Raw genomic sequence first — 57671 nt, forward strand, 5'->3', positions numbered from 1 at the left:
TGAGAGGCAATACGAGCAAATACCCGTATTGCCAAAATTCAACATTTATTTAACTTCTTCTATTGTATATCAACACAATCGAATTGTACACCTACCACATAGCCATTGGTAAACATAAAGTATAGATATAAATAGAAGCCGTTTTCCGAAACCGTCATGGCTACATCTCCTGTACCATTTCCATTGACTACTCCTCCGCTCGCACTTCGTCCATATTTGCCTTTTTCAGCAGACCAGATCAATCCCGGAGTCGTACCAGCTGAAGGATCGCCAGAGAAGCCGCCCTCAGTATCGATCAAGAACACTTGATCAGCAGATCCCCAGGAGAAACTATTTACATGATTGTACGCAACAAACTTCGCATTGTTAAATTCGATGTAGTCCACCGTATTAGCGATAAAATTACTTCCTAATTTTTCCAACTCACTCATTATCGTATTCGTCGATCCATTCACTTTGACAAGTCGATTGTCCGAATACCCTATTGCAAAGTAATCGCTGGTAACATCCGTTGGCGAAGTATAAATCATGTCTGCATTATTATTGCTCCATGAATACCCTGAAATAGTCACCATTTCAGGCGTCTGGGATACCAAACTTCCGTTCACTATCTGCCAACGAGCAAAGCTACTTGAAGCTGCATTTATCACAGGAACGGTAATGATTGCATTCGTATTCACATTACCTATTACGGAAAACTTACGACCATACGCCCCTGTAGTGGTCCAAGAAATAAATGATTGCGGAGTACCCGTCACAGACGATATTTTCCAGATGTTAAACACGTTACCATCGTTTTGTGTCAAATTACATACAAAAATGTTTCCAGCGTCATCCGCCGTGGTATAAAAATTTTTGAGGTTACCTTTAACCGCTCCAAGTTCAATTTCTCCTACCTTTGTTCCCGTGAAGGCATCGATATACACACTATTTTGAGCTCGGGTATTCAGTACAACATAATCACCAGTTGCTGCAATACCGCCGGTAACATCGTCTGTCATGATACCTAAATCATCCTTCAGTTTCTTGGCAAACATCACCTTCGCACTACCTGGGCGAATACCCTTAGCTAATTTAACCGCTTCGATCACCTGAAGGGTATATGCTCGGCTAGCATCCCCTACCGATGAGACAACAAAAGGTTGTGCTGTTGACAAGTCAACACTTCCTTCATTCGGTATAGAACCTGTGGAATGTCTGTTGATGACGTAGGAAAGCTTTGCATTATTCATGACCGTCCCCGGCACTAACGAAAAGTTAATTTTATCATCAATGATAATAGCAGTTACTTCTTGAGGACTACCGCCTTCATCATCATAAGTCAGTGTTGCACTGGTGACATCGGTATTACCCTGTTTATTAGCAATTACTGTATATTTTCGAACTTCTCCCGTACCAGCTGTAACAGTCAATTCCTTAGGGGTGGTTAAATCCCATAGCTCGCTCAGCGATGGAGAAACCGTTGCGTCAGAAGGAACAGTAGCTCGTAAATACAGTTTGGATATATCCACTTCGTTATCCGAATCGATAGGATAATAATAATCAACGTCGATATAAATTTTATCGTCAACTATCCGCGCTTCAAACAGGCGCTCTCTTCCTTTACCGTCGTAAGTCGCATAAATGTCACTTATTTCATTCTTTTCATATCGGTCTCTGTATTCTACTTTCTGACATGAGACAGCAAATAATATCCCAAACATACATAAGAATGTCAGGGGGCTTCTATATAATCTTTTCATATCTATTCATTTTAGGTATTACCATCCCTTGATTTGATCCAATGCATCATTCCGTTGATCTTCAGCCTCTGGAATAGGCAAATAATACAATGCTCCTGTGAAACCACGGTCCACATTATCTACGGAGACAACTTCATACTCTGTTCCATTATATTTATGCCCTGTGAAGCGAACATCATTCAACACGATATGAGCTTTACGCCATCTTCGAAGGTCCCAGAACCGATGTCCTTCAAAAGCCAATTCTACCTTACGTTCGTGTTCGACTAATGCCATGACGTCTTGCTTCGTATTTGCATACACATCAGGCAGCCCCCGTTCACCACGCAACTGATTGATGGTCCCGACCGCATCATCCAATTGATTAGTTCCAGCTTGCGCTTCCGCTAATATCAACAATACTTCAGCGTATCGCAGTTCAATCCAGCTTTGCGTACTTTTGTTGACTACAAAATTTGTATTTTGCGGATCCAACATCTTCTTTGCGTAATAACCCGAGACTGTACGCTTCGGATCACCCATAGATCCGTACTGAATAAACCCTTCAGAGCTTGATTCCATAAGATTTAACGTACGTCCTTTCCATTCCGCACCATGATACAATACTGTCGCATAAAACCTAGGTTCTCTATCCGCATAAGGATTCGCGCTATGTGCTGGATTGGACCAAGAGAACTGCGTTCCATCAGCCATTTCAAATTCGTCAACCAACTCGGCAGTTGGAACGCCATAGACTAAAGCATTCCCAGGCGCATCTCCTGGAGGAGCAAAACCCAAATCATATTGATGCGTAATTTGTGGAGCCGAGAAGTCCACTCTAAAAATAGCCTCTTTAGTATTCTTATTGGTAAAAATAGAAGCAAAGTTAGGATCTAACGCATAAAGTCCTTCATTCGCCAGCGCGACAACTTCATTCGCTGCATTCATTGCATTCGTATAATAAGCTAGTGCTTTCTCCTGTGGAATACCAGTCAGGGGATCGGAATTGAATTGCTTACGATCGTTTTCAGCTATTGACGCCGCATAGATCCACGCACGAGCCAACATCCCATATGCAGCCCCCTTGGTGGCCCGTCCTGGTAAATTGGTCTTATCCAAATGTTCAGCGGCAAACGCAAAGTCGGCCGCGATAAAATTCCAGCAATCGTCCTCACTTGAACGGGGGTTGTCTTTGCTCTCATACTGCTCGATATTATCGAAGAGGATCACACTCCCGTGTATACGAACCAACCAAAAATAAGCATACCCCCTTACAAAACGCGCTTCTGCTTCATATTTCAACTTTTGCTCATCACTCAATACGGACTTATTTTTTACTCCGTACAAAAACTCGTTGACCCGGCGAATACGTTCATATCCAGAATCCCAATAATTAAGTCCTACACTTCCTGCACTAAATTGATTGGCACCAGACACAAGAATATTGACCGTTCCATTGCCAGCCGTTGTTGAAGTATACTTCATGATATCCGATAAAGCATCGGTAGCATTGTCATACCCTAAATTCGGAAATAAGCCAAATTGAAATTTTTTAAATTCTGCATACAAGCCATTTACATACAGCTCTGCCGTAGTAGGATCACTCCATATCGCTTCTTCAGTATATCGATCTTGCAAAGGTATGTCGATTTCGCAGGATTGAAAGAAAGTAACACTAGTCATGGCTATTGCCCCTATTAGCAAGCCTTTTATTTGTTTTATTTTTTTCATCGTTTCAAGCTTTTTAGAATGTAACATTAACACCAAACGCATAAATCCGTTGCTGTGGATAGAAACCGTTATTTACATTCGGCATCTCGGGATCTAAGTACTTCAAATAATCCAATGTGAATAAATTTGACCCTGTAGCGTATAATCTAACCTGTTGCAACTTCGCTCCGCTTGTCCATTTTTTTGGCAAAGTATAACCTATTTGTACTGCTTTCAATCGCAAATAATCACCTTTACGTTCCCAACCGGAATTCTTATGTGCATTGTGCGGCGACAACCCAGCTTTATATGATGTCAAACGAGGGAATTCCGCATCCGGGTTATCTGGCCTCCAGGCATTCTCTACTAAGAAATAGGGTGAATTGCCATAACCATAAAACGTCCGTGTAAATGGTGTGTTATCATCTACCCCCTCGGTGTTGCTAGATCCCTCATATGTACCGGCTAAATTCACACTGGACAAACCTGCACCTTGTAATAAAGCGGAGAAGTCAAACCCCTTATATCCTAAATCAATATTCAATCCATACATCAGTTCTGGGAAATTCGGACGTCCAATATAAGTCATATCGTCGCTTCGTGTAATCTTTCCATCGCCATTCAAATCACGATATTTGAAAAAACCCGGAGCCACAATACCTGCCGAAGGAGACGGTGTATTCCTTGCTTCTTCCCAGCTTTGTACCATACCATCGACAACGAAACCGGTTTTTGTACCTATAGGTTGACCGATCAGGCTTTGCCACGACGGAATATTATCTCCCTCATTCAGTTTTAAATAACGGTTTTTCGCCCAGTTAATATTTCCTGTTAGTCGCATTTGGAAGTCACCAAAATTCTGGTTATAGCGTAGTTGCGCATCAAAACCTCTGTTATCTGCTTCCCCAATATTCACTCGGGCCGGGTAGTATCCACCGATTGATCCGGGATACAGTTGACCAACGTCCCCTAAGATATCTTTTGTATGCTTATAATACCACTCAAAATCAAATCCAATCTTTCCGTCCAAGAAAGTAGATTCAAAACCTATACTTTGAGTCAATGTGGTTTCCCATTTCAAATCTGGATTGGGGAATTTAGATGTGTAAATAGCCTTGACAGGAGCTCCATCTATAACAACAACAGGATCATCATTCTGCTCGAACGTAGAGAGGTAAGAAAAAGCTGGTACACTTCTATCATTCCCTGTCTTTCCATACGACCCCTTCACTTTAAAAAAATCTACAAAAGAGAACCGTTCTTGAAAGAATTCCTCATCACTCACAATCCATCCCAAGCCTACACTAGGAAACATTTTCCAACGATTTTCAGGAGCAAACCATACGGATGCATCCCAACGGGATGCGACCTCTAACAAATACCGGTCTTTATATCCATAGGTACCCCGAAATACATAGCCTGCTTTTGATTCAGGGGTATCAGTACTTCCCGTCGGAGCAATAAAATCGTCTTTTTCAGAGCTCCCATAATCAATGTCTTGAATCAGTGTTATCGGGAAGTTACTAGCGCCCGTAGAGAAAATATTTCCTTCTGATCTCGAATAATCGTATACCGCTAATAAGCCAACCGTGTGGGCTTCTGCAAATGTTCTGTTATAGGAAATGGCAGGTTGGAAAGTTTTACGCTGTTTACTGGAGTAACTCTGTCTAAGCGTATTTTTGGTAATTCCTGGAGCGGTATAAAGATGAACAAAATCTCCCGATATTTGTTCACGTGCTCTACCCATTGTTTCATAAGGTGTCAACCACCCCTTAGTAGACCTTCCTGCCCAATCGAATGAGGTTATTACTCTTGCCTCCAAACCTGGGACACCGGGAACTCTAACGTTGATATTCGCCGTCCCTTCCAGTACATTCCTAATGGTCTTTTGGTATCCTGAATTCTGAACGGAAGCAATTGGATTAACAAAGCCCGCATTTGAATTATAGCTCACTGGTAGTCCATTCTCCGCATACATTGGCATATTAGGCAACATACGAACAGCTTGATAGAAAGGATTCATATAAGCTGTATTATCTGGAGATATACCGGGCGTATTGGTTAGCTCTTGACGTAAACCGATATTGATTCCGGCCGTGATATATTCATTGATCTTTGCTTCTACATTGGAGCGTATATTATACCGTTTAAAATTTGTGTTCTCCACAACACCGTCTTGATTCATATGAGAAATAGAGCTGAAATAATTCAAGTGTTCTGTACCACCGTTTACCGTCAAGCTGTGGTTTTGGGACTTACTATTTCTTCCTGCTAACAGACCCACCCAATCCGTATCTCCAAATAGAGGATTTGTATTGGTTCCGTTGCGCACAGCTTCGATTAATGCCGGATCATATAAAATTGGAAAGGCACTCGCTCCGTTATTGGTCAGATAATCGTTGTCGACCTCTACACCTTTGTTATACCATTCCATGTAGTCCGGACCATTCAAAAACTCTGGAAAACGTGTGTTTTGCCCAATACTTAAGGCACCGTTGTATGAAAATCTTGGTGTCCCTCGTTTCCCTTTCTTAGTTGTAATCATAATAATACCGTTGGATCCTCGCACACCATATGGCGCAGTAGATATTGCATCTTTCAACACTGTGATGGATTCAAATTCAGATGGATCCAAATAACTAAACGATGAGCGCTCTACCCCATCAACAATAATGAGTGGAGCACTGTTGCCATATGTTGAAATACCTCGGATTCTCAGTGTAGCGTCATCAGCTCCCGGACGACCGGATTGTTGCAATGCTGTCAAACCGGGGATACGGCCAGCTAACGCATTGGTAATATTCATAGCAGGTGCCTTACTAAGCTCTTCACCACCTATCTGCGCAACTGAACCGACGACATTTCTTCTCTTTTGTGTACCATATGCTACCACAACAACTTCATCGATCTCCGACATTTCACTCATCATTTGAATAGTGACTGGAGTAGCATCGGTAACTGTTACAGACTTTGGTTGGTAACCGATATATGTTACCTCAATCTGCACGGGATACTTTTCTACTTCCAGTCTAAAAGTTCCGTTTGCATCGGTTAATACTGCTTTTGTCGTCTCGTTATGCTTGATAGTCGCTCCAGAAATAGGAACACTTTCTTGACCCAAAACGATACCGCTCACTTGAACTTGAGCATCGGTCTTGAAAGCCTGCATAAGCATGAGAAACAAACAACCTGTCTTAAAAAGATAAGACCACTTAAAGTTTAAGTTTATCATAATTAGGGGTTTAAAAATTAACATTTATCATTTTATAATATTTCCATTAAAATCTATATGCCTTTCAAACAAGCCGAGATGAGCATCCAATAAGACCGAAGTCCATCGACGGTTCAACTTAGTATGAACATCTATCGGCAAGCTACATCCTCGTTGAAACAATATCTCCTTCACTGCGGCAATGGATATTTCTTTATCGATAGCTTTCACAATATCTTGATAGCTCTTCACAGTCAACGGCTCACCTGAAGCCGTCCAATTATCTTTTAAACTAGGGAAATAATTTCTAAGCCCATCTAACAACTCGTATTCACTGATTTCGTATTCCGGGTAAAACCAGGTTTGGTTTGCCCATTTGTAAGGAATACCTACACCTTTTAATATGCCCGTCGCTCCGATTTTTTGCAAGATTTTGAAATGTGGATCCGTAGGAGCAACATCAATGTATGGCATGATATAAGCCTTTTGATCCAATAAGGTAGATTGTACATCGCGAATAGAAACCCTTGACGGCTCTACATCTTGCTTGACAGCCAATGCAGCAATAACACCTGCTGCTTGGCCGATTCCCAATACCACAGGTTGTAGACGGGTAGCTCCGTTGACAATATTCGTTACGCCGATACTTTTTTCAGCGACAATTAACCCCTCGTAATCTTTAGGTATCAGTGAACCCATCGGGACATTATAAGAAGGTACACGGATTTTGACAAAATCAATCTCTGGCGCATTACCGTATTTATAGTGATGATGATCTATGGTATAATCTCCGACCACTACTCCCGTCCGATAGTAAGCTTCAGGCGTATCAAAAGGCGTCATGATATGTTGTAACGCAAACAATGATTTGGCCTTTAAACGACGCGATTCACGATGATAAGGTATCATGGGGAAACCATCCTTGGTCGGATATTCGTTATAATCTATGCCCAGATTTTTAAACCCGAGCTCGGACTGAATGTAATAGACAAAACGTAATGTCATCTGCTTCGCCTCTTCCAATAGCTTCGCTCGCTCAGCTGGAGTATTTTCAATAACATTGAGATAAATATCATTGCCTTTTTTTGGCCAGTTAATCATGAACTTATTGTTCGGCAACCTACCATAGGTCAACATTTTGAAACAGTCATTGTTATCCTTGTTGAATGTCGCTGGATCAGATACATCGCAACAGCCTGCAAACTCTTCTTTGACGTAGTTTTTCGGTTTCTTTATTGTTTTATCAGCTCCTTTGCCAAAATCCTTAAGCGTGACAACATAGGTTAGGTCCTGCACAATGTCATTCGCTTCCTCTAAAGCAAAAGATTCTTTAGTCAAAGATCTACTGTCCATGCCCAAATAGTAAGGCACATGCAAAGAAGCCATGACATCACCCAATTCCGTCGCATCAATCAATACTTTTCCTTGGATGGTCAATTTCCCTTTTGATTTGGATTGCACATCAATCAACCATCCTCCATCTGCCCTTCTTATATTTTTCCATGATGCTTCGAACAATACCTGGACGTTGTTCTCGTCTTTGACCATTTTTTGGAGAATGTTATTACCTACCGAAGGTTCGAACAAGGTGTTACTTACCCAACCTGTTTCCACAGCCGTCGGGCCTCCATAATAACTATATAGATGTTGACGGAACTCACCCCATAAGCCAGAAGGCAACCTATGGTTACCATCGATAGCCGAAACTCCCGCAGAGGTTAACATACCTCCTAACCAGGGAGTTTCTTCAATGACAACAGCCTCTATACCTAAACGTGCAGCTTGAATAGCCGCCATTGTCCCGCTGGCCCCTCCCCCAACAATAATAATATCTGTCTTGATCTGAGCAGATAATGGCACCCACACAAAAAAGAAAACTATTATATAAAAATTTCGCATTATTCTATTTCTTTTTAATAACCAGTGCACTAATTACAGCCCGCTCTCCCACTACATCTGAAGGTTTTATGGTATGATTATTTTTAACAACCATAGCCGACGAACCACCACCGTCCAGATTAATTACACTAACGCATCCCATATCTTTCATTTGCACAGCCACATCTTGTAAGGTAAGACCAGGGATGCTTTCAGATGTATTTCCCCCTTCAGCAACTAACAGCACAACTAAATCATTTTCCAAATAACCAATAGCTGTTCTTGCTCGGGAAGACGTATTGTCGACTGAAATCAACTCTTCTGCATCTGTTATTTTAACTAAGCCGTTTTTTACTAATACAGGAGATCCTCCTATAGCACTTTTTACTTCCCAAACTGATCCTCCGGATGGAAAAGAAGAAGAAGGAATAGGCTGGGGCTCACTTCCTTCCACGTTTGGACTGGGTTGCGGATAACTATACAGCGGACCTCCGGCTTGATTTACCGTATACACCCATTCGACACTTGGTTTATTCTGTATATCTAAACCAAAAGCTGCCCGAGTTGGATAATATGTTGTCGGCACTCCTTGGTAGTTTCTATTTAAAGCACGAATATTATCGGCCGATGTTTCTCCGTTCCACCTTACCAAACTATAAGAAACCCCGACACCGAAGTACCCTCCGTTTGTAACCGCATAGACATCTCCACTCTCATCATTAAAAAATTGTGATACTTTTTTTGCTGTTGAGGAGATTACAGGTTTAAACTCGACATTAACAGGATCAAACACTAAAGCGTACATGTTTGTCTTTTTTGTACCGATCAAAGTATTACTTCTATACAGCGTTAACCCTTTACTCCCGTCGAATGTAGATTGTTTAATCCAATGCTGAGGAAATGTTATTTCCTTTCTCTCTTCTGAATTAAGAGGAGGTACTTCCTTGGTAACGTCAGATTTGCATCCTGACAGAAAAAGTATAAATAAAAATATTATTTGATATTTTATCATAACGAGATTAAATGGTGTTTTCAAACACTAAATAAGAAATAATATTCCAAACAAACAAGTTATTTTTAAAATAAATTAAAAATACAATTGCAGTTTTATTATTTATTAATAAACAAAGGGTAAAGCTATCCTTTAATCTACCGCAGAATCCCCTTCAACTTCCTCAGATTTTCTTAGCGGAACCAACCATGTGACCACAAACGCTGGGATAGTAGCAATTAATACCCAGATAAAGAATTCCTTGTAACCTAAATAATCGCTCAATAATCCGCTAATCATTGATGGAATCATAAAACCCAGATTCATCAAACCACTGCCAAACGCATAATGCGCCATTTTATAAGGGCCTGGTGCAATATTTTGCATCATAAACAAAATAAGTCCGACGAAGCCAAACCCATATCCAAAATATTCTGTCACTATAGCCGCCCCAATAGTATAGAGGTCCATAGGCATCGCTATTGCCAAAAATGCATAAGCGGCAAAAGGGAGATTGAAGATGGCACAAAGGATAAGGAGGGTCCTTCGGGTAAGACCCCTATTAGATACATAATATCCAGCCAAGATAGAACCTAAAACAAAGGCTATCGATCCAAACACACCATATAACAACCCAATCTCCGAAGTGCTCAATCCCAAACCTCCCTCGGCTCTTGATGCTTTAAAAAACAAGGGTATAATCTTGATGGCCTGGCCTTCCGCAAAACGGTAAAGCACGATGAAACACAGACTGTACCATATATTTTTCTTCTGAAAAAAAGTGACAATTACATCTTTCAAGGTATCAAACCCTTCTTTCAACGTGTTCGCTTTTGCCTCATCTTGCGTGGAGGGCAAAGCGCGCATATTGTAAAGACCCAATACGAGCATGATGAACCCATAAACAAACATAACAACCATCCAGGCATTCCGTATTCCTATTTCTTCCTCCAACTGTCCGGCCAAATAAACCAACGCACCCCCTGAAAACACCTTCGCGATATTGTAAAAAGCCCCTTGCCAACCTACATATTTCGCTTGTAGCTTTGCATTTAACTCATTAAGATACACACCATCTGCGGCTGTATCGTGAGTAGCCCCACTAATGGCAATAATGGTCAGTACCGCTATAGAAAAACTGAAGAAATAATCCAACTGTAATGTCAGACCAACTAATCCGAACAATAACCCTGTAAATATTTGTGTAATAAATACGAAAAATTTCTTGGTTTTGTACATTTCCAAAAAAGGTCCCCAAAGAGGCTTTAATGTCCATGGGAGCATTATCAGTGATGTCCAGAAGGCAATTTGTGTATCCGATACACCTAAGTTTTTGTACATAATTGAACTCGCCCCAGACAAGGCCACAAAAGGCAAGCCCATGGCAAACCAAGTCGTCGGAATCCAATAAATAGGATGAATAGTTTTTACGTTATTTTGTTTCACGGATATGTGCTAAAGATTTGCCGTTTATAAAAATCATTCAATTTTATTAAAAAAAATCAACAACACCAACTTATTATTAAAAATATTTAATAATTATCTTTCTTAAAAACACATAAATGCGTTAAAACAGCATTAATAACTTTTTTATTATATTTACCCGCTTTATTAAATAAAGTTTTTAAACAAAATGAGTTCAAACTTCCTTACCGATTTGCACAACGCTAACATCAGTGGTGTCGCGTTTAAAAATATCAAGCTAAAAAAACAGATATTGGCTTATTTTGCCGCTCATGAATTGGGCACCATTGCTGAATTAAGCAAGGCATTTAATGTCAGCATCCCTAAGATCAACGAATCGATCAACGAATTGATTGAAGAGAAGCTGGTTAAGGACTATGGGAAGCAGACGTCGAGCGTGGGAAGGAAGCCGAACAACTATGGCTTGGAAGCCAACTCTGCTTTTTTCATCGGCGTACAAGTGAGTCATGACTATATTTCCATAGCGATGATCAACATGAAAAAAGAGCTCGTCGCCAGTAAGGATGAAATTCCTTTTCAACTGGAAAACAGTGAACAGTCCCTACATGACATCTGCAAGGAAATAACAGACTTCATTTCGAAACTGCATATTAAAAAAGAAAAGATTTTAGGCGTCGGCATCAATTTATCCGGCCGGATAAACTACCGAACGGGATATTCGTATAGTTATTTTAACTTTTACGAAGATCCGCTATCCAATTTCTTCGAACAGGAGCTGGGTATCCATACCTTTCTCGAAAATGACACCAAAGCGCTTTCCTATGGCGAATTTTCAAGCGGGATCGTGACAAATGAAAGGGATGCGTTATTTATTAACGTCGACAACGGTATCGGCTTGGGAATAATGGTCAACGGACAACTTTACTATGGAAAGTCAGGGTTCTCAGGGGAGTTCGGTCACATTCCGATCTTTGACAACGATATTATCTGCAAATGCGGTAAAAAAGGTTGTCTGGAAACAGAGGCTTCAGGCCATGCGTTGCGCAAAAGAATAATAGAAGAGATCCAAAATGGGGCGACAAGTATTCTGACAAAAAAATTCAGCAACATCGAAGATATCCGTCTAAATGACATTATCCATGCAGCGAAGAAAGATGACACCTTGTCCATCGAGGCCATCAACGAAATAGGGGAAAAATTAGGCCGAGGTCTGGCAGCACTGATCAATATTTTCAACCCGGAACTTATTATTATCGGGGGCGTACTGGCCAAATCGGAGGAATACTTAAGTTTACCGCTCAAAAATGCCATCAATAAATATTCGTTATCTATCGTCAATAAAGACACTAAAATCGTTGTCTCTACACATGGTGAAAAGTTCTCGCCGATAGGTGCCTGCCTATTATTACGGGACAGATTGCTGGCGATAACGGAATGAACAACCGTCCTCCACTATTGATTATCGTATAATATCACCCCCTACCGTGACCGCTTTCGCACAAGGATTAGCATATTTATCGACAAGCACCAGAAATTCATAACGGGTGACAGTGCGCGCTAAGTCATACTCCCCCTCGAACTTCAGTCTTTTTTCCCAATCCTTCTGCACCTGCTCATCAACTTCGTTCCCTCGAAAGGACACGAACTTAACAAACGATAACAGATCCTTCAGGGTAAAGTAGTCGGCCGTGTTGTCGAGGAACCACAACTGGCTCCGGGAATACAACTGATTGAAGATAGATTTAACACTATCCACTGCAACACTGTCCTTTCTATCGAATAGTTGGTTACCTTCCTTTCCTTCCAAAATAGTAGCCAGATAGCCATTTTGGATCACTGCATAGTTTGGATCTTTTACCGAGACGTCTTTCCAAGGCAATAATCGCGCACCAAAACCCATTAATTCCGTCTGCAATTTACGCACATCGACCTTATCGGCTGTCGTCTTAAAAAACGCGCAGTACGCTACCAAGGCACCTACGGCCTGTCCGATATGTGCACGTAGAGGGATGCTTTCCGTATCGGTAGCCGGCATGAGCGATTTTGTAAAGAATAATTCTTGAAAATTCTGCGAAAGGATATCTTTGACCAATAACGTATAGCAGGAATCTCGATACTCGCCTACGGCAACAGTCGTTCGAACTTCCTTCGGCGTCAATACCGAAGCCTTCCTCAAAGTCACCGTCCCCAAAGAGACTTGGCTTTTTACTACCTCATTTGCCAATTCACCGTCGGGCGACGCATCCACGATTGCCCGTACATCATATTTCTTACCATTTTCCAATACCACGGCCCAATCGTGTTTATTACGCTCCAATGAGGCCACCCTTTCGTTTCGTAGGACGGTAAGCTGCTTTTCCTTACCCATCATTCTTTCCATAGCATGGAGCATAAGCGTAGGGTTGACACCCTTCTTGACGGCCTGTGCCAAAGAATCACTCACACCGTCATTCAATGCGGAAGCCATCAACAGATCCATCCAGATACCGCCATCCAGTCCTTGGTTTGCTGTTATTTTCAATGGCCTCAATGTCAGTTCCTCCACGAGTCTATGTGTACCCATAATCCACAACGTAGGCACATTCGACCGTGCACTTTGGATCGCTGCCGTGAAAGCTTCAATATTGGATCCGTACACAAGCAAAGCAGGCTTCACCTCTTTAGCACACAAAGACAATTTGCCAAAAAGCAGGAGGAGGAGGGAAACTATTTTATACATTTTTGTGGATTTCATATTCGAATATACGTAATCCCACTTTATTACCTAAATTTGTCACATGATAGCGGAAGAAAAGTCATTGAATTTTATTGAAGAGATTGTCGAGGAAGATATTCGAAAAGGGACACACGATGGCCGTGTACTGACCCGTTTCCCTCCTGAGCCAAATGGTTACCTTCACATCGGTCACGCCAAATCCATTTGCCTGAATTTTGGTCTGGCCCAAAAGTACAACGGGAAAACCAATCTACGCTTCGACGACACCAACCCTGTCACGGAAGATGTGGAGTATGTCGACAGCATCAAAAAAGACATCCAATGGCTCGGCTTTCAATGGGCCGAGGAGCTCTATACGTCTGACTATTTCGAAACGTTATATCAATATGCGGTTGACCTGATAAAAAAGGGTTTGGCCTATGTAGATGATAGCACAGCTGAAGAAATTGCAGCAGCTAAAGGCACGCCGACAGAGCCGGGCACACCCACACCTTACCGTAGCCGATCTGTGGAAGAAAACCTTCGATTATTTGAAGAAATGCGGAACGGTAAATACCAAGATGGGGAAAAGGTGTTACGGGCAAAAATAGATTTGGCCAACCCAAATATGCATCTGCGGGACCCCCTACTGTATCGTATCAAACATGCCCACCACCACCGTACCGGAGATAAATGGTGTATTTATCCGATGTATGACTTTGCCCATGGACAGTCTGACTCCATCGAGAACATTACACACTCTATCTGTACGCTGGAATTTATACCACACCGTCCTTTGTACGATTGGCTGATTGAGAAGCTGGATATCTTCCCTTCCAAACAATACGAATTTGCCCGTTTGAACATGACCTATACCGTTATGAGCAAGCGCAAATTGCTACAACTGGTCAATGAAAAATACGTGGAAAGCTGGGATGACCCGCGTATGCCTACCATATCTGGAATGCGCCGTCGTGGGTACACACCGAGCAGTATCCGTAATTTTTGTGAGCGTATCGGTATCCAGAAACGGGAAAACATGATCGATATTAGCCTGTTGGAGTTTTTTGTGCGTGAAGATCTCAACAAAACAGCCTGGCGCCGTATGGCGGTTCTCGATCCGATCAAACTCATTATCACGAACTATCCCGAAGGACAGGTCGAACAGCTTGAAGGCGAAAACAATCCGGAAGTGGAAGGCGGGGAAGGGTCAAGAACGATTCCATTTTCGCGTGAACTATGGATTGAGCGTGATGACTTTATGGAAGAGCCGCCGAAGAAGTTTTTCCGACTTGGCCCTGGGCTTTCGGCCCGGCTGAAACACGGCTATATCGTTGAATGTCATGATTTCAAAAAGGACGAAAGCGGCAAAGTGACTGAAATATACTGTACGTACGCACCTAACTCTAAATCAGGTGAAGATACATCTGGACTAAAAGTGAAAGGAACCATACATTGGGTTTCCGTTCCTCATGCTAAAGAAGCGGAAGTTCGGTTGTACGACAGGCTGTTTCAGGTCGAAGACCCCGCAGCGGAAGAAGATTTTAAAGCTTCCATCAACCCAAATAGCTTACAGATCATTAAGAAAGCTTATATCGAACCCGATCTGGCAAATGCAGAGGCGAGAAAAGGCTATCAGTTTATTCGCTTAGGCTATTTTACCTTAGATACTCGCTCCGCAACCGATCAGTTGGTATTCAACCGGACTGTGACGCTTAAAGACAGCTGGGCGAAGGAAATAAAGAAGGGATAACAAAAAATGGAGGCTTCAGCCTCCATTTTTTGTTATTAAACCAATCTCTCAACAATTTTCTTTGTAGGTCCTGGATTACTCATGGTATAGAAGTGTAATACCGGCGCACCAAAATCAATCAATTCTTTACACATATGTACCATCCATTCGGTACTGACTTGTTGTACTTCAGCGTTATTCTTACACACACTGACAGCGTCACTTAACTCTTCAGGGATATCAAGGTGAAAAATTTTAGGTAATGCAATAAGCTGTTTCTTTGTTGTCAGAGGTTTCAACCCCGGTATGATAGGTACGTTGATATCCTGCTCACGGCATTTCGTGACGAACTCCTTATACTTTTCGACGTTAAAAAACATCTGGGTTACAATAAACTCGGCTCCCATCTCCACCTTTTTCTTCAACCATTTAAAATCCGTATTGAAATTTGGTGCTTCAAAATGTTTTTCAGGATATCCTGCAACCCCGATACAAAAGTTCGTGCGTGCCGAGCTTTCAATGTTTTCATGCAAGTATTTACCTTGATTCATATCGACCACCTGTTGCAGCAGATCTGTCGCATAGGCATGTCCGCCGGGTGTAGGAATAAAATCGGCATCGCCTTTACGGGCATCACCACGCAATACCAATACATTATCTATTCCTAAAAAATTGAGATCAATCAAGGCATTTTCAGTCTCTTCCTTGGTGAACCCACCACATATCAGATGTGGAACAGCATCAACCTTATACTTGTTCATGATCGCCGCGCAGATAGCCACCGTGCCAGGCCGTTTACGATAGGCCACACGCTCTAATAAGCCACTTGTATGTTGTTTATACAAGTAATCCTCCCGGTGATAAGTGACATCAATAAATGGCGGGTTAAACTCCATCAGTTCATCCATTGTATTGAAAATACTCTGGATGCCCTGTCCCTTGGCAGGAGGTAATAATTCAAAGGAAAACAAAGGCTTCCCCTTAGCATTTTTGATATGATCTATTATTTTCATTCTTCTTATTGTTGGAGCTTAGAGAATGCGAACAAGATATTTGTCCCGCCAGCTTATCTTTCTTCGACCATTATTGACAGAAGTAGAATTTAGCACCTTGAAGAGTATCAGGTTGCTAAGGCTTCAGCGGGTCTACTCCCTCCGCCTTTCTCTATAAGCGCCGCTAATATCGTCAATAGAATCAAAAAGTGAAAATATTTAATACAAAAAGCGAAGAAAAGGTCCACGTTGGTTGTCACTTACACCGATAAGTCCCATTTTTTCCAAAAACCCCTCTGAATTCCTCTGATAATCAAGCGTAGCACCGTATCCCAAATGAACATTCCTAAGATCATCTTCATCCACATCGGTTCGGTGATATTTGCCTGTTGACCTATTTAACCCAAAAGTATCAAATGGGCAAAGATGAACCAAATTCGGCATGAATCCTAAAGAACGGAATATTGCAGAAATGTAGTTAGGTTTTGTACTCATCTCAACCTCAAACGTATAGTTTAGCGGATCAGGAGATGTTTCACTGCCCGATGGTGTCCACCGGGCATCGATAGGGTTGGTCGGTGGAATTCCCGTACCATAGTAGCTATATTCTATTTGCACAGAATCCAACTGTTCCACATCGTAAAAATATTTTTCTACAATCTTTCTCATCCGACCGGCCATATCTTCATACTCTTTTACTACCTGTGCCGGCCTTTTGCTATCCCCTGCATATGCAATTTTTTTATTGGGTTGATAACCCTCGTATGTATAGACATCAGAAAACTCGTAATCCGTCAACAGATTAATCGCTGAAAGCCGACCTTGGCTATCCCACACATACTCATATTCCAGTTCCTCTTGAACGGGAGCACCTATTCCAAAAAGATCCTGTCGCAATATGGTCTCGACGGATTTATTGACCCGGCCGGTATTATCATATGAAAATCTGGAAGTACCCAGCTGTACTATTCTATCATCTTCATATTCCACGTCATAGGTGTGCGTAACATGATCCCAAGCATATTCTTCTATTGCTACCAGCGGTTGAGTCTTAACTAAAGTTTCTTGCTCCGATTTCTCACAGCCGGAAAGCAGAAACCAAAAAAACAGCACATTTCCTATAAAAATAAGTCTTCTTCCCATATCAAATAAGTAAAAGTCAATCAATATGTTAGCTTGCAATATTAACAAAATACGCTCAGACTGAAAAACTATACCAAAAACTACTCTTTATATAAATCCACCAACCCTGCTGGAAGTTCCACTTCAATCACAGCTTCATCGGCATCAATACCCAATATCAAGTCATCCGATAAAGGAAATAGCAGCTCCTTCCCCGCCATATCCACCGTCGCAATAAACTGTTGTGGCATCTCTTGCACCTGAACGATCTCACCAAGTTCACCTTCATTTTCATCGATCACGAGATATCCCACCAAATCGGTATATCGAAAATCATCCGGATGGCGCTCAGGTATTTTATCCGCTGTGACATACATTTTTTTACGAATCAGCAATTGCGCCTTATCAATATGGTCTATATCTTCAAACGTAGCGTAGGCTGTACTGTTTTTCTGCAATTTGACCGTCTCGACAAAATAGGGAACCATCTTTTTGTTCATTTCCAGGAAGATAATATCCAGCATCAAATCTTCGTAATCTTCAAACTCGAAAAAAAGCTGGACTTCACCCTTTAACCCGCGTGTCTTACTGACATACCCAATGTAAGTTTTATCCTCATTTGTCATCATGCAAAATAAACATAAATCGCCCAAAGAAAAAATAAATACAACCGTAAATCCGAAGAAACAAAGGATGCGCAAAAAAAGAAAGCACTTGGTTTAACACATATAATTATATATCTTGGCAGGAATAACACACGACTAATTAAATATTTATCTAAACACAAATGAACATAAAAAAGATCTGCTGTCTGTTATTGGCATTATTCCTTCTCGGTCTACGGCCAGGAATTGCTCAAAGTGTCGAATCGCCAAACGAATTTAGGCTGACACTATCGGATGGAATTCCCTTAGCTTTATCGCATGCCATTGCTTTCGGTATTGTAGATGCTTTCGCCGGACATGACGTTGATGAGAGCGAAAGCAGCGGTTTAGGCCATTGGTCTCTCGGCTATCGCAGACATTTCTCTTCCCGGTTTAATGCGGGGATTGAGGTTTCTACGCAGTCTATATCACAGCAATATACCATCGACAATTCGGGAAGCGGAACCCGTAAAACAAATTACTACAGCATCATGCCTGCCGCAGAATTTCTATACATGAATCGTGAAAAAGTGAAATTATATGGCAACGCTATGGTGGGCTTAGGTATTTTTAGCAACAAAGAGACATCTGATATGAGTTCCGTTGAAAACACCACTTATACGAATCAACATGTTGCATTTCAGGTTAATCTATTCGGTATCCGCGTTGGACGAAAATATGCCGGGTTCGCCGAAATAGGTATCGGAATAAAAGGAATCTTTGGCATCGGCTTCAGCGCACGCTTATAAGCTTCCTTCGTCGGTTGAAAAGCTAACTCAAGGTCAATACAACAGGACAATGATCGGAATGCACAGCATCAGGTAATATAGCAGCATGCTGTACCCGAGGCACCAACGGCTGGGATACCATATTGTAATCGATACGCCAGCCTAAATTCCGGGCACGCGCTCCTGCTCGATAGCTCCACCAGGTGTAATGGTGCGGATCGGGAGTGAGATGTCGAAATGTGTCCACAAACCCCGAGTCAACGAAGCTCTCCATCCATTCACGTTCCTCCGGCAAAAAGCCCGAAGTATTCGCATTGGACTTAGGGTTATGAATGTCTATAGCCCTATGACAGATATTAAAGTCACCACATACAATCAAATTCGGACGTTCCTTTCGCAACTCGTCTACGTACTGCTGGAAGTCCGCTAAGAACTGGTACTTAAAATTCTGTCGAACATCCCCTGTGGTACCAGATGGGAAGTATACACTCATCACCGACAGATCCTCAAAATCCGTACGGATCATACGTCCCTCGAAATCATAATCCTCATGGCCACATCCATATTCTACATGAAGCGGAGACTTTCGGGTAAATATTGCTGTACCACTATAGCCTTTTTTCTGTGCCGGACACCAATAATGTTCATACCCAAGCTGCTCCAGCAAAACAACCTCAGGGATCTGCCCCGGTGTAGCTTTGATTTCCTGTAAGCATACGACATCCGGTGCTTCAGCCTTCAACCATCCCAACCAGTCCTTCTTCATTGCCGCCCGCAACCCATTGACGTTATACGTAACTATCTTCATCCGATTTTTATAATTTGTAATAACGTGATTTTAATGCATCAAATAAATTTGTAAAAAAACCACTCTTTGGTTTAAGCCCTTGCATTTCCCGCTCCAGATTCAATGCTTCTCGTCGCGTCAGTAATTCCATAGCCATACGTTCGTTCGTAAGCGGCCTATCAAAATCGTCCGTAGGCACCGCTGCTATACGGTCAATGATCTCTAGGCCAGAGATCAACTCACCGAATACGGTATATTCTCCATCAAGATGGGGCGTCCCACCAATGCGCTCATACGTACGTCGTTGAAGATCCGACAGTTTTTTTCCTTTGAAACGAAATGTCTCTAGCGAATCCAAACCTGCCTCAGAGAACTTTCGACCCTGAACCAAATAGAATTGTGAACCGGACGACTGTTTCGCCGGGTTGTTATCCCGAGCTGCCCCGATCACCCCTTTCTTATGGATAAGCGTATCCATAATTTCGGCGGGAATACGATAATCAGGACCCCCATTACCTAAGCGCACGCGATCCCCAACATATCTGGAATCAGGATCTCCACCCTGTATCATAAAATTCTTAATGACACGGTGAAAAAGCAACGAGTCGTAGTATCCCTCTGTCACCAGTTTATAGAAATTGTCCCGATGTTTTGGCGTTGCATTATATAATTTCAATATCGCGTCACCCTTATCCGTTTTGATATGGACATAGTAATGTGTCGGTTTTTGTGCAAAAGCAACGCTACTGAGAAAGAAAGCACATAGGACGGCGAGGTATTTCATCATAAGGCTATATAATTTCTAATTCCTGGAAATAATCAATCATAAGCGATTTCAGGATCATTTCCTGTTCCAATAAGGTGTAGTTTGGAATAGGCTTGACCAACTGCCAATGGGGCCAGCCGTCTTCATCCGCGCCCTGCAACTCATAAAAACCCATCGCACTGAAAAGACGGCATGTGGCAATATGCATCAGTTCTTCCTTCTCCCGTTTGGAGAACTCTTTTGCTCCCTGGCCCAGCTCCTGTATACCGATCAGAAAAAGCATCACCTTAATGTCCGGACGCTCATTATCAAAATCCTGTGCAATTACGTTACGCAGTTCCTCCCATTTTTTATTTATCTCCGCTATCTTCATATCATTCGTCTTTAATTATAAAACATGGACCAGCTCGTGGCAACGTTTTTCAATCATCTTATACACGGGCTCGAACATCTCCTCGTCATAATAGGGATCGGGAACAATATCCTCTTCCAGAAAAAGTGAGACTTTACGCCGATCTTCTTCATTTCTGGCTAAACTTAACACATCCTCCATATTTTGTCGGTCCATCACAAAAATGCGATCATACTGATCAAAAAATTCAGGAATAAAGTGCCTTGCCCTTTGATGCGAGATATCGACACCGTATTTTTTGGCTACCGCAATAGCACGCCTATCTGGTGCTTGCCCCACATGCCAATCGCCAGTACCGGCAGAATGCACCGTCCAGTCCAGCTGATCCTGTGACGCCATATACGTCAGAACACCGTGTGCCAGAGGCGAACGACATATATTCCCCAAACAAACCATTAATATTTTCATCTTTATATATTGTCTTTTAAAGGTGATGAATCTATCAGATTTATTCATTCCCCTGTGTGGCTTGAATAAATCATGATGGTTTCATCTAATTATTATTGATAATATTTTATCTTTTAATTGCATCAGTGAGCTCGCTACCGCTCGGTTGTCCTTTTATTTGCTCATGAAAATCAAAGATACAAAAAAAGGTTTTCAAACGGGGAGAATGAAAACCTTTACTAACCAATTATAAACCTAAATTATGATACCACAAATATAGTGTATTTATCACACTAAGTAAAATAAATCTTTACTTTTTTCAAACTCATGACAATACTAAGACAATTCGATTGGCGTCGCCTCCTTTTTTTGGCCCAACCTCATCAATGAAGGCGTAAAAAAAGAAGCTATACCAACCAAGATCACTACACCTCCCGCAATGACAAAGGCATTTGCTACCCCGATAGCATCTGCAATAAATCCCGTAAAAAGGAGACCGATGGCACTGGGTAGGATAGCCATACTGAAATATAAAGAGAATACCCGTCCGAGCATATGCGGCTGTACCTCTTCCTGAATAATCGTCATAAAAGCAGCCGAAAATATAGACATGGCTATTCCTCCTAAGGTCGTTAGGAGAACAAACCCGATATACCATGAGGCTGGAAACCAACCGGACCATACAAAGGTTAGACCAAGAACAATGTGCATGATATTGACCAAGATGATCTTGGGAACAGATACACGTGCTATACCCAGAAAACTGCCTCCTACTAACATCCCAATACCCCACACAATTTCGATAACACTCATAGCCCATTTATCCCCTCCGTAATGGTCGATGGTTAGCAATGGAAACATGATGGCCACCGGCATGATACAAAATGTAGCAATCATCGCATATAGGAATAGCATGCTTAATCCTTTATTGTGATAAATGGCTTGCAGGCCGACCTTGAGATCATTCCACACGGCAGCTACCGAATTTGTTGTCTCGACAGCAAGGTGAGGGATAGTAACAAAAAGTAGGGAGATAATAGCTGCAGTTGCACCAATTACGTCCAGATACAAAACTTGGTTGATGGGAAAATAAGTGATGGCCAGTGTTCCTAAAGCCGGACCAGCAATACTGCTGACCGACTGCAACATCTGGTTGATTCCCGAAACACGTAATAGCTTATCTTCCGGGACAATCAGCGGTGCTACAGCCTGCATTGCCGGCGAGTGGAATGCACTACCGATCGACCGACATGCGAGCAGCAGATAGATGAGCGATAGATCAGTACCCTCTTCTGTGAGGACAAACGTCATGACGAATGTACAGAGCGCGATAAAAGCATCTGCAAAGATCATAACTTTCTTGCGATCCCACCGATCGATGAAAACTCCCGCAAAGGGTCCAATCAGCGCTTGTGGCAGTAACCCGGCAATACCTGCAAAAGCAAGAACTTCGGCCGACTTGTAATGCAAGCTCAACCAAATGATTACAGCAAAATTAACCGCCGAGCTCGTCAATAAGGACACAAACTGCCCGCTCCATATATAAATATAGGTTTTAAACCAATTCTTCTTTTCCATAAAATATCAAGATGAAGATACAGATACTTTCGAAAAAAAAGCGTCTATATTAAGCAATATAGACGCACATTCTATTCGGAGATATACTGTTACTCGCTGTATAACCCTTTCTCTACCAAATCTTCCACATACGCTTGTACAGCATCATTTGAGAAGCGGGAGGTCACGTCAAAGGCGAAGGCATGCACAAGCAATACCCGTGCGGATTCCTCACTGATTCCTCTCGACCGCAAATAAAAGAGTGCCTCATTGTCAAATTGACCCATTGTACAGCCATGTGAACATTTCACATCGTCAGCGAAAATTTCTAATTGTGGCTTGGTGTAGACAGCAGACTTCTCACCAAGCAGCAAATTGTTATTTTGCTGGAAAGCATTGGTTTTTTGTGCATCCTCACGCACAAATATCTTTCCATTAAACACAGCTGTTGCCTCATCTTGCGGAATATTCTTATACCACTCGTAAGACTCACAATGTGGCTTCATATGATCTACAACCGTATGATTATCGACCAGTTGTCTGTCGGCCAACAAATTCACGCCGTATAGGTGAGATTCCACATTCTCCGCATCTAACCGAACATTGATGTCGTTGCGAACAAACGATACCCCCGGGAAATTGCAATTGTAGTTATTATATAGACTATGCCGCGTCTGATATACCTCCGTATGGTTGATATAGTGTCCTGCATCGGATGCCTGTTGCAGATAATAATGCTGCAGTTTCGCATTTTCCTCCAAAACGATCTCTGTAACCTTATTATTCAGGTTATATGCACTGCCATCCGACGTGATGAACGTTTCAATAATCTCGGCTTCAGCATTGGCCTCAAGCACATACAAATTCCGGGTCTGCACAAAAAAGTCCTCCTCACCTGTGGCGACGTGCACAATCTGAATAGGTTTGGATACTACTTTGTTTTTAGCTACCGAAAGATAAAGGCCCGAAGTAAATAAAGCCGTATTCAATGCGACAAGTGCGCTGTCTGTTTTGTCAGCATGCTGCGCAAAGTGTTTTTGAAAAGCCTCCTCTCCTTCAGCTTCTTCAATCGGTTTTACGACGATACCCAGCTCATCTTCCAACGAGGAAAATGCCAATACATATTGGCCATTGATCAAGACGATACGGTGTGCATCCAGCCCAGGAATATCGGCTTTTGCTAAATCTAAATTAGCCACATCCACATCTTTATTCAAGATATAGGTCTTATTGACTAAGCTATGGATATTGGTATATTTCCAGTCTTCATTTTTGACTGTGGGGAACCCTTTCTTCTCAAAACGTGTATAGGCTTCTTGTCGTAACGCCTTCAGCGCCGGCGATTCATTCGTATCTTCCAACGTGTGAAAAGCCGACGTCAACTGTTCGAATAAAGAGTTTGCTACTATTGTACTCATGTTATTTGTTATCAATCCGCTCATTACCTCATTTTTTTACCGTAGACCGATCATTAGGCATTCTGCGCATCTAATTCTCTTAACCAGTCGTAACCTTTTTCTTCTAACTCCAATGCCAATTCTTTGGGGCCCGTTTTTACAATACGTCCGTCATATAACACGTGTACAAAGTCCGGAACAATGTAATCCAAGAGACGCTGGTAATGCGTTATGACTACAAAAGCATTGTCTTTCGAACGTAATTCATTCACACCTTTTGCTACAATCCGCAAAGCGTCGATATCCAGACCAGAGTCTGTCTCATCCAGAATGGCTAATTTTGGATTTAACATAGCCAGTTGAAAAATTTCATTACGTTTCTTTTCGCCGCCTGAGAAACCCTCATTCAATGACCGATTGGCAAGGTTAGCCGAGAACTCGACTAATTTCTGTTTTTCTTTGACCATTTGCAAAAACTCCTTCGCCTCCATGGGCGGAAGACCTTTATATTCACGGATATCATTTACCGCAGTTTTCAAAAAGTTGATGTTCGATACACCCGGAATTTCCACCGGATATTGAAAGGCCAGGAACAGCCCTTCACGCGCCCGATCCTCCGGAGACATCTCCAATAAGTCGACGCCCTCCAACAGTGCTTCTCCTCCATTCACTTCATACGAGTCTCTTCCGGCCAACACATTCCCTAATGTGCTTTTACCTGCGCCATTCGGCCCCATAATCGCATGAACCTCGCCGGCTTTTACTTCCAGATTTAGACCCTTTAATATTTGTTTGTCTTCTACAGACGCGTATAGATTTTTTATTGTTAACATTTTTTTAGTATTGAGTATTGAGTATTGCGTAGTTATCCTACAGACCCCTCTAATGATATGGCGATCAATTTTTGCGCTTCGACAGCAAATTCCATAGGCAGCTGGTTCAGCACCTCTTTTGCATAGCCGTTTACGATTAACCCCACAGCTTTCTCCGAGTCTATCCCCCTTTGGTTGAGATAAAACACTTGGTCTTCCCCGATTTTTGAGGTGGTCGCTTCGTGTTCAAGCTGTGCACTGGTATTTTTGTTTTCGATATAAGGAAAAGTATGTGCTCCACAACGATCTCCTATCAATAAGGAGTCACATTGGGTGAAGTTACGCGAATTGTCCGCCTTTGCCCCAATCTTGACCAGTCCTCTATAACTATTATGACTTAATCCTGCCGAGATACCTTTCGAGATAATCTTCGATCTCGTATTCTTTCCGAGGTGGATCATCTTTGTTCCGGTATCTGCCACCTGCCTATTTCGCGTCATAGCGACAGAATAAAACTCGCCTACTGAATTGTCGCCCATCAATATGACTCCTGGATATTTCCAGGTTATTGCAGAGCCAGTCTCGACCTGTGTCCATGATATCTTGGAGTTATTTCCCTTACAAATACCACGCTTGGTGACAAAATTATAGATACCGCCAATACCGTCTTTATCGCCGGGATACCAGTTTTGCACGGTAGAATATTTTATCTCTGCATCTTTCATGGCAATCAGCTCCACAACTGCGGCATGCAATTGATTTTCATCACGCATAGGCGCTGTACAGCCTTCCAGGTAAGAAACATACGCTCCCTCATCAGCAATGATCAGCGTACGCTCAAACTGTCCTGTATTCTCCGCATTGATACGGAAGTATGTCGACAATTCCATCGGACAGCGGACTCCTTTCGGGATATACACAAAAGATCCATCAGAAAATACAGCAGAATTTAACGCGGCATAAACATTGTCGGTTTGCGGAACAACCGTGCCTATATATTGCTTCACCAATTCGGGGTGTTCCTGTACAGCCTCTCCAAACGAACAAAAGATAACACCTTTTTCTTTCAATTGTTCGCGAAAGGTAGTTTTCACCGATACCGAATCAAATACCGCATCAACTGCAACCACCCCCGCCAGCACTTTTTGCTCATCCAGTGGGATACCCAACTTCGCAAAAGTCGCCAATAGCTCGGGATCGACTTCATCCATGCTGTTCAGCTGCTTCTTCGGCTTTGGTGCCGCATAATACGACACACCCTGAAAATCCACATCGGGATGCTCAAAGTTTTGCCATGTAGGCATCTCCATGGTCAAAAAATGTCGGAAAGCTTTTAACCGCCATTCCAGCAACCATTCCGGTTCATTTTTCTTGGATGATATCAAGCGAATAGTATCTTCATTCAAGCCTATCGGAGCAATATCCATCTCAATATCAGTCGAAAAACCGTATTTATATTCTTCCTGCTCCAGCTCTTTTAGTAATTCATCGTCTTTGGTACTCATAGTATCTTTCTCTCTCTTAATTAGGTGGTTCCCTAACCTTTTTAGGACTACAAAGTTAAGACTTAAAAACCAATTAAACAGCATTTTTTGTCCCCATTGTGTCGTAGCTTAGTCAATTATATGATTGAAATCATCTTTTAACGAAATAAAAGACATTTCTGTGATTATTGGCATGGAATATTATAAAAAGGTAACATGAGCTTAATTGACCGTTTCAGGAAATATATTTATTATTGTGAAAAAACAGAGCTTTTGATGATGCAGGACTAAATGCCTCCTAAATGAATGAATATGTTGACGATAAGAATTTGGCTATATCCTTAAGGAATAGTGATAAGGAAGCCTTTCGGGAAGTGTTCGATCGCTACCACCGCAAAGTATACCAATTTGCCTATAGCTTTCTCAAAGATAGCGCCCAAAGTGAAGACGTCGTACAGGAAGCTTTTCTACAATTTTGGCTGTATCGCCAGAATCTTGCTGTAGACGTCCCGATTGCTCCTCTCCTCTTTACAATGACGCGCCGGGTTATCCTGAATTACTGGAGAAAATGTGCGACTTCCGACAAGTTCAGGCAACAACTATTGCAGGCATTCGAGCAGGCGAGTAACGATACAGAAGCCTATGTCGTCTCCCGGGACATAGAGCGGATATCCGAAGAAGCCCTACAGCTATTAACCGAGCAACAACGGACCATTTTTCTTCTGAGCCGGGAGGAAGGATTAACCTACGCAGAGATTGCAGAACAACTGCATATCTCACGGAATACCGTTAAATACCACCTGACGAATGCCTTAAATACTTTCCGCCAGCACTTTGCAAAATACGGCATCCTTTACTCGTACTTCGTCCTATTTTATTTCGCTGATTTATAGCGCATTGAAAAAAATATTTTTTTTTGACTACCCACTCCCCGCCTTTATGTGAATTATTATATATGCAGCCCTTATGGAGTCGCTGCGTTTATTACAATCGATTAATATAGGCAAATGGAAAAGAGAAAACTGAAGCAATTATTAAAGGCGTATCAAGAAGGGACGATCAAAAAAAATGATCTGATCACTTTGCTGGACTATATTGCTATCGACAAAAACGAAACACAGGTCGATCAATTACTCGCCGAGCTTATGGAAGATATGAAGGAGGACCCGGCATTGCCTGTCGCATCCGACCGCCTGTATGAACGTATCGTTACCCATCCCCAATTCCGGTCAAAGCCCGGAAATGTCGTACGGTTATACTACCGTTTGGCCGCCGCGGTCGCTGTGTTATTGGTTTTAATTGGCGGAGTCTGGTGGTACACAACGCAATATCGAAACCACGATGAGAACCATTATACGGCACGTACAGTAACGACCAAACCAACAGACAAACTTTTACTAAAAACAAGCAAGGGCCAGATCATCGAGCTTGATCAGTTAACTCCCGAAGGCACAGGTATTCCAACCATCCAATTTGCCGATCAAGAAGGATTAGTCTATAGCGAGGATGGAAATGAGGCCATGCAAGAGGAGCACACGATCATAACACCGAAAGGACGTCAATATCATATCGTGCTATCGGACGGCACCAAAGTATGGCTCAATAGTGCAACAACAATTACATTTCCGGCTCACTTTAAAGGAGATCTCCGGGAAGTTGAATTAGATGGAGAAGCCTATTTTGAGGTAAAAAAAGCCATTGATTGGCCCTTTACTGTACAGACCTACACACAAAGCATTGAAGTGTTAGGTACACATTTCAATGTCAATGCCTATCGTGAGGACGATGTAGCGTACACGACTTTGCTTGAAGGAAAGGTACGCCTATCCTCCGGAAAAAACAAAATCATATTACACCCCGGACAGCAGGCAAAAAGTACAACCGCGTCCTCCGTACCGGAGGTCAGAAATATGGAGGCAAAGGATGCGATAGCCTGGAAAGACGACATGTTTATATTCAACAACGAGGAAATCCAACAAGCCATGCGCCAGATCAGCCGATGGTATGATGTGGAGGTCGTCTATCGCAATGGCATGGAAGGAAAACGCATTGGTGGAAGTGTTTCCCGCTTCGAAAATATCACCGAATTAATGGGTGCACTGCAAGCCACCGGTCTGTTGCATTATGAAATGAAAGGAGGGACTATTATCATTAGCGAATAGCACGTAAAGAACACTAAAAAGCCGGATACGGGCCAACGTATCCAGCAAAATAACATGCAGCCCGAAGGTTGCAAAAGTTTATAAAAACCGAGTTACCAATTTCATAAACTATAACAAATGTATAAAAAACTTACTACAAAGTTTTGTGACTACGCATTATTCTATTTACCGTTAAAACGAATTTTTATGCGACTAATCGTCATACTTTTGGTTGTCGGAATGCACCTCAGCGCCTTTGCCGTTGCGCAAAAAGTAACGCTGAATCATAAAAATGCAGAACTGGCCACCGTGCTTAAAGAAATAAAAAAGCAGACGGGATATAATTTCCTATATGATGCAGATGCTATCAACAAAGCTTCAAAAATCACATTAAATGCACAAGATGTCAACATCAAAGAGGTGTTAGACCATTGCTTTAAGAACCTATCCTTACAGTATGTAATACAGGGCAAGAATATCATTATCTCACGGAGAACTAACAAAAACTTCACTGAATCGGAGATCATGGAGGTTCAACAACGTACAATCCAAGGAACCGTTCGCAACGAGAAAGGCGCCCCCCTAGTAGGTGTCAGTATACTGGTCAAAGGCACTACGACCGGAACGAGTACTGATAGGCAAGGTTTTTACACGATTACACTACCTAAAGAAAACAGTGTGCTGATATTCAGCTCGATGGGGTATGCGACACAAGAAGCCAATGTACTGGACAGAACAGAACTATCTGTCATGCTAAAAGAACAAAGCAGCGACTTAGAGGAAGTCGTGATTGTAGGATATGGAACGCAGAAAAAATCGAGTGTTACAGGGGCCCTATCCGTACTAAACATGCGTGACAAAGAAAATCAGCCACATACAAACGTTAGCCAAGCTTTACACGGAGTATCCGGATTGTGGGTAAATCAAGCTGGTGGGAAACCAGGACAAGACGTCGGATCGATAAAAGTACGTGGCATAGGAACATTGAACAATAGCAACCCCTTAGTACTAGTTGATGGAATCGAGTACAACATGAACGATGTGAATCCCGAGTTTATCGAGAGCGTTACGGTACTGAAAGATGCATCAGCAGCAATTTATGGTTCTCGGGCGGCTAACGGGGTTATTTTAATCACCACAAAGCAAGGGGTAAGAGGTAGGAGGAAGATTAACTACAGCTATTCTCACGGCTTTCAGAAGGCTACTGCTCTCCCTGATGTGGAGTGGGATGCTATTAAATATATGGAGTTGAAGAATACAGCCCTACGGAATGAGGGGAAAACAGCTGTGGATTATAGCGATGAGCTGATTGAAGCTTATAGGCAAGGGATGGATTATGACCCTTTGGCCTATCCTAGTGTTAATTGGTTTGATGAGGTATTGACCACAGGTATACTACAACAGCATAATCTAAGTTTTTCGGGTGGTAGTGATGCCATCACATATAATTTGGCTGCCGGTTACAGTAACCATGATGGGATATTGATTGCAGCCAATAACGCCAAGCGATATTCGATCAATATGAATATAACCGCGAATATATCTGATAAGTTTAAAATCGGCGGTAATTTTATTGGCAATTATAGACGATATACAGAACCCGCCCAAGGAGCTGATGCCACAGACTATTATTTTAATCGGCTAATGCGTGCTTTACCTATATATGGTACATATCTGCCCGACGGACGGTATGCTAATTTAGCAGTAACCACGCCAAGTAGATCGGGAGCCGAGAACTTAATCCAGTATCTAAAGGAGGGGACAGACATACATACGCCACAACGTTTATTAGCGAAAGTCTTTGCAGAATATCAGTTACCATTTCATATTAACTACAATTTTAATATAGCATTAGATAAGTTAGATGGTTATTCTCATAAATTTGAACCCATCTTGGTGGCCTACAACCCACAGACATGGACACCTGGATATGCCCAAGCCAATGCGAGCGCCGAAAGCTATAATGAAAATCTGATTCACCCAACGATATATCATTCATTGGACTGGGAACAATTGATAGGTGATAAGCATAATCTCTCGGTTATGTTGGGCCAAAGTTATGAGCGATATAATCGACGGACAATAACCGCTAGAACAGAAGGGTATTTTGACAATACGCTGGAAGATTTGAACGCCGGTTCGTTGAACCCTAAAGTTTCCGGCGGTAGTTCCGAAGATATATTGGCGTCTTATTTTGGGCGGTTGGGATACGACTATCAAGAGAAATATCTTTTAGAGGCTACGTTTCGATACGATGGATCGTCTAGATTTGCTCCGGAAAAGCGGTGGGGATTCTTTCCTGCTATGTTAGTCGGCTGGCGTATAGATAAAGAACCTTTTTTCGAATATCTTTCTAATAAAATCAACTTCTTAAAGTTAAGGGGTTCAGTAGGAACTATGGGAAATCAACAAACCGTCAGTCTGTACGGTTATATGAACACCGTTGTTTTAAATCAAGATTATAATTTCAACGATATGATTTCTTCGGGTGCTGCTGTCACATCACAGGGAAACCCCAATATTACTTGGGAGCGTACGACCACCTATAATGCAGGTGCTGATTTTGAAGTGAACAACGGCAAATTCGGTGGTAGCTTAGACATATATAAAAGAAGGACGGTGGATATTTTGAGAGCAGTCGGGATTCCGGGCCAAGTCGGTGCTTTGGCCGGCCCGATCATGAATGTAGGAGTGGTTGACAATAAGGGTTATGAGGTTTTGTTGTATCACCGGAGTGCGGTTGGTGCATTTTCTTATAAGCTGAACGGGAGCGTTGGTTATGTTACGAATAAAGTGGTCGACTTAGACGGCGAAACGATAATCAATGGTAGACGAATCATAAAAGAGGGGTTTCCCATTGACGCTTATTATCTACTGGAAGCAGATGGGATTTATCAGAATATAGAAGAGGTTCAAAATAGTGTCACAACCAGCGGAGCGGTTAAACCGGGCTATATCCGATATATCGACCACAACAATGATCGAGTTATCGATGGAGAAGACAGAGTTATTATCGGCAGCTCTATACCGCGATATACCTATTCCTTTGGTCTGGATGTTAGCTATAAGAATATCAGTTTGAATACATTTTTCCAAGGTGTGGCCGGTGTTAATATTTATCCCACTGCCAATCTTGCTTTTCCATTTAATAACGGGGCAGGTGTAACAAAAGAATGGGAGACCGATGCGTGGACACCGGAGCATAGAAATGCTCGATTGCCAATACTAACGACGGCTACTGGGGCGACCGAAAATTTTCAAAATTCAACATTCTGGCTAAAGGATGCCTCTTATCTGCGCTTAAAGAATATTCAGGTCAATTATCGCTTACCGAAAGATTGGTTAACAGCTTTATCTCTAACGAACCTTACGGTATTTGCAAACGGAAACAATCTGTTTACTTTTTCGAAGTTTAAAATGTTTGACCCCGAAAAAAATATAGGCAAGGATAACCTATACGAATATCCGTCTTTGAAAACATATAGCTTCGGTTTAAACGTAACTTTTTAGGCAAATTAAAGTCAAAACGATGAAGAATATCAAAATACATCTATATCTTTTTACCTTTCTACTAACATTATGGGGCTGTACAACAAATAGTTTGGATACCATACCCCAGGATAGGTATACAGACCAGAATTTTTGGACAACACAGAAAAACGCCATGGCTGCGTTGACAGGATGTTATGCTGTACTCAGGAATCCAGGTATGTTTGACGGTGGGCAGGCTACAGCACTATTGGAGGAGACAGCTACTCCTAATGCCTATAATTATACAAATAGAATGGGTTACGGGGTGATAGCACTAGGCACCCATACGAATTCAAACGCTGTTATCTTTAACGCTAGATGGGTGGATAGCTACCGCGGAATCGGTCGATGCAATAACCTTTTGGATAAAATTGATGCAGTTCCGATGGATGATGGTCTTAGAACAAGGATGAAGGCTGAAGCTAAGTTTTTACGGGCATTTTATTACACGATGCTAACCACTTACTTTGGTTCTGTGCCACTGATATTGGAAGCTCCCGATACAGAAAAGCATGGCAAATTGCCGAAAACGGAACGTCGTAAAATAATCACGCAGATCGTAAATGATTTAGACGACGCATCAGCTATTCTTCCCCCTATATATACATCTAATGATATTGGACGGGCGACTAAAGGTGCGGCATTAGCACTAAAGGCACGTGTACTACTTTTTGAGGCAAGCCCACTTAATAACTCAGGAGACCCTGCTAATCCCACTGGTGATGTATTGAAGTGGAAAGCGGCTGCCGATGCAGCGAAAGCCGTTATTGATATGGCACCTGAAGCCGGTTACGATCTGTTTCCGAATTATAGAAGGCTTTTTATGCCTGAAAATGAAAATAGTGTGGAATGTATTTTTGACGTTCAGTTTAAGGCACCTGAACAAGGGAGTTCATTTGACGTTGAAAATCGGCAATGGAATGAAAATGCACCTCTTCAAGATCTTATAGATGCTTACGAAATGTTACCCGGTTTTACTTATAATGCAGCGCAACCGTATGCGAATAGAGACCTCCGGATGTATCAAACAATCGTGTTTCCCGGAGACACGTATATGGGGTCGATAACAACACATACGGCACCTTTTAAGAATACCGGATACGGTGTGAAAAAATATAGTATTTATGATGCCGAACCAAATAGCAATATCATTAATGAAAATCGATCAGAAATTAACTATATGGTTATTCGCTATGCCGATGTCTTGCTGATGTATGCCGAAGCAATGAACGAAGCCTTAGCAAGCCCCGATGCAGATATCAATATCACAAATATTTATAGTGCAGTCAATAAAATACGGCAACGAGGAGGGCTTCTGCCAATCGGTTCGGGGAAGACTAAGGTTGAAATGAGGGAAATTATACGCCAAGAGAGAAGAGTGGAGTTTGCCTGTGAGGGCCTATATTATAATGATATTCGCCGCTGGAGAACGGCCGAATCGGTATTAAATGCCACCATTTACAATAGTCAAGGACAACCCATTGTAAAACGGTCATTTGATGCGGGTAAAGATTATTGGTGGCCGGTTCCATTGACCCAGTCAGACCTTAATCCAAATTTAAAATAATTAGATATATAAACAAGAGATGCAAATAAAGTTAATGCATATTCAATTATTTGTCTCTCTCAGTCTTAAGAAAAATAATCATATGAAAATGAAGTTGTTAACGATCAATTGTTTGACGGTTTTATTATTGTTTTTGAATGTTAGCTGCATAAAAGATAAGCCCTTTTATCCAGGTGAGCGCAAACCCGATATTGAAGAGACTAATGATGAGGATTATACGGATTTAACCCAAAAGTTGATAAATACCAAAAAAGTAATTTCTAAGGTAATTAAGGATACTACTTTTCAAGTAACGGAAGGTGTAGAGGCAACGGAAATTCGCTATACCAACTTGGAAGATAAATCCATGCAGTTATTTATCTTAGCTATTGATCTCAAGCTGGGTAATTTAACCCTTAAGGTAGCAACACCGTTTGACCAGACAGCATTCACCACACAAACGGTTTTGGATATGGCAGAAATGATAAATACGTCTGAGAATGTTGTGATAGGGGGTATAAATGGTGATTTTTACAATATTTCTACGTTGATTCCACGCGGTATTGTGCATAAGAACGGAGATATTATTAAAGACACATTTAGTGATAACACGGATGCACCACAACAAGGCCTTAGTTTTTTTGGTGTTTTAGATGATGGAAAACCGTATATAGGTGATAAAAGCGAATATGAGGCGATGGCTGGCCGGTTGAATGAAGCTTTAGGAGGAGGAATCGTCTTTTTGAAAGATAAAAATATTATTACACAAAGCATCACCAATATAGATCCACGTACTGCGATCGGTTATACCGAAGATGATATCGTGTATTTTTTGGTAGCCGATGGTAGAAATCCGATCTATTCGAATGGCCTTACTTATGCCGAGCTTTCAATTATTATGAAAGCTTTTGATGTCAAAGATGCGGTTAATCTAGATGGCGGAGGGTCGTCTACGTTCATGATTAAAAATCCGATTTCGAAATCTTTAGAGGTTAGAAACCAACCTTCCGACGGAGCTGATCGGGCAGTTGCTAATGCGTGGTTGGTTATATCAAGTAAGAATCAATAAAAATAGATATGAAAAAGATAATAGTATTTTTCTTCGCCATATGTACATTGGCGGGCTGTAGAGATGATAAAGAACCTAATTTGTGGTCACCTCCTGAACCTGTAATCGTCAGTATCCAGCCAGACCGAGGATCTGAAGAAACAGTTGTGACGATTTCGGGTCGAAAGTTTAGTGGATCAGTATTGAATAATTTAGTTAAGATTAATGGTGTAGAAGCAACTGTCATCGAAGCTACAGATAATCTCTTAAAGGTTATTGTTCCACCTCATGTCGGTTCTGGGCCTGTTACAGTGACAGTAAACGGTCATGAAGGCGTTGGCCCTGTGTTCACTTATATGGAAAAAATACGCAAATACATGGTGAGTACTTTTGCAGGAAGCACTGCGGGATTGGCCAATGGGATAGGTACGAGTGCAAAATTTCAACACCCCAATTCTATTGCTATCGATGCGTTCGATAACCTGATTGTTAGTGACCGAACAAATCATACTATTCGGAAAATAACACCAGAGGGTGTTGTCACGACAATAGCTGGAAATGGTGTGATCGGGAGCGCAGACGGCTCCCCTGGACAGTTTAATTTCCCGTGGGATGTGATTATTAATGCACATGGGGATATGATTGTCGCAGATAAGGCAAACCATAAAATCAGAAAAATAACACCGGCTGGTGTGGTCAGCACAATTGCAGGAGACGGAACAACTGGGGCTAAGGAAGGTGTGCCTGGGAGTTTTAATAACCCGATGTATGTTGCCAGCGATGCTGCGGGTAATATTTATGTTGCTGATAGAAACAATAATAAAATAAGGAAAGTGACCGCGGATGGACAAGTGAGTACATTTGCAGGAGATGGCGGAACTACAATGTTGAATCAACCACATGGAATCGCTTTTGATCAAAATGGAAATCTTATTGTTGTAGACCAAAAGAACTATAGAATAAAGATGATAAGTCCAACGGGTGAAATAAACAACATTGCTGGAACGGGAACAAAAGGCTATACAGATGGCGAGCTTGGCAAACCGCTAACGGCACAGATTGGTGACGTTTTTGGATTGACGATAGACGCCGAAGGTAATATTTTATTTGCAGATGCTTCCAATGTTCGGATCCGTATGATTGTTGTAAAAGAACCGGGTAAATACGATGATGCGGATGTTCTCACCATTGCAGGGACCGGAGCAACAGGTAAGATTGATGGAGTGGGGGCAAGCGCTACATTTAATAATCCCTACCATGTCGCTGTAGACTCTAAGGGTACTATCTATGTAGCGGATGCTAGTAACCATTTAGTTCGAAAAATAGTTTATCAATAATCTCATTTCAAATGCTGATAAGTTTCTATCTTTAAAAAGGGTGAGTAAATCATGTAATCTGAAAGTTAAACTTTCAAATTACATACTTTTATCGTTATCCTTGTGTATAATAACACGTGGTAGTTTAATCCAATTCGACTAAAGCAAGCTACCTCTTCGGGCATTTCAGGTACCTGTTCTATCCAAGGAGCTACCGTTATAAGTGTGACAGCTACCTGTTTTACTGAACAAGCTACCTCTTCGAGCGTTCCAGGTAGCTGTTCTATCCGAGGAGCTACCTCTTCGAGCATTCCAGGTAGCTGTTTTACCAAAACAGCTAGCGCTATAAGCAGGACTGCTACCTGTTTTACCGAGCAAGCTACCTCTTCGAGCATTCCAGGTAGCTGTTTTACCAAAACAGCTAGCGCTATAAGCAGGACTGCTACCTGTTTTACCGAGCAAGCTACCTCTTCGAGCATTTCAGGTAGCTGTTTTACCAAAACAGCTAGCGCTATAAGCAGGACTGCTACCTGTTTTACCGCGCAAGCTACCTCTTCCGGCATTTCAGCTAACAGTTCTACCAAAACAGCTAACAGACCGATGTCAGGATTCATGACACCTGTTTTATCAAAAAACCTGCTTAACAACCTAACCAAAGCCGATTTTAAGCAAAAAATCTGTTCAAAAAGACCAAAAAAAGGTGTAAAAATGAGACAGCGAGCAGTTAACCCTACCCCCCGAATTGGTCTCATTTTTACACCTTTGCGCTGTTCTTGTACTGCACGTACAACGGGGTTAAAACCAAATTTTAAACATCAAAAAGAAAAGACAAGCCTGATTTGGTGATAAAAATTGTCGACCCGAAATATTAAATAGTTATCTTTAGCATATCATTATAGATTAACCGATTGTATTGAAAACCGCGAAAACAGCTACACATGACATAGCAGCTATCTGGGATGCTGCCATTGCCGCCGTGCATCCCGCGACGTTAATGCAGCGGCATGTTGTGGTAGACAGCGACGGTCTGCGCATTGCCGGAACAAAATTGCCCCGGCATTCCTTTCATAAGATTTACCTTATCGGCGTAGGAAAAGCTTCGGCCGCTATGGCCGTAGAGGTCGAAAGAATTTTAGGATCCCACCTGACAGCGGGTTTGGTAACCGTAAAGCACGGACATGCACTTGCCGGGGAAAGGATACGCATATTGGCTGCCTCGCACCCTGTGCCCGATGAGTCTTCCGTTTATGCGGTGGCCGAGACGCTGGAATTTCTGAAGCAGGTGACGGAAGAGGATGTTGTCATCTTCCTGTTGAGCGGTGGGGCTTCCTCCTTATGGTGCGATATCCCCCCGGAACTGCGTATGCAGGAGCTTAGCCTTACCTACGATGTCTTGATAAGATCAGGTGCTCCGATTGAGGAGATCAACAAGATCCGCAAACATCTGTCGTTGGTGAAAGGTGGACAGCTACCCCGTTATTGTAAGGGAAGATTGTTTTCACTGGTGATCAGTGACGTTCCGGGCGATGACCTGAGCAGTATCGGCAGTGCACCGACTTATCCGGATACGTCCACTTTTGCGGAAGCCTTGGCGATATTAAGCCGTTATGATACCTCATCAGAAATTCCAAAAAATGTGATACGGTATTTAGAAAACGGAGCAAGTGGGCTGATACCGGAAAATCCAAAGCCGGATGATCCGATTTTTTCCAGGGTAACCAATACGATCGTGGGGTCCAGCCGGGTAGCGCTTTCGGCAGCGGCAAAGGCTGCAGAAAGGCTTGGGTATCACGTGTACCTGTCCGACCGGCTCATTACGGGGAATACGGAATCGGAAGCCCGGCAATTCGTTGGTCAATTCGTAGCAGGTGATATAGACAGGCCCTGCTGTTTCATACAGGGCGGGGAAACGGTCATCCATGTTACAGGTAACGGAAAAGGGGGACGCAACCAGCATTTCGCCTTAGTTGCCCTGGTGGAACTCAGCCGGTTAAGAAGCGAAATAGGTGCCGATAATGTCGTGCTGCTGAGCTGCGGTACGGATGGCACGGACGGGCCTACGGATGCCGCCGGTGCTATCGTTAGTTTTGAGACCCTGGATAACATAGCCCGTACCGGTATCGCTGCAGAGCGTTATCTTGCAGACCATGATTCCTACCGTTTCTTCCAAGAGGTAGGAGGACTTGTCCGTACGGGCCCTACGCAGACCAATGTGATGGATATACAGATGATGATCGTCGTTTAAAAACAAAGAGCTGTTATGTACGCAATAATGATTTTATTAGTGGCTGTCGGTTTCGTGATCTGGAGCACGGCCCATAAGAAACTGAACCCCTTTTTTGCTCTGGCTCTGGCCGCGCTGGGTGTAGGGCTGTTGAGCGGAATCGCCCTGGATGAGGTGGTCAGGCAGATGAAGGCCGGCTTCGGCCATACCATGGAGAAGGTAGGCGTACTGATCATACTGGGCACGACCTTAGGGATCCTGCTGGAAAAGACGGGAGCAACCGTGAGCATGGCCGAATATATCCTGAAAAAGGTATCCGAAAAGAACGCTCCGCTCGGCATTGCCCTGACCGGTTATATCATCGGCTTTCCTATCTTCTGCGACAGCGGCTTTATAGTACTCAACGGGATCAACCATTCCATCGTCAAACGGACGCACTGGACGATGATCGTTATGGCTACTGCCCTGGGCACTTCCCTGTATGCCGTACACTGCCTTGTGCCGCCACACCCCGGTATTACGGTAGCTGTCGAGACGGTAGGTGGAGATTTCGGGACGATCATTCTGGTGGGGGCGCTGCTTTCTGTCCCTGCGGCCGCTGTGGGGCTGTTGTATGCCTATTGGGGAGGCAAACGTGTTGCCGATGACTATACACGACCTGTTGAAGATGACGAGGAAATAAGTGTCCGGCGAAAACTACCGCATGTCGGTCTGTCCTTTATCCCGGTTGTACTGCCGGTGTTACTGATCGGATCAGGTGCATCTGTTAAGCTATTGATGGACACGGCGGCGGGTATTGGTCCCATCGGCCATGCCGTCATGTTTATAGGCGATCCCATCATCGCTTTAGGTATAGGCGTGGTCGCGGCATTGTTTCTGCTGAAGAAAGAAGACAAAGGGCAGCTATCGCACTGGATGACGGAAGGTGTGGAGAAGGCAGGTGGGATTTTGGCGATCATCGGTGCAGGTGGTATGTTCGGTGAGATACTCCAACGCTCCGGAGTAGCGGGTGATCTGGGCAATATGTTGACGGGAGCATCGTTGGGTGTCTTTTTTCCTTTCCTCATCGCAGCCTTTCTAAAGACGGCACAGGGATCGTCCACCGTTGCGGTTATTACGGCCGCGGCGTTGGTCACGCCGCTGTTGAAAGATCTGGGTCTGGATACGTCCTTGGAGATCACTATGGCCATTCTCAGCCTTGGCGCAGGCAGTATGTGCGTGAGCCATACCAATGATGCCTACTTCTGGGTGATCAACCGTTTTTCGAATCTGAGCACTGCCTCGACCTTAAAGGTCTATTCCGTAGCCACCTTGCTGATGGGGGTAGTAACACAGCTGTTGATATGGGCTATCTTGTTGGTTTTTTAACAAAGCGCAGTAAAAACGCCTGTTGTATTTGGCGAATTCAAAGCTTTTTATCTAAGTTTATACTTCAAAGTATAAATCACAAGCCGACATGTTGTATCAACCGGATAAATTAGATCTCAAGATATTGCGCCTGCTTCAGGAAAACGGTCGTATTACCAACCTGCAGCTGGCTACGAATATAGGTCTTTCGCCCGCCCCTACACTGGAACGGGTCCGCAAGCTCGAAAATTCAGGATTTATCAAAAGCTACCATGCTTTTGTCGATGAAGAAAAATTGGGGCTGGGAATCAAATCTTTCATTCAGGTGTCATTGGATTTCCACACCCAGAATGCTATTCCCGATTTTGTCGAAGCGGTAAAAGCTATCCCGGAGGTCACCGAATGCCACCACGTCACGGGCAACTGCGACTTTATACTGAAAGTGTATGTGAAAGATATCAAGGCCTATGAGTCGGTCATTATGGATAAGATTTCAAAAATTCCATTTGTCAAAACATTTCAGACCATGATGATCATGTCTACATCGAAAAAGGAACCTATAGTCCCGTTGGAATACTAAACTCAAACACTTGTCGACAACAGCCTCATACAACGATTTTGCGATAATATTGACTTGGCCAGACGCAACTATCCGAGGGGACGAACAGTGGATGATGTTTTTCAAAAAAATCGGTATAGTCAAGAATCTCAATTTCAAGGTTGGACACACGGGAATCGTTATCATCAACCACCATAATGGTGAAATGCTTTTCTACGACTTCGGACGGTATATTACGCCAAGAGGCTTCGGACGGGCCCGTTCAAAATTTTCGGATCCCCTGTTGGAAATCAAAACGAAAGCAAAAATCAGTGATAGCAAGATTCAAAACTTAGAAGAGATCGTTGCTCACTTCGAGGAATTGAAACCCTTTATGTATGGTGAAGGAAAGTTGTATTTCTCTATTGTCGAAGGTATCAACTTTGAAAAAGCGAAGCAATATGGTGATGACTGCGTTATTCAGGGCACTTATCCTTATGGAGCAGTGGCACGCAATAACAACAATTGTTCGCGTTTCATCACGCGGATGTTGTTAAAGTCTTCCCGGCAATTTCACTTTTGGCATGGCCTCAATCTGCCCGAAACCATCAAATCCAGTCCGATAAGTAATATTGTGAATGCGTCTACGAAGCGAATAGTTTATTCCTACCTGCCCCAGGAGGGGTTAAAGTGTTTCCGAATGAACAGGTGGCAATCTCTCTTATTCTTGATAAAACAACTTGGCGACAACGTAAAAACAAAAAAAGCCAATCTTCTTCCCACGGATCAGATTATCGGTGCGGTAAAGTTCAAGTCAAAACCTATAAATATACCTGCAGATGCGACGTACCTCGGCGGGGTTAGTGATGGGGCGTGGTATATAGGGCATTACGACGAGGATAATGAACTATTTACGATTAAACGTTTTACGAGCTATGGCCGATTGGAATATGTTGTCCAAGGTACAGCTTCTGCACCTTTCAATGCCCAAGAACCCTGGACTATAACGTATGATAGCCATCTTCTTTTTACCCACATTGACCAAAACGGTGTAAAAATAAGAATTGATCATAACGCACAACTCCCTATGGAGGGATATCAATACGAATACATTAAAGAACGATATGCTTAGGCCAACTTCCAATCGATAGGCTCCTTTCCTTGCCCAGCAAGATAGATGTTGGCCTGAGAGAAATGCTTACAACCGAAGAAACCGCGATGGGCAGACAATGGGGAAGGGTGTACAGATTTAAGTACAAGGTGTTTACTATGATCGATCAGCATAGCTTTCCGTTGTGCATAAGCACCCCACAACAAGAAAACAACGCCTTCTCTATCTGCCGAGATCCGGGCTATAATGCTGTCGGTAAATTGTTCCCAACCGTGTCCTTGATGGGAAGCCGCTTCATGAGCACGAACAGTCAGGGTCGCATTCAGAAGGAGCACACCTTCTTTAGCCCATTTTGTCAGATCGCCCGAAACAGGTATCTGGAAACCCGGGATATCTGTCACGAGCTCAGCAAAGATATTACGCAGCGACGGCGGATGGGCAATTCCATCCGGTACCGAAAAGGATAATCCGTGCGCTTGCCCCACATTATGATAGGGATCCTGTCCTAAGATGACAACTTTTATCTGATCAAAAGGAGTCAGGCGAAAGGCATTAAAAACGAGATCCTGCGGTGGGAAAACATGCCCTCTGCTCCGCTCCTGCTGTATGAAAGTCGATAGCCGCTTCATGTAATCCTGCTCAAATAAAGGCCCTAGGATAGGTGCCCAACTCTCATCATATTTTTTTCCCATACTTCCAAAAATACATTTTTTACATTTCTTCGTCAACTAAGTCGACCAAACCAGGTCAATCGGATCTTGCGTTATGCAGGTAGCACAAGCTCTCCGTTTGGCTAAAATGCCGCCAATGTTGCATCAGCCCCTCTACCACCAGCGCAAACCCTGATGCCTGCTGAAGCAGTAGCCAGATGCGGGTTGCAGGAGGAAGCACTACCATTGTAGCATCTGGGTACAGCGGCGAGTTTATGGATCAATGTTTGTTTTTAATTGTATCCATGAGTTCACTTCGTTCAGTTTTTGCCTATCTTTTTTGCGGAAAAAAAGTAGGGCCATGTCGCGGCAGCGACGGAGAGGATGAGCGGTGGCAAAAAAAATGATGAAGACCCGACTGCCCTGGACCAAACAACGTTATTGTATATGAATGGAAATTTAGCTATTTTTGCACTTCTGAATTAACACGAAATAACATGTCAAATATCGTCCGCATCATATTAAGCTCCCTTCTGCTTATCGGCACAGTAGCCTTGTTTTGGTTTGGTCACTGGGGTTGGGGTATTTTAGGTATTTTACTTACAATCTTAGCTTGGGTTACCGTATTTTTTAACGAAAACATGCTTATTGCACAGTGGTTTTTCCGCAAACAAAATGTTGCAAGTGCTGAAAAATGGTTAAAGAAAATCAAAAGTTACGAGAAGCAGTTGATTTCGGCACAACATGGTTATTATCACTTGCTATTGGGACTTATCGAGTCACAACGTGCCCCTATGCAATCTGAAAAATTCTTTAGAAAAGCTTTATCCTTGGGTTTGCACATGGACCACAATGTGGCTTTAGCAAAACTCAGCCTGGCAGGTGTAGCCATGGCCAAACGCAATAAGCGTGAAGCGGAAAAGCTATTACAGGAAGCAAAAAGAGCCGATAAAAATAAACTTCTGGCTGATCAGATCAAAATGATGAAAGATCAGATGGGACTGATGGATAAGCAGCAGTTCCGCTATTCCAGATAAGTGAAAGAATTCCGTTTTTTATTCCCGCTACCCAACGAATCACATATAGGGTTGGCATCGATTTTATCACATGAGATTCAATTTATGACGCCTACCCGAAATAATTTGGAATGTACAGCGTAATAAAGATATCCATCTTCTTTTACTTCCGCAAAACGGACTCCTACTAAAGACGGGTGTTGGTCTAAAACAGTCACTTCATTAATGGACGGATCTATACATAGTAACCTCCCATTACGCGTATCCACTCCATAGACCAGCCCATCCTGCCCTAATGTTTCACTTAATTTGATTCTCACGATATTGCCGTCCGGGTGTTTGACCGCTATCTTTTTTACAATTTTTCTATTTATCGGATCAAAAACAAACACTGTATCTCTTGCCGTACCATATATTAATCCATTTTTAGCTTGTACAGTTTTTTCATAAGAACCCACACCTGTGAGAGGCTTCCCTTTATAGGTTACTTTCTCGCTTGAAGGATCCCACAGAACAATATATGCCTCTTTCTCGGTTGGCTTCGCACTGGAGCCCCCTTTTATTGAAGATGTTAGAAAAAGTTCTCCTGTTTCTTTTACTGCTGTCACAGACAGCAAGCTTTGATTCGGCAGAATATCCCTGAAAACCTTAACTTCCAATGATTCCGGATTTACGCGAACCAACGTCCCCCCCAAATACCCCTTGATGGGCATCGTTGGACTATATATATAACCATCAGGACCAGTTATCAATTGATGTAGCCGCTCTTGTTTCGCTAAGCTATGTAAGTTAGCGACAAATTTTCGATTTGATGGCTTGCCGTCTTCATTTACCGTAAACGCGTCCACGAATCCTCCAGAATAACTCGCCATAAATAGCTGATTTTTATGAGCGAGAATGTCATATGTTTGAATACGTCCGCGTGTCAGTATGCCTAAATCCTCTATATTGCCGGTATGTAGGTCATAGGTAAAAATATTTCCAGGCTTCATCCCACTTCCATACAGTTTACCATTATAAATATCGCCGATGGCAAAAACTTCACGTGCGGCCGGTTTAAAAGCACTCTCCAGTATTGATCGCATTTTACTCTTTTCATTTTCCAAAACCAGATTACCCGATCGGTTCAGATATAACGCTCGCGTATCGTGATATAGATTATCTGGGGTAATAACCGCAGCCTTTTGTGTCTTGTTCAGGATAATTGCTTCTTCTGTGCAGAGAAAAGTTGTCCTTCCTCTTTTACCGTAAACACGTCCATCGGTTGCTTTCCATATCTGTGGTGCACCGTACGTCATCAGATTTTCCGGAAGAATCTGCTTCTTTTGTCCTGTTTTAGGATTATAAGACCACAATTCTCCATGCTGCATGCCAGTAGCAAAGTACACAATACCCTCAGTATCAGCTTCCAGATTGATCACGTATTCACTCCCTTTTGAAGAAGACACACGATCAATGACAGTTACCTCTTCTTTCACCGGGTTAAGTACCGAAACTGCTGCCCGGGGATATGTACCCACATAGATTAAACCTTCAGGCGAAACCGTATGGCTACTTTTCATCCAATACTTTGCTTGACTCGTTTCTCCGACCGTTTCTAACTTGTTCAAACGAATGTCATATTTGAAAAAACGCCCGGGCTTCCCCGAATACAGATAAATATACTCATCAGAACCTTTAAACAACAGTAGCGCATTTGCTTTCCCATATTCAGATAAGTCTACTTCTATAAGCCGACCGTCTTCCATGTGTACTCCTACGAGTGCGTTGCTCTCGGCATCGGTAAATGCGCCCCACGCTATTGGTCCAGTCACCTCATTTCTGGTGACAAATTCAATGTTCAATGGCACTCTAATGGGCTGCCCCAATTCTTCAAACGCATAAGTTTTTTCTTGTGCAACGCAAAAATTCCAAAAACTTAAAACGAGTAGGCAGACAGACGACACTATGCCTTTATTTATCATATTTTTATTCGATTTTCTTAAAAATTTTTAATTTTATAACTCATGGCTCCCAATCGAAAGGAGGTATTGTGGAGTCAAATATGTTTGTAATATCGACTGTGCCCGTCCATCCTAATGATTCAGCACCATACAATACGCCAGAATTTATGGACACATGCTTATCGTAAATTCCATCGTATGAATTGTCTGCAATTCTGATCTTACTTACATCAAGACCAAAATTATCCTTCAAAAGTTTCACTTTTTCAGGTTTGGTACCATTTTCTAATATTGCACCCTCTTCTGCCGTTAATAGATAGTTGTATTCTGTAGGAGAAAAGCCTGTATGTCTGAATTGAATGGCATAACGTGTGTTTTGAAATACGTTGCCCGTAAAGGAATAGTTTACTCCAAAATACTCATCTCCGGGATCAACATCATTATAATTAGGAATAGAAATAAAAGCGGCACCGATCCATCCTTCATCACGTTTAAAGGTGCAGTTCTTAACCATAGCGAAATCACTTCTATCTCTAAACCGAACATATTCTCCGGTACAATTTTCAAAATGACAATCAATAACATTAATACGATTGGGACCATATGCATGGTACATCATGTGGGCCCCAGTGCCATTACCAATACGTCTAAATGTACAATTCTTATAGGTAACATCGGTCGTTCCTTCGTAATGACATCCAGTTGCACCATATTCTGTCCCACGCATGTCGGTCCAAGTACAGTTTTCGATAAGGATATTCTTGGAGGGAGGAAATCCGCTCGGAGTCCTTACGGCAACCACATAATTTATAGCACCATCCCCCATAAAATGAAAATCACTAAAAGTAATGTTCTGAGCACCGTGAAAACTAACAAGGGTATTTCTTTTTTCATACCCTGGCAACACGGGGAAATTTACACTTTTCCCACCCCTGAGGATCAGCCGGTGTTCCGGGTGCCCAATCCGTTCAAAAGCAAGCCCTTTTTCTACATAAGCCCGCTCATAATATCCTTTCACAAATTGAACTTCCACCGGTTTCGATAGAAGCTGTTTACGTATACCGTCCCAGAAAACAGCTGATAGAAAATCAGCTGCATTCTCTTCCGAACTCCCGTCTCCTATTCCCCGCGGTGACGGAGCTACGTAGTAATGAGCGGAATTTTCCGTTCCGGGGTTATCTCCACCTGTTTCTATATCCGGATTATCCTTAGCGGAACATCCAGTAAACAAAACAAAACCCAATAAAATATAAGAATTAATTTTTTTTATAGTCTTCATCGTATTCATGTATTTTTATAATTTAAATCTTCACTTCTTCTAAACAAGATCGTTGTATTCATAATCCTATTCCAAAGGACCGCTAATTGCCCAAGTAACCAAAGGCTTATCCCGCAATCCCGTATTGCCTCTAAACGTGATCTTTGTCCCGGAACTTACAGGAACAGCAACGTCCCGATCAGTTTCGCCGATAACAACGATATTCAAGTCTTCGCTGTCCACACCGACCACTCTACCGTCTTCCACACTCTTTACCAACACTTTTCCGAGCGTCCAATTTCTTGGGGTGCCCGCATCTGGGCGATAGGTGTATGTAAATGCTACATATATGGGTGTACTCGGTTTCATATAAGGATCCAAATTTTTGATTCCCGATGCCAGATCACTGGTTCCGGTGGCTATGTCAAATTCTTCGGTAATATCTGTCCAGGTAGCGTCACCTATATTCTCCTCGTCATAAACACCGTTAAAATCTGTAGAAACTAAAACAGCAAACTGACCCTCTTGGGTTCCATACTGCACTTTTGTTTCAAAGGAAAGCTCAAGCGGATCTTCTACAAAAACCGCCATCTCGGTCTCAAACGGCTCAAAGTCTGTGTAAAAGGTATCCAAAGCCAATGAATCAGGTTTAAATGCCGAGCGCATTTCAAAACTGCCGCCGTTCGGAAAGTCATACAATATATCAGTTTCGACGCCCCGAGCAATTGGATGAGTAATTAATTCATTATGTATATTAAGATACTTCACCTCCGAATACAGTAGTGTCTCCTCAGCCGCCGCCAACGACAATTCCAATTGATCACCTCTGAGCGACGTTGCTTCCCGAACCAACCGATTAAGCAGTGTCCGATTATATAGCGGACCATACACTTTACCAACAACCGACGACAGGACGGAAGTGTTGCCGTCTTTATCATAAAGAAAGACTTCGAACTCATGAGTTTCCTCAGTTAGATCATCAATAATTAACCTAACGGTGTCGACATCCTCTGTTTTCACCAGATTCCCCAACAACGAATCTTGCCTGTTATTCCAATATACTTTATAGGAAGACACCGAAGGGTCGGACATCAAGAGCCATGAAAGCTCTGCACGTCGGTCTCCTCCTCTGAGGTGTAATGAATCTGCTTTACCTACATAGGTAATTTCTCCATCTCCGATAAACTGCTTATAATTATCGTCCAATTTTTTACAGCTCGATACGAAGAATACCAAGACGCATAATATCAAAAATAATCTTTTCATGTTTTTCTATTTTAATCCCAACCTAATTTGCCGCCTGTCCCCATAAAGTAAGTTCCAACAAACAGAAATACGTCGTACTTCCCCATGTCTCATTTACTTTGTATCGAATATACCGGTACGACTGATCCGTTAACTCAAATTCAAAATCTTCCCCGTCCACGATCTGTTTCTCATCATCGTCCGTAAGCGGTTCTCCTATCCCTCTTCCCGAAGGTCTCGTCGATTCAAATTCACCCAACAGCGTCCAATTATCCCAGTTTGGCACGGGGTTATTACTACCCCATATCTCAAAACGTCTTGGTGAGCATGATCCGTACTTCCAGCTATCCGCATGTTGTACCATATGTGTTTTCATACGTCCCAGTAAATATTCCTTGCCCAGGTCAATCGTCACCCAGGTAGGCATACCCGCTTTTTCAGGATAATCCTTATGGTTTTGAAAAAAATAGCTCGTTCCACCTGTTGTCCAAAGCTGACTCAAAGGCCTGGTATCATACAATGGTTCGTAAAAATCATCTATTAATTCTTCCGCTTTCCACAGACTTTTATTCAGCTCTTCTTCATACAAAGGAGTTAATGTACTATAGATCGTATCAGAAATATTTTGCCATTTATCCTGCAGGTAAAATGCAAATTCAGTAGGCGTAGCCTCCAATCCCCGTACAGCAAAGAGAATATCTTCTGTTTCCGCTCCGGTATAATGTCGGTCATATTCGACCCATGTACCATTATTGTCTTTTATCAGCGTATAAAATACATATTCCATGTTGAACGCATTCTTAAAGTTCAGTAGTACCCCTCCAAATGTATGTGACGCTTCCACGGTATTGGCGGAAAGCTGTATTGGAGGTGTAGTTGGACTGATGTTCACCCGAACCGGAGCAGAACGTTGTTCCGATTTACTGACAGAGTATAACTCCACTTCGTATTCTTTTGCCTTTCCAAACCCTTCTAACAGCACATAATTTTTGAAACCAGATGATTTAACGACTTTCTTCAATCCTCTGTCATCCGTAAATTCTGCTGCTATATACAACATACCCGGATCGCTTGGCAAGGTATAGGTCACACGAGCTGCTCCCGGTAAATTTTCGACTTTAACATTTCTGACTTCTGCTGGTGGGCCGAAGCTATCGACCAATGGCTCATTACTCTTTTGCTCACAGGAAGAGATCAATAAAGCGAATATGACGACTAAAAATTTTATATTTTTCATAATTTTATTTTTTACCACCCCGGATTTTGAACCAAGTTTTTATTGACGATTAAATCGTTTTGCCGAATTGGCCAGAAATAATCTTTCGTTCTAAACTGCTGATCAAAAAGTATACGCTCTCTATAAAAGCCTTCCGTATTATTTTGATTCACATCCCAGCCAGTTATCGGCTGATTCAACTCATCGGGTGCAGTTCGCCAACGTCGCAGATCCCAAAATCGCTCCCCTTCAAAAACCATTTCAATAGCGCGCTCCCGCTGTATGATCTCCCGTAAACCTTCTTTTGTTTCCAGTTTGTACGCTTCAGTGGTGAATGTGTTCCATGCGTATTCAACACCCGGCAGCCCCGCTTTGGTACGAATCCGGTCTAAATATTCATAAACCTCAGTACTTGGCCCGTTCAATTCGTTTAACGCCTCGGCATAAAGCAGATACAGATCGCCCAACCGTAGCATTACCCATGGGTAATTAACCGCATTATAAGTTGAGTTTTCTGAATTGGAATTTGTATAATTCACTAACTTTTTAGCATAGTATCCTGTCACAGAGTGAAAACCCAGCTGCTGTTTACCCCCAAATTCCCCTACCAACAGTTTCAACCAGTAAGGCTCATCAGTATTGAAATTCCCTTGTCCATACCAAACCCCTCTATCAAACCCCAACGAGCCATAAAAACGAGGTTCTCTATCGAAGTTAAAAGCAACAGTGGTTTCTCCTTGTTTAATATAGTAGCGATCTTCATACTCCGCCACCTTCAAATCAAATCGGTTGTTATAATCCCAGGTTATATCTTTGTCTATAGGCACTCCGTTCTCGGTATAAAACAGACTAGCGATCTTCAATGGAACACCCGTACTTCCATTGGGTGTCGTATAGCCGCGTTGCTCTTCGCTCAATGCTTTGGGCTGTGTCCATGACTGCAGTGAGGTAGTTGAGGTATTACGCGCCCATATAATCTCACTGTTCCATGGATCAGTCACCGTACCCCTGTTGGTTAAGCCCAAGCGCAGACTGTCGGGAATACCTTGGGTTCGGTTATCCAGCGGAAATTCATATAATGAATACCCTTGAATATCCGCAGCAACCAAAATTGCGTCTTTCAGTGCATCCACAGCCTTTCTCCACTTTTCTTGGCTGTACTCCGTATTGAATAAAACTGTACCATCACGATTCGTAAAGTTTGCATAGGTCGTGTTACCGTTGAACAATGGACTGGCAGCATAGGTCAAAATCTTTGCTTTATACCCCAATGCGATGGGTAACGTAATCCGGCCATAATCGGAATTCTCGTTTATCAATTGCAACTGCAACCCGTCCTCTGCCTCAGTAATCAGTTCCTCGATGTAATCAAACACTTCGTCCACCGGTCTGCGGGATACCCTCACCTCTTCTCCAGAAGCCGATATCGGTATATTCTCGCGCATAATGGGTATCGGCCCATAAGAACGGAGGAGTAAAAAGTGATAGTATGCTTTCAAAAATTTCGCCTCTGCAGCCCATTGTCTCTTCTCGTAATCATCCATATCAGGCACACTGCTAATATGTTCTAAAAAAATGTTACATTCTCGGATAGCTTCCCACAGGTCAGAGCCACCGTTTTCCCCAATCCAGTAATTTATTAATGGATTCGATACACTTTGTAACCCCTTGGCTATATTCCAACTGTCCCAAGTTGTTTTATCACTGGACAACCAAAACTCATCAGCTCCATAAAATCCAGGATTAATATATTTATCACCAAAATCGGGGATATAGGAATAGCATCCCGCTAAATATCGTTCCGCGGTGCTTCGCATCCGAAAAGCATATTCCAAGCTCGCCACATTGTCAGGAACCACATCTATCCATTTGTTGCAACCTCCGGATATAGCAATAATGCAAGCAGCTATTGTTATTTTTAAATAATTCATACGTTAGAAAGTTACATTTATACCTAAATTAAACACCCGCTGAAGCGGATAACCCAATCCATTCCCACCCATTTCCGAATCCCACAATTTGAAATGGCTAAGGTTAAATAAATTCGTTCCGCTCACATAAAAACGCGCTGTCTTCGCATGGAGCCTGCTTCGCATATTCTCTGATAACGAAAACCCGATTTCAGCCTGCTTTAGCCGTAAGAAATTACCGTTGTGTAACCACCAGGTGCTGCGCTGGACATTGTTGCTATGATTGTTCGTACTTAATCTGGGCCATAGCGCGTATATATCCGGGTTACTTAAAGAATAATGATCATCCGCGAATGCCTGCAGGATCTGCTTACCACCAACAAACGGCTGGACAGCGACCGGATCTACAAAAAAAGAGGAATAGGCCGATCCCTGAAAGAAAGCGGAAACGTCTAACATTTTCCATCCAAATGAAAAACCTGCACCATAAATAATCTGAGGAATAGTTGGAAAGCCGATAGGTACCTCATCTAAGCTATTAATGACACCATCACCATTGATATCTTTGTATTTAATATCGCCCGCAATATTCGATCCACCGGCAAAATCCTGAAATGGCGAGTTCTGAACTTCATCATCATCAATAAAGAGCCGCTCAGCAATATATCCCCGAGGCTGATTGAGGGGCTGCCCCACATGAGATTTCCACCATTCTTTATCATATGTAGGTTCTTCATATACTCTATATTTATTTGTTGCATATGTAAAATTACCTCTCGCCTGCAGCCACATCTGCTTGGAAAAACTATGTGAAAAATCTACCGACATATCCATACCTCGACCAGAGGCCTCTCCCACATTTGCTTTTAAATCGGCCATCAGTCCCATCGTTGTCGGAATATCCGCGCGGTCCATCAAGATATTTTTTCTGATTTCGGAGAAGAAGTCTGCCTGAATTTCAACTTTGTTAAACAAACCTAATTCAACGGCTAAATTTGTCTTATAGGACGTTTCCCAAGTGATATCCGGATTGGCATACCGTTTTACGTTAATACCATTTAACGTTCGTCTACTCTGCTGTCCAAACGTATAACGACGATTATTTGAATCCATCTGGACTTCAGAGATATAGAAAAAACGATCAATAGCAGCTCCAATCTGATCATTCCCCACCAGCCCGTAGGTCCCACGTAAGCGGAATTTGTGAATTTTATCTTTCCATGGTGTCCAAAATTTCTCATTGGATACACTCCAAGCCAGACCGAACGACGGAAAAAATCCAAAACGTTGACTTTCGTGAAACCGTTCCGAACCATTGTATCCGAAGTTAAACTCCGCATAATACCTGCTGTCATACGCGTAAGTCCCTCTTCCAGAAACGCCGACATTCCGCGAAGGCAGGGAAACTTGTAGGTTTTCGGCATGTGAGTTAAGGCTAGATCGTAGAATGTTTACCAGCAAAGCACTCACAGCGTGTTTTTCATGGAAGACCCTACTATAATCGACAGCCGACTCTAAGTAGAATATCGAATTCTGAACTCTTCCCGGCGGATCGTTAGGTGCATCATAATCTAACCATTCCGTTCCTGATGATTCATTAAAAACCCGCAAGGTATATTCTCCTGTTCGGCGATCCATGGATTCCATGCCATAATAAAAAGGTTTATACGAACGATTGATTTCAAACCGGGACGTCCGGTTCGTATTGAACATCGACCGGAACCGTAGTCCCGGCGTAATAAACGCCAAATCCTGTTTGAGTTCCATCTGCGCCATCATGACTGAACGGGTGTAATCTTTATAACCGCTCACCATATTCGCATAGGGATTAATAAACGATTTTTCCGGATCTGCCGGTCTACCGAACATGATATGCTGCACGTAATCGTGGTCCGCATCTTTTGGATAGGTAGGCCAAAAGTCAACCGGACTGCTTCTAATCACCTGATTGTAAAGGGTAGCTCCGCCTGGAATGGGCCCGTTATAATCATCAAATACACCATTTAACCGTACGATCAGCTCCGTTGATTTTGTCACATCGACATTCACATTAGCGCGGAGCGTATACGTCTTTAAATCAATATTGTTATTAAAATTATTTACCGGATCAACTTTTAACACCCCATTATCTTGGGCATAAGAACCGGCGACATAATATCGGGCAACTTTACCTCCACCCCGAACATTGAGGTTATGGCGATGGTTGATCGTACTTTTTTTGAACAATTCCTCTCGCCAATCTACTTGAGGGAAAAGAATCGGGAACTCTCCTTTTTCTGTCGCATCAATATATTCACGCGCATAGTAAGGTCTTTCAAGCGGAAAACGTGACTGTTGTGCTTCATTATACAATTTCATGTATGTTACCGGATCTGCGAAATCGACATTGCGAGTCGGTGCTGAATACGAAGCTTCGCTACGAAAAGAGATACTTGCTGGACCTTCTTTTCCTTGCTTTGTTGTCACGTAAATAACTCCATTTGCTCCGCGTGCTCCATATAAAGCGGTGGAGGTCGCATCTTTCATAATAGAAAAACTCTCGATATCATCTGGACGAAGACGCGCCAACTCTGTAACGCCCACTTCTACACCGTCGATCAAGATCAAGGGATCCACCTTCCCTGTTCCGAACGAGGTCACCCCCCGAATAAAAAAGTCGGCATTATCCATACCCGGTTCTCCACTACGCTGATAAGCTATAATTCCGGCAGCCTGGCCAGCCAAAGCTGTTGTCAGGTTACTGGATGGTATTCGTAGATTCTCAGGCTTAACTTGGGTCACAGAACCGACCATGTCGGTTCGCTTCTGCTGCCCAAAAGCCACAATCACAACCTCCTCTAAGGCTTCAGGGTCTTCTTTCAATACCACCTCAATTTTTCCTTCGTCCCCGATGATGACTTCATGCTGCAGATAACCGGTATAGCTAACAACCAAAATGGTCCCCTTCTCCAATTTTGGAAATGAAAAATTCCCACCGCCGTCCGTCTGAGTTCCCACATTAGTCGACTTGATCGTGATCGTAGCCCCCACTAAGGGTTCTCCGGTTTCGTTTAGTACCGTGCCCCTGATCTCTTGCAGTACGTCTGCGACTATTGGCCGTGGCACAGCTCTCTTCGCCTTAATATATATCATCCCTTTGCTGATCTCCGCATATAAGGACTGATCCTGCAAGATGGTACGTAGTGTCTCATCTAGTCCGGCATTGGTGACTTTCACCGTTACCTTTCTCGCTTCTTTGAGCAGTTTCGTGTTGGCGATAAAGCTATACCCACTTTGTTTCTTCACTTCGGCCAACACTTTTTCCAAGGGTGCGTCAGTGAAGCGTAACGTAATGGTCTGGGACCTAATATTGGCACTAGCCTGTGCAATAAATAGTAATAATGATATAAAAAAGAGCTTCATGCGGATCAATAATTTGAAGCGTGAATATTGCGGAATGTGTATGTTACGTGCATACGCATTCTTGCAATCTATGAGATAATTCATAAATTTGATTTGTTAGGTTCAAAAAATGTGATGTATTACGTGCAGTAGGCAGGCACATCGACCTGACTTTTCCGGAGGTGTTGCAAGCACTTCCGGTTTTTTCTATCTCTTTTTCAGTAAAAGCCTCCTTTCTTTGATCTCAAATCGTAGATTACTGGTTTCTTCAATGGCTTTCAACACGGCCGACAGCGGCATATTACGACTGATCTCCGCGTAGAAGGCGTCTTGTGGTATAGGAGCGATATCCGACTGGATATCGTACCAGCGTTCAAGTTGCGGTAGTATGTCCGCCAACGTGCTGTAATGGAATACAAATTCGCCCTTTACCCATCCTGTTACAGCTTGAATATCTGCTGGTAAAGACTTAAAACCGTTGTCATGCAAGATGGCCGTCTGTCCAGGTTCCAACACGATTCGGTGTCCATTATTACTGTTGATATGTACGCTACCCGAGACTAAGGTGGTATTGGTCGCTCTCTGATCTCCATAGGCTTCCACATTGAATGTTGTCCCTGTAACTGTAATGCGCTGGTCATTGCTCTCCACTATGAATGGTTTTGTTTTGTCTTCGGCTACATCAAAAAAAGCTTCCCCCTGTAACTTTACGAGACGTTGACTGCTCTCAAATCGCGTAGGATAGGTAATAGATGATACTGCATTTAGCCATACCTTACTACCGTCAGGCAATGTAAGTTGGTATTGTCCGCCACTTGGTGTAGCCAATGTCGCATACTGTATCGCATCAGACGTGGCCACGACCTGCTCGCCATCAGCATACGTAAAACCTTCTCCATTTGCAACGATCCCGTCCTTGTCTTCGCTTAGCTCAATGATCTCACCATTGGATAAGGTCATGGTAGCTCTGTTGCCACCAGGAAGAACATCGTCACCGTATACATTAGTCAGTTGTGGCTGTTTGCTTATCGTTCGTGTATTGTAGATATAGTACCCCGCAAAACTGACGATCAATACCGCTGCTGCTACGGCAAACCATTTCCCTAGGATAAAGGTTTTGACCGGTGCTGAAGGGATATTTTCCTGCTCAATGATACGATGTTTAATATATTGCAAAATACGCTGTATGTCTGCCTGCACAGCGTTGAGATCTTCCGATTCCGGTTTACGGAGATACCGATCCGCAAGCGCAGCCAGACGGCTATCATCGGCTTGCCGTATCAGGTCAAAAAGCTCCTGTTTTTCAGTATCGCTAATCGTATCGTTCAGATACTTATCATATAGTTCTTCAACGCGCTGCATAAGCAAAATTGGTCAGAGCTTCATTGCCCCTTTTATACATATGACGCACAGAAAACAGAAAGTGACTATCGAGAAGACGATTTTTTTTTAGCACACGCAGGGCGCGTGAACTTTCTTTAGAAAATTCATAGCATAAAATCTAACAACCTACGTAGGAAAGCGCCATAATCAATGCCAATGGGGATAAAGTTTTACCAGCTTTTTCGAGGTACTCTTTAACGGTCCCCGTAGCTTTCACCAAGTGATTATGAACAGTGTTGGGACTAATATTCATGATCTCTGCTGCTTCCCGATGACTTTTACCCTCAATTTTACACAAGGTAAATGCCTTTCCCCTTTGTTCCGGTAATAGCGCGATTGCATCATCAAGTAACCGTTGCGTTTCTTTCGCCAATAGATATTCTTCCAGGTCTTCCCTCATTGCCCCCTTTGACAGCTGTGCTTGTTGGTACATTTTGCTCTGCCTTTCTAATTTTCGAAAATAATCCACCGCCATTCGTTGTGCGATACGGTAAAGGTAGGCTTCAAAAGATTGATGAATGATAATCTGTTCACGTTTCTCCCAAACTTTTACAAATAACTCCTGCAATAGTTCATCGGCTTCTTCAGCATATTTTACCATGCGGCGCAGTTTCAAATACAAAGGTTTTGAATATTGCAGGTAGAGCAATTCAAATGCGACATGATCGCCTCCCCGTAGCCGAAACAACAAGCCCTCCTCAGTGGTATAGTCAGCGACATCTGTCATCATAAGGCATAAACTAAGTGTACGTTACCGAAACGTCTTTAAAAAACTAACAATAGGTTCTATCTTTATACAAATAACATATACAGTTATCACTATATAATAACCCCCATTTACCTATGCTATAAAAATAATGTTAAATAATTATTATGTTATAATCAATCTATCACTAAGGTAAAGGTAAATATTTGCATTTCAAATATTTTTTAAAATTCCGGGAGTTCGAAGCTAAACTGTACCCCCTTTTTTATCTATCCAAATCAATACTAACCTCCAGAAACTTCCCCTCCTCGGTGCTATCTTCAAACGTTAATTTGACCTGTTTTGGCTTTCCCCATTGTTTCTTCCACGCTCCGGTTTTTAGCTGAAATAGAGTAGGTTCGTCCGGTTCCAGGAGATAATTCAAGTAATTCTGCCGGTCTGACACATCAATTTTCACCTGTCCCATCTGCATACTGGCGTATAAATAAGGACTACCTTTTGAATCGACAACACCGGATGCAAATGTATTTAACCGAAACTCCCGTGGATGCTTCTGATAAGATATCAAAAATAAATCTACCGTAACACTATCTCCTTTTACAGAGACCTTGACATCTTTTACATCCACCTGAATATCATCAACGACCAAAGGTGAAGTCTCTTGGCCAAAAGAAACTATACACCATGCCATCCACACAACGAAGAAAGCGATACGTACCATTACCGCAACCGATCAGCTGACTTAATCAGTTTCTCATCTTTACGTATACCACCGATGGCCATCGCAAGAAAGATAACCGCAACAGGCAGCAAAAAGAAGCCCACACCGATATTTGCAGCCCCAAAAGATTGGGAGATAAGAGATAACGTATTACTGGCCGATATAAATAACCAGACAGCAAAAAGACAGATCAGAACGATCTCCATGAAAATTAACTTTAACTGGAGCTTCCTGTTCTTATACTGGAAGATCGTAAAAATGGGGATGAAGCCCAGCACAACGGTTGCTATAGTTTGCAACAAATAACTTTCTTGTTTGACAGCTTCATTATTCACCGCGGTATAAGCCCCTGTTACATATAATTGCTTACCTAAGCCGACCAAATCGATATAATTCAGGTAGGGAAATAAAAATAATCCCAAAATAACGACAGCAGTCAACAATAGCCAGATCGATTGTATGCGTTGTATCATTTTATAATAGTTATAGCACAAATATAACAGAATCCCCATAACTAAAGTCATTTTTTGTATCTTTACATCAAGCATTTAATAATAGAGATGATGGAAAGTATAACGATATACCCCAAAAGCAAAAAGCAGCAATCTTTGCTCAAGTCTTTATTGGAGGAAATGAAAGTACGTTTTGAAATCGGTAAATCCGATGACACAGCGATGAGTGAAGAGGAGTTTTATAAAAAGATAGATCTTGCTAAAGAGGATATAAAACAAGGGAGATATGTAGAATATACCCCAGAATTGCGAGAAAAGCTTTTTAAGAGTATCTTATGAGTTATCGCATAGTTTTTTCTCTCAATATTAGTAAAGACATAGCACATATAGAGAAATCCGGAAATAAAAAACTGCTAAAAAAGCTATATTTACTTCTGGAAGAACTCAAGGAGCACCCAAGACAAGGTACGGGCAAACCGGAACAATTAAAATATTACACTGAACCCACGTGGTCACGCCGGATTTCGGAAGAACATC

Annotated in this window: 47 protein-coding genes and 1 riboswitch (1 of these 48 only partly in view); of the genes, 16 read left to right on the forward strand and 31 right to left on the reverse strand. The window is 42.5% G+C overall.

Annotated features, from left to right (window positions below; genetic code table 11):
• Nucleotides 1-59: 59 nt before the first annotated feature.
• The 6 genes from G5B30_RS02605 to G5B30_RS02630 form a co-directional block, all read right to left on the reverse strand.
• Entirely contained in the window at nucleotides 60-1742 is a 1683-nt protein-coding gene (locus G5B30_RS02605) for a DUF5018 domain-containing protein (protein WP_165318414.1), read from the reverse strand.
• 18 nt (nucleotides 1743-1760) lie between these two features.
• Complete coding sequence (locus G5B30_RS02610; protein ID WP_165318415.1) at nucleotides 1761-3452, reverse strand: RagB/SusD family nutrient uptake outer membrane protein; 1692 nt, start codon at nucleotides 3450-3452, stop codon at nucleotides 1761-1763.
• Nucleotides 3453-3465: 13 nt separating this feature from the next.
• Nucleotides 3466-6663: a SusC/RagA family TonB-linked outer membrane protein gene (locus G5B30_RS02615; RefSeq protein WP_165318416.1), complete on the reverse strand. Its 3198-nt coding sequence runs from the start codon at nucleotides 6661-6663 to the stop codon at nucleotides 3466-3468.
• Nucleotides 6664-6690: 27 nt separating this feature from the next.
• Nucleotides 6691-8541: an FAD-dependent oxidoreductase gene (locus tag G5B30_RS02620; protein WP_165318417.1), complete on the reverse strand. Its 1851-nt coding sequence runs from the start codon at nucleotides 8539-8541 to the stop codon at nucleotides 6691-6693.
• Between the two features lie 4 nt (nucleotides 8542-8545).
• On the reverse strand, nucleotides 8546-9325 hold the full coding sequence (locus G5B30_RS02625) for a phosphodiester glycosidase family protein (RefSeq protein ID WP_165318418.1): 780 nt from the start codon (nucleotides 9323-9325) through the stop codon (nucleotides 8546-8548).
• A 339-nt stretch (nucleotides 9326-9664) separates the two neighbouring features.
• Entirely contained in the window at nucleotides 9665-10957 is a 1293-nt protein-coding gene (locus G5B30_RS02630) for an MFS transporter (RefSeq protein WP_317164309.1), read from the reverse strand.
• Between the two features lie 187 nt (nucleotides 10958-11144).
• On the opposite strand from G5B30_RS02630, the gene G5B30_RS02635 reads away from it, so the two are divergent.
• A complete protein-coding gene (locus G5B30_RS02635; protein ID WP_165318419.1) occupies nucleotides 11145-12374 on the forward strand; it encodes an ROK family protein in 1230 nt (409 codons plus the stop codon).
• A gap of 21 nt (nucleotides 12375-12395) precedes the next feature.
• Here G5B30_RS02635 and G5B30_RS02640 read toward each other — a convergent pair whose 3' ends face one another.
• Nucleotides 12396-13670 (reverse strand): FAD-dependent oxidoreductase, encoded by a 1275-nt coding sequence (locus G5B30_RS02640; protein WP_165318420.1) that lies wholly within the window; start codon nucleotides 13668-13670, stop codon nucleotides 12396-12398.
• 43 nt (nucleotides 13671-13713) lie between these two features.
• Here G5B30_RS02640 and G5B30_RS02645 point away from each other — a divergent pair, with 43 nt between their 5' ends.
• Entirely contained in the window at nucleotides 13714-15384 is a 1671-nt protein-coding gene (locus tag G5B30_RS02645; protein ID WP_165318421.1) for a glutamine--tRNA ligase/YqeY domain fusion protein, read from the forward strand.
• Between the two features lie 35 nt (nucleotides 15385-15419).
• Here G5B30_RS02645 and G5B30_RS02650 read toward each other — a convergent pair whose 3' ends face one another.
• The 3 genes from G5B30_RS02650 to rimM all read right to left on the reverse strand — a co-directional run bounded on the left by G5B30_RS02650 (nucleotide 15420) and on the right by rimM (nucleotide 18106).
• Nucleotides 15420-16376 (reverse strand): methylenetetrahydrofolate reductase, encoded by a 957-nt coding sequence (locus G5B30_RS02650; RefSeq protein ID WP_165318422.1) that lies wholly within the window; start codon nucleotides 16374-16376, stop codon nucleotides 15420-15422.
• A gap of 50 nt (nucleotides 16377-16426) precedes the next feature.
• A riboswitch (SAM riboswitch) is annotated at nucleotides 16427-16536 on the reverse strand.
• 38 nt (nucleotides 16537-16574) lie between these two features.
• On the reverse strand, nucleotides 16575-17498 hold the full coding sequence (locus tag G5B30_RS02655; RefSeq protein WP_165318423.1) for a hypothetical protein: 924 nt from the start codon (nucleotides 17496-17498) through the stop codon (nucleotides 16575-16577).
• A gap of 80 nt (nucleotides 17499-17578) precedes the next feature.
• Nucleotides 17579-18106, reverse strand: a complete 528-nt coding sequence (gene rimM / locus G5B30_RS02660) for a ribosome maturation factor RimM (protein WP_317164310.1) — start codon at nucleotides 18104-18106, stop codon at nucleotides 17579-17581.
• A 158-nt stretch (nucleotides 18107-18264) separates the two neighbouring features.
• Here rimM and G5B30_RS02665 point away from each other — a divergent pair, with 158 nt between their 5' ends.
• Complete coding sequence (locus tag G5B30_RS02665; protein ID WP_165318424.1) at nucleotides 18265-18870, forward strand: hypothetical protein; 606 nt, start codon at nucleotides 18265-18267, stop codon at nucleotides 18868-18870.
• A gap of 22 nt (nucleotides 18871-18892) precedes the next feature.
• Here G5B30_RS02665 and G5B30_RS02670 read toward each other — a convergent pair whose 3' ends face one another.
• The 8 genes from G5B30_RS02670 to sufB all read right to left on the reverse strand — a co-directional run bounded on the left by G5B30_RS02670 (nucleotide 18893) and on the right by sufB (nucleotide 26472).
• The gene (locus G5B30_RS02670) at nucleotides 18893-19657 is read right to left on the reverse strand and encodes an exodeoxyribonuclease III (RefSeq protein WP_165318425.1); all 765 of its coding nucleotides are present in this window, start codon (nucleotides 19655-19657) and stop codon (nucleotides 18893-18895) included.
• A gap of 7 nt (nucleotides 19658-19664) precedes the next feature.
• Nucleotides 19665-20423, reverse strand: a complete 759-nt coding sequence (locus tag G5B30_RS02675) for a peptidylprolyl isomerase (protein ID WP_165318426.1) — start codon at nucleotides 20421-20423, stop codon at nucleotides 19665-19667.
• A gap of 4 nt (nucleotides 20424-20427) precedes the next feature.
• Nucleotides 20428-20775, reverse strand: coding sequence for a hypothetical protein (locus G5B30_RS02680; RefSeq protein ID WP_165318427.1), 348 nt, complete (start codon nucleotides 20773-20775; stop codon nucleotides 20428-20430).
• Nucleotides 20776-20790: 15 nt separating this feature from the next.
• Nucleotides 20791-21222, reverse strand: a complete 432-nt coding sequence (locus G5B30_RS02685) for a low molecular weight protein-tyrosine-phosphatase (RefSeq protein WP_165318428.1) — start codon at nucleotides 21220-21222, stop codon at nucleotides 20791-20793.
• A 315-nt stretch (nucleotides 21223-21537) separates the two neighbouring features.
• Nucleotides 21538-22779 carry an MFS transporter gene (locus G5B30_RS02690; protein WP_165318429.1) on the reverse strand — a complete coding sequence of 414 codons (1242 nt, stop codon included), beginning with the start codon at nucleotides 22777-22779 and terminating at the stop codon, nucleotides 21538-21540.
• An 89-nt stretch (nucleotides 22780-22868) separates the two neighbouring features.
• Complete coding sequence (sufD, locus tag G5B30_RS02695; RefSeq protein WP_165318430.1) at nucleotides 22869-24176, reverse strand: Fe-S cluster assembly protein SufD; 1308 nt, start codon at nucleotides 24174-24176, stop codon at nucleotides 22869-22871.
• A gap of 53 nt (nucleotides 24177-24229) precedes the next feature.
• The gene (gene sufC, locus G5B30_RS02700) at nucleotides 24230-24988 is read right to left on the reverse strand and encodes a Fe-S cluster assembly ATPase SufC (RefSeq protein WP_165318431.1); all 759 of its coding nucleotides are present in this window, start codon (nucleotides 24986-24988) and stop codon (nucleotides 24230-24232) included.
• 32 nt (nucleotides 24989-25020) lie between these two features.
• Nucleotides 25021-26472: a Fe-S cluster assembly protein SufB gene (gene sufB, locus G5B30_RS02705; protein ID WP_165318432.1), complete on the reverse strand. Its 1452-nt coding sequence runs from the start codon at nucleotides 26470-26472 to the stop codon at nucleotides 25021-25023.
• A gap of 281 nt (nucleotides 26473-26753) precedes the next feature.
• Between sufB and G5B30_RS02710 the strand changes: the two genes are divergently transcribed.
• The 6 genes from G5B30_RS02710 to G5B30_RS02735 all read left to right on the forward strand — a co-directional run bounded on the left by G5B30_RS02710 (nucleotide 26754) and on the right by G5B30_RS02735 (nucleotide 36054).
• Nucleotides 26754-27344, forward strand: a complete 591-nt coding sequence (locus G5B30_RS02710; RefSeq protein ID WP_165318433.1) for an RNA polymerase sigma factor — start codon at nucleotides 26754-26756, stop codon at nucleotides 27342-27344.
• A 114-nt stretch (nucleotides 27345-27458) separates the two neighbouring features.
• Complete coding sequence (locus G5B30_RS02715) at nucleotides 27459-28613, forward strand: FecR family protein (protein ID WP_165318434.1); 1155 nt, start codon at nucleotides 27459-27461, stop codon at nucleotides 28611-28613.
• A 186-nt stretch (nucleotides 28614-28799) separates the two neighbouring features.
• On the forward strand, nucleotides 28800-32102 hold the full coding sequence (locus G5B30_RS02720; protein ID WP_240903079.1) for a TonB-dependent receptor: 3303 nt from the start codon (nucleotides 28800-28802) through the stop codon (nucleotides 32100-32102).
• A gap of 19 nt (nucleotides 32103-32121) precedes the next feature.
• Nucleotides 32122-33690 (forward strand): RagB/SusD family nutrient uptake outer membrane protein, encoded by a 1569-nt coding sequence (locus G5B30_RS02725; RefSeq protein WP_165318436.1) that lies wholly within the window; start codon nucleotides 32122-32124, stop codon nucleotides 33688-33690.
• A gap of 88 nt (nucleotides 33691-33778) precedes the next feature.
• Entirely contained in the window at nucleotides 33779-34738 is a 960-nt protein-coding gene (locus G5B30_RS02730; protein ID WP_165318437.1) for a phosphodiester glycosidase family protein, read from the forward strand.
• A gap of 8 nt (nucleotides 34739-34746) precedes the next feature.
• Nucleotides 34747-36054: an IPT/TIG domain-containing protein gene (locus G5B30_RS02735; protein WP_165318438.1), complete on the forward strand. Its 1308-nt coding sequence runs from the start codon at nucleotides 34747-34749 to the stop codon at nucleotides 36052-36054.
• 65 nt (nucleotides 36055-36119) lie between these two features.
• On the opposite strand, the gene G5B30_RS02740 is transcribed toward G5B30_RS02735, so the two are convergent.
• Nucleotides 36120-36647, reverse strand: coding sequence for a hypothetical protein (locus G5B30_RS02740; RefSeq protein WP_165318439.1), 528 nt, complete (start codon nucleotides 36645-36647; stop codon nucleotides 36120-36122).
• A 299-nt stretch (nucleotides 36648-36946) separates the two neighbouring features.
• On the opposite strand from G5B30_RS02740, the gene G5B30_RS02745 reads away from it, so the two are divergent.
• From G5B30_RS02745 to G5B30_RS02760, 4 genes are all read left to right on the forward strand, one after another.
• The gene (locus G5B30_RS02745) at nucleotides 36947-38278 is read left to right on the forward strand and encodes a glycerate kinase (RefSeq protein ID WP_165318440.1); all 1332 of its coding nucleotides are present in this window, start codon (nucleotides 36947-36949) and stop codon (nucleotides 38276-38278) included.
• 15 nt (nucleotides 38279-38293) lie between these two features.
• Nucleotides 38294-39625, forward strand: coding sequence for a GntP family permease (locus tag G5B30_RS02750; RefSeq protein ID WP_165318441.1), 1332 nt, complete (start codon nucleotides 38294-38296; stop codon nucleotides 39623-39625).
• 88 nt (nucleotides 39626-39713) lie between these two features.
• Entirely contained in the window at nucleotides 39714-40184 is a 471-nt protein-coding gene (locus tag G5B30_RS02755) for an Lrp/AsnC family transcriptional regulator (protein WP_165318442.1), read from the forward strand.
• 10 nt (nucleotides 40185-40194) lie between these two features.
• Nucleotides 40195-41274 carry a DUF6695 family protein gene (locus G5B30_RS02760; RefSeq protein ID WP_165318443.1) on the forward strand — a complete coding sequence of 360 codons (1080 nt, stop codon included), beginning with the start codon at nucleotides 40195-40197 and terminating at the stop codon, nucleotides 41272-41274.
• Here G5B30_RS02760 and ung read toward each other — a convergent pair.
• The gene (ung, locus tag G5B30_RS02765; protein ID WP_165318444.1) at nucleotides 41271-41945 is read right to left on the reverse strand and encodes a uracil-DNA glycosylase; all 675 of its coding nucleotides are present in this window, start codon (nucleotides 41943-41945) and stop codon (nucleotides 41271-41273) included. The genes G5B30_RS02760 and ung overlap by 4 nt on opposite strands.
• A gap of 101 nt (nucleotides 41946-42046) precedes the next feature.
• Nucleotides 42047-42187 (reverse strand): hypothetical protein, encoded by a 141-nt coding sequence (locus G5B30_RS02770; RefSeq protein ID WP_165318445.1) that lies wholly within the window; start codon nucleotides 42185-42187, stop codon nucleotides 42047-42049.
• A gap of 213 nt (nucleotides 42188-42400) precedes the next feature.
• On the opposite strand from G5B30_RS02770, the gene G5B30_RS02775 reads away from it, so the two are divergent.
• Complete coding sequence (locus G5B30_RS02775) at nucleotides 42401-42940, forward strand: DUF2892 domain-containing protein (protein ID WP_165318446.1); 540 nt, start codon at nucleotides 42401-42403, stop codon at nucleotides 42938-42940.
• A 77-nt stretch (nucleotides 42941-43017) separates the two neighbouring features.
• Here G5B30_RS02775 and G5B30_RS02780 read toward each other — a convergent pair whose 3' ends face one another.
• The 10 genes from G5B30_RS02780 to G5B30_RS02825 form a co-directional block, all read right to left on the reverse strand.
• Nucleotides 43018-44883 carry a hypothetical protein gene (locus tag G5B30_RS02780; RefSeq protein ID WP_165318447.1) on the reverse strand — a complete coding sequence of 622 codons (1866 nt, stop codon included), beginning with the start codon at nucleotides 44881-44883 and terminating at the stop codon, nucleotides 43018-43020.
• A gap of 40 nt (nucleotides 44884-44923) precedes the next feature.
• A complete protein-coding gene (locus G5B30_RS02785; RefSeq protein WP_165318448.1) occupies nucleotides 44924-46141 on the reverse strand; it encodes a hypothetical protein in 1218 nt (405 codons plus the stop codon).
• Nucleotides 46142-46207: 66 nt separating this feature from the next.
• A complete protein-coding gene (locus tag G5B30_RS02790; protein ID WP_165318449.1) occupies nucleotides 46208-47386 on the reverse strand; it encodes a DUF4998 domain-containing protein in 1179 nt (392 codons plus the stop codon).
• A 22-nt stretch (nucleotides 47387-47408) separates the two neighbouring features.
• Nucleotides 47409-48602, reverse strand: coding sequence for a DUF5000 domain-containing lipoprotein (locus G5B30_RS02795; RefSeq protein WP_165318450.1), 1194 nt, complete (start codon nucleotides 48600-48602; stop codon nucleotides 47409-47411).
• An 11-nt stretch (nucleotides 48603-48613) separates the two neighbouring features.
• Complete coding sequence (locus G5B30_RS02800) at nucleotides 48614-50512, reverse strand: RagB/SusD family nutrient uptake outer membrane protein (RefSeq protein WP_165318451.1); 1899 nt, start codon at nucleotides 50510-50512, stop codon at nucleotides 48614-48616.
• A gap of 3 nt (nucleotides 50513-50515) precedes the next feature.
• Nucleotides 50516-53977: a TonB-dependent receptor gene (locus G5B30_RS02805; protein ID WP_165318452.1), complete on the reverse strand. Its 3462-nt coding sequence runs from the start codon at nucleotides 53975-53977 to the stop codon at nucleotides 50516-50518.
• A gap of 102 nt (nucleotides 53978-54079) precedes the next feature.
• Complete coding sequence (locus G5B30_RS02810; protein WP_165318453.1) at nucleotides 54080-55234, reverse strand: FecR family protein; 1155 nt, start codon at nucleotides 55232-55234, stop codon at nucleotides 54080-54082.
• A gap of 139 nt (nucleotides 55235-55373) precedes the next feature.
• A complete protein-coding gene (locus G5B30_RS02815) occupies nucleotides 55374-55985 on the reverse strand; it encodes an RNA polymerase sigma factor (RefSeq protein WP_165318454.1) in 612 nt (203 codons plus the stop codon).
• A gap of 241 nt (nucleotides 55986-56226) precedes the next feature.
• Entirely contained in the window at nucleotides 56227-56682 is a 456-nt protein-coding gene (locus G5B30_RS02820) for a hypothetical protein (protein WP_240903080.1), read from the reverse strand.
• Complete coding sequence (locus G5B30_RS02825) at nucleotides 56682-57155, reverse strand: DUF4293 domain-containing protein (RefSeq protein WP_165318455.1); 474 nt, start codon at nucleotides 57153-57155, stop codon at nucleotides 56682-56684. The genes G5B30_RS02820 and G5B30_RS02825 overlap by 1 nt, the downstream gene beginning before the upstream one ends.
• 87 nt (nucleotides 57156-57242) lie before the next feature.
• On the opposite strand from G5B30_RS02825, the gene G5B30_RS02830 reads away from it, so the two are divergent.
• On the forward strand, nucleotides 57243-57473 hold the full coding sequence (locus G5B30_RS02830) for a DUF2683 family protein (RefSeq protein ID WP_165318456.1): 231 nt from the start codon (nucleotides 57243-57245) through the stop codon (nucleotides 57471-57473).
• A protein-coding gene (locus G5B30_RS02835; RefSeq protein ID WP_165318457.1) for a Txe/YoeB family addiction module toxin crosses the window boundary here: on the forward strand, nucleotides 57470-57671 show its 5' portion. It continues 77 nt past the right edge of the window; only the first 202 of its 279 coding nucleotides appear in the window; the start codon lies at nucleotides 57470-57472; the stop codon falls past the right edge of the window. The genes G5B30_RS02830 and G5B30_RS02835 overlap by 4 nt, the downstream gene beginning before the upstream one ends.

It is taken from the genome of Sphingobacterium sp. SGG-5 (assembly GCF_011043525.1).
Classification (GTDB): Bacteria; Bacteroidota; Bacteroidia; order Sphingobacteriales; family Sphingobacteriaceae; genus Sphingobacterium.

Bases quoted from the DNA above. Each gene is read 5' to 3' on its own strand.
- G5B30_RS02680 (WP_165318427.1), bottom strand. From the start codon at position 20,775: ATGAAGATAGCGGAGATAAATAAAAAATGGGAGGAACTGCGTAACGTA.
- G5B30_RS02625 (WP_165318418.1), bottom strand. From the start codon at position 9,325: ATGTACGCTTTAGTGTTTGATCCTGTTAATGTCGAGTTTAAACCTGTA.
- rimM (WP_317164310.1), bottom strand. From the start codon at position 18,106: ATGATGACAAATGAGGATAAAACTTACATTGGGTATGTCAGTAAGACA.
- G5B30_RS02675 (WP_165318426.1), bottom strand. From the start codon at position 20,423: ATGATGAAATACCTCGCCGTCCTATGTGCTTTCTTTCTCAGTAGCGTT.
- G5B30_RS02735 (WP_165318438.1), top strand. From the start codon at position 34,747: ATGAAAAAGATAATAGTATTTTTCTTCGCCATATGTACATTGGCGGGC.
- G5B30_RS02725 (WP_165318436.1), top strand. From the start codon at position 32,122: ATGAAGAATATCAAAATACATCTATATCTTTTTACCTTTCTACTAACA.
- G5B30_RS02620 (WP_165318417.1), bottom strand. From the start codon at position 8,541: ATGCGAAATTTTTATATAATAGTTTTCTTTTTTGTGTGGGTGCCATTA.
- G5B30_RS02820 (WP_240903080.1), bottom strand. From the start codon at position 56,682: ATGGTACGTATCGCTTTCTTCGTTGTGTGGATGGCATGGTGTATAGTT.
- G5B30_RS02635 (WP_165318419.1), top strand. From the start codon at position 11,145: ATGAGTTCAAACTTCCTTACCGATTTGCACAACGCTAACATCAGTGGT.
- G5B30_RS02605 (WP_165318414.1), bottom strand. From the start codon at position 1,742: ATGAAAAGATTATATAGAAGCCCCCTGACATTCTTATGTATGTTTGGG.
- G5B30_RS02655 (WP_165318423.1), bottom strand. From the start codon at position 17,498: ATGGGAAGAAGACTTATTTTTATAGGAAATGTGCTGTTTTTTTGGTTT.
- G5B30_RS02615 (WP_165318416.1), bottom strand. From the start codon at position 6,663: ATGATAAACTTAAACTTTAAGTGGTCTTATCTTTTTAAGACAGGTTGT.
- G5B30_RS02785 (WP_165318448.1), bottom strand. From the start codon at position 46,141: ATGAAGACTATAAAAAAAATTAATTCTTATATTTTATTGGGTTTTGTT.
- sufB (WP_165318432.1), bottom strand. From the start codon at position 26,472: ATGAGTACCAAAGACGATGAATTACTAAAAGAGCTGGAGCAGGAAGAA.
- G5B30_RS02815 (WP_165318454.1), bottom strand. From the start codon at position 55,985: ATGATGACAGATGTCGCTGACTATACCACTGAGGAGGGCTTGTTGTTT.
- sufC (WP_165318431.1), bottom strand. From the start codon at position 24,988: ATGTTAACAATAAAAAATCTATACGCGTCTGTAGAAGACAAACAAATA.
- G5B30_RS02740 (WP_165318439.1), bottom strand. From the start codon at position 36,647: ATGAATCCTGACATCGGTCTGTTAGCTGTTTTGGTAGAACTGTTAGCT.
- G5B30_RS02750 (WP_165318441.1), top strand. From the start codon at position 38,294: ATGTACGCAATAATGATTTTATTAGTGGCTGTCGGTTTCGTGATCTGG.
- G5B30_RS02790 (WP_165318449.1), bottom strand. From the start codon at position 47,386: ATGAAAAGATTATTTTTGATATTATGCGTCTTGGTATTCTTCGTATCG.
- G5B30_RS02780 (WP_165318447.1), bottom strand. From the start codon at position 44,883: ATGATAAATAAAGGCATAGTGTCGTCTGTCTGCCTACTCGTTTTAAGT.
- G5B30_RS02670 (WP_165318425.1), bottom strand. From the start codon at position 19,657: ATGAAGATAGTTACGTATAACGTCAATGGGTTGCGGGCGGCAATGAAG.
- G5B30_RS02720 (WP_240903079.1), top strand. From the start codon at position 28,800: ATGCGACTAATCGTCATACTTTTGGTTGTCGGAATGCACCTCAGCGCC.
- G5B30_RS02685 (WP_165318428.1), bottom strand. From the start codon at position 21,222: ATGAAAATATTAATGGTTTGTTTGGGGAATATATGTCGTTCGCCTCTG.
- G5B30_RS02775 (WP_165318446.1), top strand. From the start codon at position 42,401: ATGTCAAATATCGTCCGCATCATATTAAGCTCCCTTCTGCTTATCGGC.
- G5B30_RS02795 (WP_165318450.1), bottom strand. From the start codon at position 48,602: ATGAAAAATATAAAATTTTTAGTCGTCATATTCGCTTTATTGATCTCT.
- G5B30_RS02805 (WP_165318452.1), bottom strand. From the start codon at position 53,977: ATGAATTATCTCATAGATTGCAAGAATGCGTATGCACGTAACATACAC.
- G5B30_RS02810 (WP_165318453.1), bottom strand. From the start codon at position 55,234: ATGCAGCGCGTTGAAGAACTATATGATAAGTATCTGAACGATACGATT.
- G5B30_RS02800 (WP_165318451.1), bottom strand. From the start codon at position 50,512: ATGAATTATTTAAAAATAACAATAGCTGCTTGCATTATTGCTATATCC.
- sufD (WP_165318430.1), bottom strand. From the start codon at position 24,176: ATGAGTACAATAGTAGCAAACTCTTTATTCGAACAGTTGACGTCGGCT.
- G5B30_RS02715 (WP_165318434.1), top strand. From the start codon at position 27,459: ATGGAAAAGAGAAAACTGAAGCAATTATTAAAGGCGTATCAAGAAGGG.
- G5B30_RS02650 (WP_165318422.1), bottom strand. From the start codon at position 16,376: ATGAAAATAATAGATCATATCAAAAATGCTAAGGGGAAGCCTTTGTTT.
- ung (WP_165318444.1), bottom strand. From the start codon at position 41,945: ATGGGAAAAAAATATGATGAGAGTTGGGCACCTATCCTAGGGCCTTTA.
- G5B30_RS02830 (WP_165318456.1), top strand. From the start codon at position 57,243: ATGATGGAAAGTATAACGATATACCCCAAAAGCAAAAAGCAGCAATCT.
- G5B30_RS02640 (WP_165318420.1), bottom strand. From the start codon at position 13,670: ATGAAATCCACAAAAATGTATAAAATAGTTTCCCTCCTCCTCCTGCTT.
- G5B30_RS02710 (WP_165318433.1), top strand. From the start codon at position 26,754: ATGAATGAATATGTTGACGATAAGAATTTGGCTATATCCTTAAGGAAT.
- G5B30_RS02610 (WP_165318415.1), bottom strand. From the start codon at position 3,452: ATGAAAAAAATAAAACAAATAAAAGGCTTGCTAATAGGGGCAATAGCC.
- G5B30_RS02645 (WP_165318421.1), top strand. From the start codon at position 13,714: ATGATAGCGGAAGAAAAGTCATTGAATTTTATTGAAGAGATTGTCGAG.
- G5B30_RS02690 (WP_165318429.1), bottom strand. From the start codon at position 22,779: ATGGAAAAGAAGAATTGGTTTAAAACCTATATTTATATATGGAGCGGG.
- G5B30_RS02665 (WP_165318424.1), top strand. From the start codon at position 18,265: ATGAACATAAAAAAGATCTGCTGTCTGTTATTGGCATTATTCCTTCTC.
- G5B30_RS02730 (WP_165318437.1), top strand. From the start codon at position 33,779: ATGAAGTTGTTAACGATCAATTGTTTGACGGTTTTATTATTGTTTTTG.
- G5B30_RS02825 (WP_165318455.1), bottom strand. From the start codon at position 57,155: ATGATACAACGCATACAATCGATCTGGCTATTGTTGACTGCTGTCGTT.
- G5B30_RS02755 (WP_165318442.1), top strand. From the start codon at position 39,714: ATGTTGTATCAACCGGATAAATTAGATCTCAAGATATTGCGCCTGCTT.